This window comes from Streptomyces sp. CT34 (assembly GCF_000805335.1).
Lineage (GTDB): Bacteria > Actinomycetota > Actinomycetes > Streptomycetales > Streptomycetaceae > Streptomyces.
On sequence record NZ_KN708638.1, the window covers coordinates 3,662,274 to 3,703,351 of the forward strand.

Here is a 41,078-nt window from a genome sequence, read left to right on the forward strand (position 1 = left end):
CGCGGACTTGACGACATCGGCCAGCCGGCCGGCCACCGCCCGCGCCTGCTCGATGTCCGCCGCCTCGACCATCACCCGCACCAGCGGCTCGGTGCCCGAGGGGCGCAGCAGCACCCGGCCGGTCGCGCCCAGTTCGCGCTCCGCCTCGGCGACCGCCGCGGCCAGCTCGGGCGAGCTGGCCACCCGCGACTTGTCGACGTCGGGGACGTTGACGAGGATCTGCGGCAACCGCTCCATGACGCCCGCCAGTTCGGCCAGCGACCGCCCGGTCGCCGCGACCCGGGCCGCCAGCATCAGCCCGGTCAGCGTGCCGTCACCGGTCGTGGCGTGGTCCAGCACGATGACGTGCCCGGACTGCTCACCGCCCAGCGCGTAGCCGTGGGCCTTCATCTCCTCCAGCACGTACCGGTCGCCGACCGCGGTCTGTACGAAGTCGATGCCCTCACGCTCCATCGCCAGCTTGAAGCCCAGGTTGGACATCACGGTGGCGACGACGGTGTTCTTGCGCAGCACCCCGGCCTCGCGCATGCCGAGCGACAGGACGGCCAGGATCTGGTCGCCGTCGACCTCGTTGCCGTCGCGGTCCACGGCCAGGCAGCGGTCCGCGTCGCCGTCGTGCGCGACACCCAGGTCCGCGCCGTGCTCGACGACGGCGGCCCGGAGCTTGTCCAAGTGCGTCGAGCCGCAGCCGGCGTTGATGTTCAGGCCGTCCGGCTCGGTGCCGATGGTGACGACCTCGGCGCCGGCCCGCGCGAACGCCTCGGGCGAGACCCGCGCCGCCGCGCCGTGCGCCCCGTCGATGACGATCCGCAGCCCGTCCAGGCGGTTGGGCAGCACACCGACCAGGTGCGCGACGTACTTGTCGAACCCCTCGTCGTAGTCGGTGACCCGGCCGACGCCGGCGCCGGTCGGCCGCTCCCACGGCTCACCGGAGCTGTGCGCGCGGTAGGTCTGCTCGATCCGGTCCTCCAGCTCGTCGGCGAGCTTGTGGCCGCCGCGGGCGAAGAACTTGATGCCGTTGTCGGGCATCGGGTTGTGGCTGGCGGAGAGCATCACGCCCAGGTCCGCGCCGAGCGAACCGGTCAGATACGCCACCGCCGGGGTCGGCAGCACGCCCACCCGCAGCACATCGACACCGGCGCTGGCCAGACCGGCCACCACCGCCGCCTCCAGGAACTCCCCCGACGCCCGCGGATCTCGACCGACCACCGCCACCGGCCGGTGCCCTTCAAAGGTGCCTGCCTCGGCCAGCACATGCGCCGCCGCGACCGACAGGCCGAGCGCCAGCTCCGCCGTGAGATCCGCATTGGCGACGCCGCGCACACCGTCCGTGCCGAAGAGTCGTCCCACTGGTGTCCTCCGAGTTTCTGAGCTTGGACCAGAGCATCAATTCCAGGTATACGCCCCGGGTCCCGGATGCCGAACGCCCCGGCAGCACGGAAGTGCCACCGGGGCGTTCGCCAAGAGCTGCCCTGTCGCAGCGAGCGGGATTAGCGCTTGCTGTACTGCGGCGCCTTGCGGGCCTTCTTGAGACCGGCCTTCTTGCGCTCGACCGCACGGTCGTCGCGCTTGAGGAACCCGGCCTTCTTCAGGGCGGGGCGGTTGGCGTCCACGTCCGCCTCGTTCAGCGCACGGGCCACGCCCAGGCGCAGCGCACCGGCCTGGCCGGAGATGCCGCCGCCGGAGATGCGGGCGATGACGTCGTAGCGGTTGTCGAGTTCGAGCACCTTGAAGGGCTCGTTGACTTCCTGCTGGTGCACCTTGTTGGGGAAGTAGCCTTCAAGGGTGCGGCCGTTGATCTTCCACTGGCCGGTGCCCGGAACGATCCGGACGCGGGCAATGGCGTTCTTGCGGCGGCCCAGGCCGGCGGCCGGCTGCGGGTCGCCGAAGCGGGAAGCGAGGGACTCGGAGGTGTACTCCGACTCCACGACCTCGGTCTCGGTGGTGTACTCCTCGACCTCGTCCAGCGGGGTCTCGGGGGTGGTCTCAGCCACGATGCTCCTCAGATTCTCTCTGTCGTCTTAGGGGGTGGCCGGACTTACTGCGCGACCTGGGTGATCTCGAACGGGACCGGCTGCTGCGCAGCGTGCGGGTGCTCGGCGCCCGCGTAGACCTTCAGCTTCGAGAGCATCTGACGGCCGAGGGTGTTCTTGGGGAGCATGCCCTTGATGGCCTTCTCGACGGCCTTCTCGGGGTTCTTGTCCAGCAGCTCGTCGTAGCGGACGGAGCGCAGACCACCCGGGAAGCCGGAGTGGCGGTAGGCCATCTTCTGGGTCTTCTTGTTGCCGGACAGGTGCACCTTGTCGGCGTTGATGATGATGACGAAGTCACCGGTGTCAACGTGAGGGGCGTAAACCGGCTTGTGCTTACCCCGGAGAAGGGACGCGGCCTGGCTGGCCAGACGGCCCAGGACAACGTCCTGCGCGTCAATGATGTGCCACTGGCGCTGAACATCGCCGGGCTTGGGGCTGAACGTACGCACGTCTTAGCCTTCGCTTCGTAAGTGATGGGTCCTGTACTGGTCCACCGCGGCTGATCACGCAGCAGGGCGGCGCTACGGGTGACGCAACCCGATCGTCCGCCGCTGGTCAACGGCCCGGTGAGCCGGCGTAAGGGCCCCTCACGTGAGATAGAGCAAGCCAATACGCATAACGAACTGGCAGAATACCGGCCCGCCCCCAGCGGGGTCAAAACGCGCCCCGGACCGGCTCCCGGCCCCCCGCCGACTCCTCCGCCGGCCCGGCCGCGGCCACCGGCGCCCGCCACCGCGCCGCACAGATCCACGCGGTCACCCCCGCCAGCAGCCACAGCGCCGCCGCGTCCCGGAAGGCCCGCCGCTGGATCGCCTCCAGGTGCGGCCAGGCGAAGCCGGAGACCTGCGGCAGCAACGCGCACCAGAACCAGGCCGTCCGCGGCACCGACCCGGCCGCCACCACCGACGCCAGCAGCGGCCCCAGCACCACCAGCAGATAGTGGTCGAAGGACGGCCGGGAGACGAGGAAGGCCGCCAGCATCAGCATCGCCGCGGTCTCCACCAGCCGCCGCGGCCCGCCGCCCGCACGCCGCCACCGCACCCGGGCGCAGCCCAGCCCGACCGCCGCCGCGAGCACCGCGACCCCGTACGCGAGCGGCGCCGGCACCCCCAGCCGCGTCAGGATCATCCCCACCGAGGCGTCGTACGGCCGGGCGAAGGCGTCCTGCCCGCGGAGCAGGAACGGCAGCGTGTGCGTGAAGAACATCGCCGGCCGCGGCATCACCAGCGCCGCCGCCACCGACGCCGCAACCGGGATCCCGGCCGCCACCGCGAGCGCCCGGCCGCGCCGGGCGAGAACGAAGAGCAGCAGCAGCGGCACCAGCATCGGCTTGATCGCCAGCGCGCACCCGACCACCGCACCGGCCGCCGTCCACCGCCCGCGCACCGCGCAGAGCACCGCCACCGGCAGCGCCACCACCGACGCCAGCGTCCAGTTCCCGATGTTCACCACGTTGCGCAGCGGCTCGAAGAACACCAGCCCCACCACCCCCAGCGCCGCCAGCCGGCTGCCCGCGCCCACCCGGAAGATCCGCAGCGACGCCCACCACCCGACCAGCACCGCCGCGGCCCCCGCCACCGGCACCAGCAGCCGCAGCTCCCGCGGGCCCAGCAGCGCCTCGGGCACCGCCGCGAGCACCGCGCTCGGCAGGTAGAGGAACCGCTTGTCGGCATACGGGGCCCCGCCGTCCAGCAGCGCCCGCGCGGCCCGAACCACGAAGTCGTTGTCCATCCCGAGCGTCGGGCTGGTCCGGTGCAGCTCCCAGACCAGCACCGCCAGCAGCCCGCCGGCCACCGACCGCAGCCCCCACGAGGCCCGCCCGCACAGCCACCCGGCAAGGACCGACTCCGCCGCCGGCTCCACCCCCGACTCCCCCGCCGACCGCCCGGCCAACTCCCCCGAAATGACAGACTTGCCCGGTTCCTCCGCACTCATGCGGCCAGGCTAAGAGCCGCCCCGGCCACCGCTCCCGCCCGACACTCGCCGGCGGGCGCGGCGGGCCCTCACCTGCCCTCACCCGGCGGGGCGGCCCCGCGTCCCGTCCCACACCGGCTCGACCGTCTCCCGTGCCGTCCCGTCCGCGCCGGCCACCAGGAACCGGTCGCAGGACCGCGCGAACCGTCGCAGGACTGCGGAAACCACCGGTCGTGGAACAACGCCGGCACCGTCCCCACGTACGCCTCCAGCCCCTCCCGGAGCGCCTCCGCGGACTCCAGGTCGAGGTGTCGGTGGGCTCGTCCAGCAGCGGCGCGGTCGCCCCGGAGAGCTCCGGCAGCAGGTGCACGGCCTCCAGATGTCCCACGGGCCGGATCGTCTCCGCCCACCACACGTTCCACCAACCGGATTAGGATGCGCGGCATGAGCTTTGGGCAAGGGGGGCCGTTCGACGGCCCAGGGGGAGGCACCCCGGACTGGGACGCGCTCGCCGACGAGAGCGAGGCGCGCGCCCGCCGCAAGCGGTGGATGATGATCGGCGGCGGCGCGGTCGCCACCCTCGCGATCGCCGGCATCGTCGCCGCCGCCGTCATGAACAGCAGCTCACCGGGCGGCAAACCCACGGACCGGTCCACCGCCTCCGGCCAGAGCGCCGCCCCGGACGACAAGCCGTCGTTCCCCGACGTCTCGGTCCCGCCGCCGCCCAACCCGCGGGACTACATCTCCGACCCCAGGAAGGACACCGCGCCGCTCACCCCGGCCACCCTCTTCCCGCAGAAGAGCATGGTCGTCGGCGAGCACAGCTACCCGCAGACCGCCACCGACAGCAGCACGGACTGCACCGCCGCCGCCCAGGGCGCGCTGGTCTCCTCGCTCACCCACAACGGCTGCAAGCAGCTGCTGCGCGCCACGTACGCCAAGGACGGGGTCGCGGTCACCGTCGGCGTCGCGGTCTTCGACTCCCCCGCGAAGGCCACCGCGGTGATGAACGACAGCAAGCCCAACCTCATGCCGCTCTCCGGCGGCGGCGTACCGGCGAACTTCTGCCAGGGCACCAAGTGCCGTATGACCACCAACGCCACCGGCCGCTACGCGTACTTCACCATCGCCGGCTACACCAACGGCCAGGACGTCAACGCGAGCGACACCAAGGCCCAGCAGATCAACCGGGACGGCGGCTCCTACGCCTTCGCCCAGATCGCCCAGCGCGGCAGGGACCAGGCCGCCAAGGCCGCCGAGAAGCAGCTCCAGGACGCCCGCCGGAAGGCCGGCAAGTCCTGACACCGGTGGCACCTCCCCCGCGCCCCGGCGGCGCGGGGGACCCCTGCGCCGCCGACCGGCGGCAACCGCCGCTCCGCAGCAGCCGCCGCCCGGCAGGGACCGCCTGTTGCGCGCCTCCTTGTTGCGCGCCATCAGCAGCCCGTCGGCCGGGTACCCGACCTCCTCCAGCGTCAGCCCGTGCGGCCGTACGACATGGACGGCGGAGTCCCGCACCCCCGCGGCCAGCACCTTCGCCGGCCACTCCACCGGCCGGTGCCCGTCCCCCACGAACAGCATCGCGCCGACCAGCGACCGCACCATGTTGTGGCAGAACGCATCGGCCCGCACCGTCGCCGTGATGATCCCGTCCGCGCCCCGCTCCCAGCTCAGCTCCTGGAGCGTGCGGATCGTGGTCGCGCCCTCCCGCCGCTTGCAGTAGGCCGCGAAGTCGTGCTCCCCCAGCAGCGGCCGGGAGGCGGCGTTCATCGCCTCGACGTCCAGGTCCCAGTCGTGCCACAGCACATGCCCGCGCAGCAGCGGGTCCACGCCCCCGTGGTGATCGGTGACCCGGTACGCGTACCGCCGCCAGATCGCCGAGAACCGCGCGTTGAACCCGTACGGCGCCGGTGCGACCCGCCACACCCGGACGTCCTTCGGCAGCCGCCCGGCCAGCCGCCGCAGCAGCTTGTCCCGGTGCTCGGCCCACAGCTCCGCCGGCAGATCCACATGCGCCACCTGCCCGCGCGCGTGCACCCCCGCGTCCGTCCGCCCGGCGACGGTGAGCTCATACGCCTCCGGCGACCGCGTCACGGTCCGGATCGCGTCCTCCAACTCGCCCTGGACCGTGCGCCGTTCACGCTGCTTGGCCCACCCGGAGAACTCCGCGCCGTCGTACGACAGGTCCAGCCGCACCCGGACGAAACCGGGCTCCACTTCATCACTCACGCCAGCAATCCTCCCTCACCCCACACGAAAGCGGGCCCGCCCCGAAGGGCGGACCCGCTCACAGCCAACCGGTGCCTCAGGCCTCGGTGGTCTCCTCGGCCGCCTTGGCCTCGTCGGCCTCCTTGACCGCGCGCTGGGTCGCGGCCTCGGCCTCGGCGACGGTCGCCTTCTTGGCGATCTCGCCCTCGACCAGCTCGATGACCGCCATCGGGGCGTTGTCGCCACGACGGTTGCCGATCTTGGTGATGCGGGTGTAGCCACCCGGACGCTCGGCGAAGCGCGGGGCGATCTCGGTGAAGAGCGTGTGCACGACGCTCTTGTCCGTGATCAGCTCCATGACCTGACGGCGGTTGTGCAGGTCACCCTTCTTCGCCTTGGTCACCAGACGCTCCGCGAACGGACGCAGACGACGGGCCTTGGCCTCGGTCGTCGTGATGCGGCCGTGCTCGAAGAGGTTGGTGGCCAGGTTGCGCAGGAGCGCCTTCTCGTGCGCAGCGCTGCCGCCCAGACGGGCGCCCTTGGCGGGCTTCGGCATGGTGTATCTCCTTCATTGCTGCACCGGCCGTATCAGGTACCGGTGTCAGTTCCCCCGAGGCGGCCGCCCCGGGGAAGATTTCACACGGCTGGGGCCCGGGACACCGCCCGGACCCCAGTCGGTCACGCTCAGTACTGCTCGGTCTCCACGAAACCGGCGTCCGCGTCGTCGTCGGCACCGAAGGCGTCGGCGGCGGCGGTCGGGTCGAATCCGGGCGGGCTGTCCTTGAGCGCCAGGCCCATACCGGCCAGCTTCGCCTTGACCTCGTCGATCGACTTCGCGCCGAAGTTGCGGATGTCGAGCAGGTCCGCCTCGGAGCGGGCCACCAGCTCGCCCACCGAGTGGATGCCCTCACGCTTGAGGCAGTTGTAGGAGCGGACGGTGAGCTCCAGCTCCTCGATCGGCAGCGCCAGGTCGGCGGCCAGGGCGGCGTCCGTCGGGGACGGGCCCATGTCGATGCCCTCGGCGTCGATGTTCAGCTCACGGGCCAGGCCGAAGAGCTCGACGAGGGTCTTACCGGCCGACGCCATCGCGTCGCGCGGGCGCATCGCCTGCTTGGTCTCGACGTCGACGATCAGCTTGTCGAAGTCGGTGCGCTGCTCGACACGGGTCGCCTCGACCTTGTACGTGACCTTGAGCACCGGCGAGTAGATCGAGTCGACCGGGATCCGGCCGATCTCCTGGCCGACCTGCTTGTTCTGCACGGCGGAGACGTAGCCGCGACCGCGCTCGACGGTCAGCTCCATCTCCAGCTTGCCCTTGCCGTTGAGCGTGGCCAGGACCAGGTCGGGGTTGTGCACCTCGACACCGGCCGGCGGCGCGATGTCGGCGGCGGTGACCAGACCCGGGCCCTGCTTGCGCAGGTACATCACGACCGGCTCGTCGTGCTCCGAGGAGACGACCAGCTGCTTGATGTTGAGGATCAGGTCGGTGACGTCTTCCTTGACGCCCGGCACGGTGGTGAACTCGTGCAGGACACCGTCGATGCGGATGGACGTGACCGCCGCACCCGGGATCGAGGACAGAAGCGTCCGGCGCAGGGAGTTGCCGAGGGTGTAGCCGAAGCCCGGCTCCAGCGGCTCGATCACGAACCGGGAGCGGTACTCGTCGACGACCTCTTCGGTCAACGAGGGGCGCTGAGCAATCAGCATGGTGTTCGTTCCTTCAGTCGTGGACGCCCGCTATTTGACGTCCGCTGTACTTCAAAGGGTACGGGCGGTACGGCGCCGATGGCTCCGTACCGCCCCTACCACTGCGCTCAGCCCTTACTTGGAGTAGAGCTCAACGATCAGCTGCTCCTGCACCTGGGTGTCGATCACCTGGCGCTCGGGCAGGCTGTGCACGAGGATCCGCAGCTGCGAGGGGATCGCCTCCAGCCACGCCGGGACGGTCTTCTCGCCGGCCTCCGCCTTGGCCACCTCGAAGGGGGTCAGGGTCTTGGAGCCCGTGCGGACCTCGATGATGTCGTTCACGGCGACGCGGGCCGACGGGATGTCGGTCTTGCGGCCGTTGACCTGGATGTGTCCGTGACGCACCAGCTGACGGGCGTGGTCGCGGGACTTGGCGAAGCCGGCCCGGTAGACCACGTTGTCGAGGCGGGTCTCAAGGATGCGCAGAAGGTTCTCACCGGTCTTGCCGGTCTTCTGGTTCGCTTCCTTGTAGTAGTTCACGAACTGCTTCTCAAGGACACCGTAGATACGGCTGCACTTCTGCTTCTCACGAAGCTGGAGCAGGTACTCGCTGTCCTTGGTGCGCCCGCGACCGTGCTCACCCGGGGGGTAAGGACGGATCTCGATCGGGCACTTCGCGCTCTCGCACTTGCTCCCCTTGAGGAAGAGCTTCTGCTTCTCCCGACGGCAACGCTTGCAGTCGGCCCCGGTGTAACGCGCCATTGTCTAGTTGTCTCCTACTTCAGTGGGTCAGACGCGGCGACGCTTGGGCGGGCGGCATCCGTTGTGCGGGGTGGGGGTGACGTCCTGGATCGAGCCGACCTCGAGACCGGTCGCCTGCAGCGAACGGATGGCCGTCTCGCGGCCCGAGCCCGGGCCCTTCACGAAGACGTCGACCTTGCGCATGCCGTGCTCCTGCGCGCGGCGGGCGGCCGACTCGGCGGCCATCTGCGCGGCGAAGGGGGTGGACTTGCGCGAGCCCTTGAAGCCGACGTGGCCGGCCGAGGCCCAAGAGATCACGTTCCCGGTCGGGTCGGTGATCGAGACGATCGTGTTGTTGAACGTGCTCTTGATGTGAGCGTGCCCGTGGGCGACGTTCTTCTTCTCCTTGCGGCGCACCTTCTTGGCGCCGGCCGTACGGCCCTTCGGAGGCATGAATTTCTCCCGTGGAGGTGGTCGGTCCTACAGCGAAGACCGCTGGTGAGCGTCCTGCTGAGGACTACTTCTTGCCCGGCTTCTTCTTGCCGGCGATCGCGCGACGCGGACCCTTGCGGGTACGGGCGTTCGTGCTGGTGCGCTGACCGTGCACCGGCAGACCGCGGCGGTGACGCAGACCCTGGTAGCAGCCGATCTCGACCTTGCGGCGGATGTCGGCCTGGATCTCGCGACGGAGGTCACCCTCGGTCTTGAGGTTGTTGTCGACGTACTCGCGGATCTTGACGAGGTCTTCCTCGGCCAGGTCGCGGACCCGGGTGTTCGGGTTCACGCCGGTGGCGGCGAGGGTCTGCTTCGAGAGCGTCCGCCCGATACCGAAGACGTAGGTGAGGGCGACCTCCACACGCTTTTCGCGCGGGAGATCAACGCCTGCGAGGCGTGCCATTGATGTGGCTCCTGATGGCTATTCGGAGGTCTTCCGCAGCACCGTTCCCGTAAGACTCTGGAGAATTACGAGCCGGGTCCCCGGCCTCCGAGCCGGGGGTGTCGTCCCCTCGCGACAGATGCGGGGGTCGGGTGACTGCATATGTACGTGTCGTGCTTGCGTCGCGCGAGAACTGCGAAATGCAGGTCGGTCGGCGTGCGTCAGCCCTGGCGCTGCTTGTGGCGCAGGTTGTCGCAGATGACCATGACCCGGCCGTGGCGGCGGATCACCTTGCACTTGTCGCAGATCTTCTTGACGCTCGGCTTGACCTTCATGGGATGTGAGGTTCTCCGGGTCAGTGCCGTCGCCCCACGGGAGGGGGCTTCGACAAGATCTACTTGTAGCGGTAGACGATCCGGCCACGCGTGAGGTCGTACGGAGAGAGCTCCACCACGACCCGGTCATCCGGGAGGATACGGATGTAGTGCATCCGCATCTTGCCGCTGATGTGCGCGAGGACCTTGTGACCGTTCTGGAGCTCCACCTTGAACATCGCGTTCGGCAGAGACTCGATCACGGTGCCCTCGATCTCGATGGCACCTTGCTTCTTGGCCACGCTTCGCCTTTCGAATCGGCTACCTTGATCGACTCACTTGCACCGTATCCACCAACCTGCGGGCACACGGATGCACGAGAGCCGACGCGTCAGTCTACGTCAGTGCCTAAGAAAAGACGAATCCAGGGTTATTGCCCACCAGCGGAGATCGTTACGCCAGCGGGTCCGGCGCCGCGGTGATCCCCAGCTCCGCCAGCTTGGCCTTGCCGCCGTCCGGCGCGGTCAGCACCAGCGGGCCGTCCTCGGTCAGCGCGACCGAGTGCTCCCAGTGCGAGGACCAGCTGCCGTCGTTCGTCTTGACCGTCCACTCGTCGTCGAGCACATGCGTCTTGGCGGTGCCGAGGTTGACCATCGGCTCGATCGCGATGCAGAAACCGGGCACCAGCTTCGGACCGCGGCCCCGCTTGCGGTCGACGTAGTTCAGCAGGTGCGGATCCATGTGCATCTGCGACCCGATGCCGTGGCCGCCGTAGTCCTCGACGATGCCGTACTTGCCGCTCGACGGCCGCGGCTGCCGCCGGATGTAGCCCTCGATCGCCTTGGAGATGTCCACCAGCCGGTTGCCCTTGGAGACCGCGGCGATCCCGGCCCACATCGACGCCTCGGTGACCCGGCTCAGCTCGACCAGCTCGGCGGCGTGACCGGAGCCGACGAAGGCGGTGTACGCGGCGTCGCCGTGCCAGCCGTCGATGATCGCGCCGCAGTCGATGGAGATGATGTCGCCGTCCGCCAGGACCGTGTCGTCGGACGGGATGCCGTGGACGACCACGTCGTTCACCGACGTGCAGATGGTGGCCGGGAAACCGCCGTAGCCGAGGAAGTTGGACTTCGCCCCGTGCTCCGCGAGCACCTTGCGCGCCGCGTCGTCCAGGTCCTTGGTCGTGGCGCCCGGCACCGCGACCTCGCGGGTCGCCGCGTGAATGGCGGCGACCACCAGCCCCGCCTCACGCATCTTGGCGATCTGCGCGGGGTTCTTGATCTCCAGCATGCCGGTGCCTTCCGCCTTCACTCTCGTCCATGGGTGATTCCCGTTGGACCAACAGTACGGCCGCGGTGCCCATGGTGGACACCGCGGCCGTACGGAGCTGTCCGCTACTCGCCGCTTCCCAGAGCGTTCATCGCCCGCTGGGTCACCTCGGCGACCTTGCCGAGGGCCGGGATCGTGATGACCAGGTCCTGGGCCTTGTAGTAGTCGATGATCGGCTCGGTCTCCGTGTGGTAGACCTCCAGCCGCTTGCGGACGGTCTCCTCGCGGTCGTCGTCACGCTGGTACAGCTCGCCGCCGCAGACGTCGCAGACGCCCTCGGTCTTCGGCTTGTTGTACTCGGCGTGGAAGACGTGGCTGCTGTCCTTGCGGCAGATCCGCCGGCCGGCGATCCGCTTCACGACCTCGTCCTCGGGGACTTCGAGGTCCAGCACCGCATCCAGCTCGAGGTCCTTGCCCTTCAGGTACGCGTCCAGCGCCTCGGCCTGGCCGAGGTTGCGCGGAAAGCCGTCGAGCAGGAAACCGTCGGCCGCGTCGGGCTGTTCCATACGGTCCTCGGCCATCCCGATGGTGACCGAGTCCGGCACGAGGTTGCCGGCGTCCATGTAGGACTTCGCCTCGACACCCAGGGGCGTGCCCTGGCTGATGTTGGCGCGGAACAGGTCCCCCGTGGAGATGTGCGGGATCGCGAGGTTCTTGGCAAGGTACGCGGCCTGCGTACCCTTGCCGGCCCCCGGGGGTCCGACGAGGACGATTCGCATCAGCGGAGGAACCCTTCGTAGTTGCGCTGCTGAAGCTGGCTCTCGATCTGCTTCACGGTTTCCAGACCCACACCCACGATGATGAGGATGCTCGTCCCGCCGAACGGGAAGTTCTGGTTCGCGTTGAACAGCACCAACGCCACTGTTGGTACGAGCGCGATCAGCCCCAGATACAGCGAGCCCGGCCACGTGATCCGGTTGAGCACGTAGCTGAGGTACTCGGCCGTCGGGCGACCAGCCCGGATACCCGGGATGAAGCCACCATACTTCTTCATGTTGTCGGCAACTTCTTCGGGGTTGAAGCTGATGGCCACGTAGAAGAAGGCGAAGAACACGATGAGCAAGAAGTACGTGACGATGTAAACCGGGTGATTTCCCTTGGTGAAGTTGGTGGCGATCCAGGTCGCCCAGGCCGCCTTCGACCCGCTGAACTGCGCGATGAGCGCCGGGATGTAGAGCAGCGACGACGCGAAGATGACAGGAATCACACCTGCCTGATTCACCTTGAGCGGGATGTAGGTGGACGTACCGCCGTAGGACCGGCGCCCGATCATCCGCTTCGCGTACTGGACCGGAATGCGCCGCTGCGCCTGCTCGACGAAGACCACCAGGGCGACCATCGCCAGGCCCACCGCGATCACGGCGAAGAACTCGATCCAGCCGTCGGCCAGCTTGCCGGTCAGCTTGATCTGCCACAGCGCGCCCGGGAAGCCGGCGGCGATCGAGATGAACATCAGGATCGACATGCCGTTGCCGATACCGCGGTCGGTGACCAGCTCACCGAGCCACATGATCAGGCAGGTGCCGGCGGTCATCGTGATCACCATCGTGATGGTGGTGAAGATCGAGTCGTTGGGCACGATCTGGGTCGCCACCGGGCAGCTCTGGAAGAGCGCGCCGCTGCGGGCGGTGGCCACCAGGCCGGTGCCCTGCAGGATGGCGAGTGCCACGGTCAGATAGCGGGTGTACTGGGTGATCTTCCCCTGCCCGGACTGGCCCTCCTTCTTGAGGGCCTCCAACCGCGGGATCACCACGGTCAGCAGCTGGAGGATGATGCTCGCCGTGATGTACGGCATGATCCCCAGCGCGAAGATCGTGATCTGCAGCAGCGCTCCACCGCTGAACATGTTCACCAGGCCGAACAACCCGCTGTTGCCGCCGGCCTGCTTCATACAGGTCGCGACGTTCGCGTAGTTCACCCCGGGGACGGGGATGTGCGCTCCGATCCGGTAGAGCACGATGATGCCCAATGTGAACAGCAGCTTCTTGCGCAGGTCGGGCGTCTTGAACGCTCGGGCGAACGCGGTGAGCACGGTGCCTCCTGCGCCTCCCGCTTCGTGGGCGAGAGGTGACGGTCTTGAGGATCGACGAATACGTAGCGGCTGTACCGCACGGACAGCGCCCGCGCGGCGGGTTCCGGGGCGGACCCCGGACAAAACAACAGTGCAGGCCACCTTACCGGCGACCCTACCCCCGTGGAACGACCAACCGGGGATGCCCCAATAGATGGGCATCCCCGGTCAGTTGAACCAACGAACTCAGAGGAGTTCGGTGACGGTGCCGCCGGCGGCGGCGATCTTCTCCTTGGCGGAGCCGGAGACGGCGTCAACCGTCACCTGCACAGCCACGGAGATCTCGCCGGTGCCGAGCACCTTGACGAGCTCGTTCTTGCGCACCGCGCCCTTGGCGACCAGGTCGGCCACCGTGACCTCGCCACCCTGCGGGTAGAGCGCGGCCAGCTTGTCCAGGTTCACGACCTGGAACTGCTTGTGGGCGGGGTTCTTGAAGCCCTTCAGCTTCGGGAGACGCATGTGGAGGGGCATCTGCCCACCCTCGAAGCGCTCCGGAACCTGGTAACGGGCCTTGGTGCCCTTGGTACCACGACCTGCGGTCTTACCCTTGGACGCCTCACCACGACCGACACGGGTCTTGGCGGTCTTGGCACCAGGGGCGGGCCGGAGGTTGTGGACCTTCAGCGGGTTGCTCTCCGCCATGTCAGTCGACCTCCTTGACCGACACGAGGTGGCGGACGGTGTGCACCATGCCGCGGTACTCGGGACGGTCGTCCTTGACAACCACGTCGTTGATCCTCTTCAGACCGAGCGAACGCAGGGTGTCGCGGTGGTTCTGCTTGCTGCCGATGAGGGACTTGGTCTGCGTGATTTCGAGGCGAGCCATTACGCACTCACCCCGGCACGCGCCCGCAGCAGAGCGGCGGGGGCAACGTCCTCCAGCGGCAGGCCACGACGGGCGGCGATCTCCTCGGGCCGCTGCAGGCCCTGGAGCGCCTCCACCGTGGCGTGCACGATGTTGATCGGGTTCGACGAACCGAGCGACTTGCTCAGCACGTCGTGGATGCCCGCGCACTCCAGGACGGCGCGCACCGGGCCACCGGCGATCACACCGGTACCGGGGGAAGCCGGCTTGAGCAGGACGACGCCCGCAGCCTTCTCGCCCTGGATCGGGTGCGGGATGGTGCCCTGGATACGGGGGACCTTGAAGAAGTTCTTCTTGGCCTCTTCCACGCCCTTGGCGATGGCAGCCGGAACTTCCTTGGCCTTGCCGTAACCGACACCTACGGTGCCGTCACCGTCGCCCACCACGACCAGCGCGGTGAAGCTGAAGCGACGACCACCCTTGACAACCTTGGCGACACGGTTGATCGCGACAACGCGCTCAACGTACGCGGTCTTCTCGGCGGCAGCGCCACCGTCGCGACCCTTCCGGTCCCGCCGCTCGCCGCCGCCGGCACCGCTTCCGCGGCGCTGGGGTCCAGCCATTGGATTTACCTCTCTCTATTGCGTCCGCTAGCTCCGGAACCGGGGCTCAGAACTTCAGCCCGGCTTCGCGGGCGGCGTCGGCCAGAGCGGCAATCCGCCCGGCGTACTGCTTGCCACCGCGGTCGAACACGACGGCCTCGATGCCGGCGGCCTTGGCGCGCTCGGCGACCAGGGCGCCAACCTTCTGGGCCTGGGCGCTCTTGTCGCCCTCGCCGCCACGGATCGACGCGTCCAGGGTCGACGCCGAGGCCAGCGTGTGGCCCTGGATGTCGTCGATGACCTGGGCGAAGATGCCGCGGTTGGACCGCGTCACGACCAGACGCGGACGCTCCGGGGTACCCGAAATCCGCTTGCGGATGCGGATGTGGCGACGCTTGGCGGCAGCGCGCTTGTAGGCGTTGCCCTTAGCGATCTTCACACCGTATGCCATGGCTTACTTACCAGCCTTTCCGACCTTGCGGCGGATGACCTCGCCGGCGTACTTGACGCCCTTGGCCTTGTACGGGTCAGGCTTGCGCAGCTTGCGGATGTTCGCCGCCACCTCGCCGACCTTCTGCTTGTCGATGCCCTCGACGCTGAGCTTGGTCGGGGACTCGACCTTGAAGGAGATGCCCTCGGGCGCCTCGACGACGATGGGGTGGCTGTAGCCCAGCGAGAACTCCAGGTTGGAGCCCTTCGCCTGGACGCGGTAGCCGACACCGCTGATCTCAAGCGCCTTGCTGTAGCCCTGGGTCACGCCGGTGATCATGTTCGCCACCAGCGTGCGGGACAGGCCGTGCAGGGCCTTGTTCTGCCGCTCGTCGTTCGGGCGGGTGACGGAGATGAAGCCGTCCTCACCCTTGGCGACCTCGATGGGCGCCGCGACGGTGTGCGAAAGAGAGCCCTTGGGACCCTTCACCGACACCGTGCGGCCCTCGATGGTGACGTCCACACCAGCGGGAACCTGGATGGGCAGCTTGCCAATACGCGACATTAGCTTTTCCTCCGTTCCCTGTTACCAGACGTAGGCGAGGACTTCCCCACCCACGCCCTTCTTCTGCGCCTGCTGGCCGGTCAGGAGACCGTGGGACGTGGAGATGATGGCCACGCCCAGGCCGCCGAGGACCTTCGGCAGGTTGGTGGACTTGGCGTAGACCCGCAGACCCGGCTTCGAGATCCGCTTGATGCCGGCGATCGAGCGCTCGCGGTTCGGGCCGAACTTCAGCTCGAGGACGAGGTTCTTGCCGACCTCGGCGTCCTCGGTCTTCCAGCCGGTGATGTAGCCCTCCTGCTGGAGGATCTCCGCGATGTGCGACTTGATCTTGCTGTGCGGCATCACGACGGTGTCGTGGTAAGCCGAGTTCGCGTTCCGCAGACGGGTCAGCATGTCTGCGATGGGATCAGTCATGGTCATGAATTGGCCTTCGGCCTCTCTCGCCGGGGTTTCCTATATGCGCCATCCCTCTCCCCGATCTCGGTCGGGACGGGTGCGGCACGGGGACCTACGGCGTAGTAAGCGACGTTATGCGGGCGGGGCCCGCGGTCGGTCTCGGGCGGCGGGGCGCCCAAACCCTTCCAGCGTACGGGAAGTGGTCTGGGACGCCCGCCGTCCGAATGCTTACCGAGAGCGTCCGGTAATTCCCAACTGGGGGATTACCAGGAGCTCTTGGTCACGCCCGGCAGCTCGCCACGGTGAGCCATCTCACGAAGGCACACGCGGCACAGGCCGAACTTGCGGTAGACGGAGTGCGGACGGCCGCAGCGCTGGCAGCGGGTGTACGCGCGCACACCGAACTTCGGCTTGCGAGCAGCCTTGGCAATCAGAGCCTTCTTCGCCATCTCGCTCACGCCTCCTTGAACGGGAAGCCGAGGTGACGAAGCAGGGCGCGGCCCTCGTCGTCGTTGGTCGCCGTGGTGACCACGGTGATGTCCATACCCCGGGTGCGGTCGATCTTGTCCTGGTCGATCTCGTGGAACATGACCTGCTCCGTGAGACCGAAGGTGTAGTTGCCCCGACCGTCGAACTGCTTCGGGGACAGACCACGGAAGTCGCGGATACGCGGCAGCGCGAGCGACAGCAGGCGGTCCAGGAACTCCCACATGCGGTCACCGCGGAGGGTGACGTGGGCACCGATCGGCTGGCCCTCACGCAGCTTGAACTGCGCGATGGACTTACGGGCCTTGGTGACGGCCGGCTTCTGGCCGGTGATCGTGGTGAGGTCGCGGATGGCGCCCTCGATCAGCTTGGAGTCGCGGGCGGCGTCGCCCACACCCATGTTGACCACGATCTTGGTCAGACCGGGGATCTGCATGACGTTCTCGTAGGAGAACTCGTCCTTCAGCTTCCCGGCGATCTCTTCGCGGTAGCGCGTCTTGAGACGCGGCGCGTTGGTGGTGGCAGTCATCAGATGTCCTCACCGGTCCGCTTGGCAACGCGGATCTTGTTGCCCTCGTCGTCGAAGCGGTACCCGACGCGGGTGACGACCTTCTTGCCGTCCTGCTCCACGACCAGCTGCACGTTGCTGACGTGGACCGGGGCCTCGGTCGTCACGATGCCGCCGGTCTGCGAACCACGAGCGGTCTGTCCGGCCTTGGTGTGCTTCTTGACCCGGTTGACACCCTCGACCAGGACACGGTCCTCGCGGGGGTAGGCCGCGATGACCTTGCCCTGCTTGCCCTTGTCCTTACCGGTGATGACCTGGACCAGGTCGCCCTTCTTGATCTTCATCGGTTACAGCACCTCCGGCGCGAGCGAGATGATCTTCATGAACTTCTTCTCGCGCAGCTCACGGCCCACGGGGCCGAAGATACGGGTGCCGCGGGGGTCGCCATCGTTCTTGAGGATGACGGCCGCGTTCTCGTCGAAGCGGATGTACGAGCCGTCCGGACGGCGGCGCTCCTTGACGGTGCGAACGATGACGGCCTTGACGACGTCACCCTTCTTCACGTTGCCACCGGGGATCGCGTCCTTGACGGTGGCGACGATGACGTCACCGATGCCCGCGTAGCGGCGACCGGAACCACCGAGAACACGGATGCAAAGGATCTCCTTCGCACCAGTGTTGTCGGCGACTCGCAGTCGCGACTCCTGCTGGATCACGTCTATCTCCTGAATGTCTGCCGGTTCCCGGCAGGGGCCCGCCCCTTACGGGACGTCAGCCCCTGCCGAGCCTGGCGGAACTGTTCCTAGGGGGTCCCCCTAGGAGGGATTGCTTGCCTGTCGAAATCCCCGTGGGAATCCCCCTTTCGAGGAATTCCCGGGCGGGAATTACTTGGCCTTCTCGAGGATCTCGACGATGCGCCAGCGCTTGGTGGCGGACAGCGGCCGGGTCTCCATCAGGAGGACGCGGTCGCCGACACCGGCAGCGTTCTGCTCGTCGTGCGCCTTGAGCTTGTTGGTACGGCGGATGACCTTGCCGTACAGCGCGTGCTTGACGCGGTCCTCGACGGCGACGACAACGGTCTTGTCCATCTTGTCGCTGACGACCAGACCCTCACGGGTCTTGCGGAAACCGCGCTCGTTCGTCTCAGTCACATTCTTCTCGCTCATCAGGCGCTCTCCACCGTCTCGATGCCGAGCTCGCGCTCCCGCATCAGGGTGTAGATCCGGGCGATGTCCTTCCGGACGGCCTTCAGCCGGCCGTGGTTTTCGAGCTGTCCGGTCGCCGCCTGGAAGCGGAGGTTGAACAGCTCCTCCTTGGCCTCACGAAGCTTGGCAACGAGTTCCTCGTTGTTCAGCTCGCGCAGCTCGGTCGCCTTGGTACCGGCCGCCATCACGACTCACCTGCCTCGCGCCGCACGATGCGGCACTTCATCGGAAGCTTGTGGGCGGCGCGGGTCAGCGCCTCCTTGGCAACCTTTTCGTTCGGGAAGGACAGCTCGAACATCACCCGACCGGGCTTGACGTTCGCGACCCACCACTCCGGAGAACCCTTACCGGAACCCATGCGGGTCTCGGCAGGCTTCTTCGTCAGCGGACGGTCGGGGTAGATGTTGATCCACACCTTGCCGCCACGCTTGATGTGACGGGTCATGGCGATACGAGCGGACTCGATCTGCCGGTTCGTCACGTAGGCCGGGGTCACGGCCTGAATGCCGTACTCACCGAAGGCCAGCTCGGTACCGCCCTTGGCCATACCGTTCCGCTTCGGGTGGTGCTGCTTGCGGTGCTTGACCCTGCGAGGGATCAGCATGTCGGTCAGCCCTCCGTTCCAGGGTTCTCCGCCGGAGCAGCGGCAGCGGCCTCGGCCTTGGGGGCCTCGGCAGCGGCGCTCTGCTGCTGCGGCTTGCGGCCGCGACCGCCACGCTCGCCACCGCGACGCGGACGCTCGTTGCCACCGCGCGCCGGGCGGTTGCCCGCACGGGCGGCGGCGTTCTCGGCGCGCACCTCGGCGATGTTCTTGACGTCGCCCTTGTAGATCCAGACCTTCACGCCGATCCGGCCGAAGGTGGTCTTGGCCTCGAAGAAGCCGTAGTCGACGTTCGCGCGGAGGGTGTGCAGGGGCACCCGGCCCTCGCGGTAGAACTCCGAGCGGGACATCTCGGCGCCGCCGAGACGGCCACCGCACTGGATCTTGATGCCCTTGGCGCCGGCCTTCATCGTCGACTGCATGCTCTTGCGCATGGCGCGACGGAAGGAGACGCGGGACGACAGCTGCTCGGCGACGGCCTGGGCCACGAGCTGAGCATCGGTCTCGGGGTTCTTGACCTCGAGGATGTTCAGCTGGACCTGCTTGCCGGTCAGCTTCTCCAGCTCACCGCGGATGCGGTCGGCCTCGGCGCCGCGGCGGCCGATGACGATGCCCGGGCGAGCGGTGTGGATGTCGACGCGGACGCGCTCACGGGTGCGCTCGATCTCCACCTTGGAGATACCGGCGCGCTCCATGCCCTTCGTCATCATGCGACGAATGGCGACGTCTTCCTTGACGTAGTCCTTGTACAGCTTGTCGGCGTACCAGCGGGACTTGAAGTCCGTCGTCACGCCGAGCCGGAACCCGTGCGGGTTTACCTTCTGGCCCATTACCGGGTTCCTTCCTTGCTGCTGACGACCACGGTGATGTGGCTGGTCCGCTTGCGGATCCGGTAGGCACGGCCCTGGGCACGCGGACGGAACCGCTTCAGGGTCGGGCCCTCGTCGACGTACGCCTCGCTGATGAACAGCGTGGAGGCGTCCGTGTGGTCGTAGTTGTGCGCGGCATTGGCAATGGCGCTGTCCAGCACCTTGCCCACGGGCACGCTCGCGGCCTGCGGGGCGAAACGCAGGACCGCCTGAGCCTCCGTGGCATCCATGCCACGGATAAGGTCCACCACGCGGCGGGCCTTCATGGGCGTGACGCGGATGTACCGCGCCTGGGCCCTGGCTTCCATGGTTGTCCCTTCGGTGTCAGTCATAGTCTTCGCACTCCGGTCGATCAGCGACGACGCGACTTGCGGTCGTCCTTCTCGTGGCCGCGGAAGGTGCGGGTCGGCGCAAACTCGCCGAGCTTGTGGCCGACCATCGACTCGGTGACGAACACCGGGACGTGCTTGCGGCCGTCGTGCACCGCGATCGTGTGGCCGAGCATGGCCGGGACGATCATGGAGCGGCGGGACCAGGTCTTGATGACGTTCTTGGTGCCTGCTTCGTTCTGCGTGTCCACCTTCTTGGCGAGGTGGTCGTCGACGAAGGGCCCCTTCTTGAGACTGCGCGGCATCTAAACCCGCTCCTAGCGCTTCTTGTTCGTCTTGCGGCGGCGGACGATGTACTTGTTGCTGGCCTTCTTCGGCGAGCGAGTACGACCCTCCTTCTGGCCCCAGGGCGAGACCGGGTGGCGACCACCGGAGGTCTTGCCCTCACCACCACCGTGCGGGTGGTCGACCGGGTTCATCACGACACCACGCACGGTCGGGCGGACGCCCTTCCAGCGCATGCGGCCGGCCTTGCCCCAGTTGATGTTCGACTGCTCGGCGTTGCCGACCTCGCCGACGGTGGCGCGGCAGCGCACGTCGACCAGGCGGATCTCACCGGACGGCATACGCAGGTGGGCCATGGAGCCCTCCCGCGCCAGCAGCTGCACGGAGGCACCCGCGGAACGGGCGAACTTCGCGCCGCCGCCGGGCCGCAGCTCGATGGCGTGGATGGTCGTACCGACCGGGATGTTGCGCAGCGGCAGGTTGTTGCCCGGCTTGATGTCGGCGCCAGCGCCGTTCTCGATCCGGTCACCCTGGGCCAGGCCACGCGGGGCGATGATGTAGCGCTTCTCGCCGTCTGCGTAGTGCAGCAGCGCGATGCGCGCGGTGCGGTTCGGGTCGTACTCGATGTGCGCGACCTTGGCCGGCACGCCGTCCTTGTCGTGACGACGGAAGTCGATCACGCGGTAGGCGCGCTTGTGGCCACCGCCCTGGTGGCGAACGGTCACACGACCGGCGTTGTTACGGCCGCCCTTGCTGTGCAGCGGGCGGACCAGCGACTTCTCCGGCGTGGACCGCGTGATCTCGACAAAGTCGGCGACGCTGGAGCCACGACGGCCCGGGGTCGTCGGCTTGTACTTGCGGATACCCATTTCTCAGTCCTCGTCCGATTCCGGACGACTCGAACTCCGTTAGGAGACCGGGCCGCCGAAGATGTCGATACGGTCGCCCTCGGCGAGGGTCACGATGGCGCGCTTGGTGTTGGCGCGCTTGCCGAAACCGGTACGGGTGCGCTTGCGCTTGCCCTGCCGGTTGATCGTGTTGACCCCGGTGACCTTGACCGAGAAGACCGCCTCGACGGCCTGCTTGATCTGGGTCTTGTTCGCGCCGGGCGCGACGATGAACGTGTACTTGTTCTCGTCCAGCAGCGCGTAGCTCTTCTCGGAAACCACCGGCTTGACGAGCACGTCACGCGGGTCCGTGAAGGTCTTGCTGGTGACGACGGCCTCAGTCATCAGGCGTCGCTCCCTTCGGTCTCAGCGTTGGCCTTGGGGCCGGACACGAAGGACTCGAAGGCGGCCTTGGTGAAGACCACGTCGTCGGAGACGAGCACGTCGTACGTGTTCAGCTGGCCCGGCTCCAGGATGTGGACCTGGGGCAGGTTGCGGGCGGACAGCCACGCGGCCTCGTCGGAGCGCTCGGCGACCAGGAGCAGGTTCTTGCGCTCGCTGATCTTGCCGAACAGGCCCTTGGCGGCCTTGGTGGAAACCGCGCCGTCGACCACGTCGGAGACGACGTGGATACGGCTGTGGCGGGCCCGGTCGGAGAGGGCACCGCGCAGCGCGGCGGCCTTCATCTTCTTCGGGGTCCGCTGGCTGTAGTCACGCGGCACGGGGCCGTGGACCACGCCACCGCCGGCGAACTGCGGCGCACGGGTCGAACCCTGGCGCGCGCGGCCGGTGCCCTTCTGGCGGTACGGCTTCTTGCCACCGCCGCGGACCTCGCCGCGGGTCTTGGTCTTGTGCGTGCCCTGACGGGCCGCGGCCAGCTGCGCGACAACGACCTGGTGGATCAGCGGAACGCTGACCTTGGCGTCGAAGATCTCCGCGGGGAGCTCGACGGTCCCGGCCTTGTCGCCTGCCGGCGAAAGGATGTCAATGGTGCTCATCGGTTACCTCAGGCCCCCTTGGCCGCGGTACGGACCAGGACGAGGCCGCCGTTCGGACCAGGAACTGCGCCCTTGATGAGCAGCAGGCCCTTCTCCGCGTCAACGGCGTGGACGGTCAGGTTCTGGGTGGTGACCCGCTCATTGCCCATACGGCCGGCCATCCGCATGCCCTTGAACACGCGGCCCGGGGTGGCGCAGCCACCGATGGAACCGGGCTTGCGGTGCACGCGGTGGGCACCGTGGGACGCCTTGCCGCCGCCGAAGCCGTGACGCTTCATGACACCGGCCGTGCCCTTGCCCTTGCTCTTGCCGGTCACGTCCACCTTGACGCCGGACTCGAAGGTCTCGGCGGTCAGCTCCTGGCCGAGGGTGTACTCGGACGCATCCGACGTACGGACCTCGACGAGGTGGCGACGGGGGGTGACGTCGGCCTTCGCGAAGTGGCCCTTGAGGGGCTTGTTCACCTTGCGCGGGTCGATCTCGCCGAAGGCGATCTGGACGGAGTCGTAGCCGTCCTGGTCATTGGTGCGCACCTGGGTAACGACGCAGGGGCCGGCCTTCACCACGGTCACCGGGACGACACGGTTGTTCTCGTCCCAGACCTGGGTCATGCCGAGCTTCTCGCCCAGGATGCCCTTGATCTGCTTAGCCATCTCTTCCGCGCCTCTCAGAGCTTGATCTCGATGTCGACGCCGGCCGGAAGGTCCAGGCGCATCAGCGAGTCAACGGTCTTGGGCGTCGGGTCGAGGATGTCGATCAGGCGCTTGTGCGTGCGCATCTCGAAGTGCTCGCGCGAGTCCTTGTACTTGTGCGGCGACTTGATGACGCAGTACACGTTCTTTTCAGTGGGCAGCGGCACCGGGCCCGCGACCGACGCACCAGTGCGGGTCACCGTCTCGACGATCTTCTTCGCCGAGGAGTCGATGACCTCGTGGTCGTAGGCCTTGAGCCGGATGCGGATCTTCTGTCCCGCCATGGCTACTTCGTAGTCCTGTCTCTCGTAACGCTCTGGGACCCGGTGAGTTCGCGTTCCTCTCCGACCCACGCGGTCGGGCGTGTCGCGCCCCTTCTCGTAGATCTCCACACGGGAGATCCTTCAAGAAGGAGAAAGTGGGGGAAGAACACCCACCGGGTGCCTGGCCGAGGCACCCCGCTGACGCTTCCCGGAAGATTCCCGTACTTCCGCCCCTCAGAAGGGACGACGAATACCTGGGACTCGCTTCCGGTCCCCCCGGCGGGAGGCGCGCAGCATCGGCACTCAACCGAGCAACCTGGACAGTGTGCCATACGCGGGATGCGTAAGGCCAATCGAGGGCCAACTGTCAAGAAGCCCCGCCCACCTGATGGTGAGCGGGGCTTCCTGACTGTGCTATCCCGGGGGCAACCCCCGGACCCCCGGCCGAAGGCCGGGAGCTACCGGGTCGACCGGATCAGCAATTACTTGTTGATCTTGGTGACCTGGCCGGCGCCGACGGTCCGGCCACCCTCACGGATGGCGAACTTCAGGCCCTCCTCCATGGCGACCGGCTGGATCAGCTGGACCGACATCTCGGTGTTGTCGCCCGGCATGACCATCTCGGTGCCCTCGGGGAGGGTCACGACGCCGGTCACGTCCGTGGTACGGAAGTAGAACTGCGGGCGGTAGTTGTTGAAGAACGGGGTGTGGCGGCCACCCTCGTCCTTCGACAGGATGTACGCCTGCGCCTCGAACTCCGTGTGCGGGGTGACCGAGCCCGGCTTGATGATGACCTGGCCGCGCTCGACGTCCTCGCGCTTGATGCCGCGGAGCAGCAGACCGACGTTCTCACCGGCCTGGCCCTCGTCGAGCAGCTTGCGGAACATCTCGATGCCGGTGACCGTGGTGGAGGTCTTCTCCTGCTTGATACCGATGATGTCCACGGTCTCGTTGACCTTGAGGACACCGCGCTCGATACGGCCGGTGACGACGGTGCCACGACCGGTGATCGTGAAGACGTCCTCGATCGGCATCAGGAACGGCTTTTTGGCGTCGCGCTCCGGCTGCGGGATCGACTCGTCGACCGCGTGCATCAGCTTGAGGACGGACTCGCCCCACTCCTTGTCGCCCTCGAGGGCCTTCAGAGCGGAGACCTTGACGACCGGAACCTCGTCGCCCGGGAACTCGTACTCGGAGAGGAGCTCACGGACCTCGAGCTCGACGAGCTCCAGGATCTCCTCGTCGTCCACCATGTCGGCCTTGTTCAGGGCGACAACGATGTAGGGAACGCCGACCTGGCGGGCCAGGAGCACGTGCTCCTTGGTCTGCGGCATCGGGCCGTCGGTCGCGGCGACCACGAGGATGGCGCCGTCCATCTGCGCCGCACCCGTGATCATGTTCTTGATGTAGTCCGCGTGACCGGGGCAGTCGACGTGCGCGTAGTGACGCGACTCGGTCTGGTACTCGACGTGCGCGATGGAGATGGTGATACCGCGCTGGCGCTCCTCAGGAGCCTTGTCGATCTGGTCGAAGGCCGAGGCCTCGTTCAGGTCCGGGTACGCGTCGTGCAGCACCTTGGTAATGGCGGCCGTGAGGGTCGTCTTACCGTGGTCAATGTGACCGATGGTGCCGATGTTGACGTGCGGCTTAGTCCGCTCGAACTTCGCCTTCGCCACTGGGGTCCTCCTGTGGAGTGGTTCTGTACGCCTTACTCATCGGCGCCAGGTGATCTTTGCTGGGGTGCCGGCTGCCGGGGCATCCTCACGGATCGCGGGGAATGCCCCAGCAGACGGTGTCAAGCCTAAAGCGTGTTCCGACTCTCGGGAGACGGAGCTACTCGCCCTTGGCCTTCGCGATGATCTCCTCGGCGACGTTCCGCGGAACCTCGGCGTAGGAGTCGAACTGCATCGAGTAGCTTGCGCGACCCGACGTCTTGCTGCGGAGGTCTCCGACGTAGCCGAACATCTCCGAGAGCGGAACCAGGCCCGTGACGAGCTTGGCGCCGGCGCGGTCCTCCATGGACTGGATCTGCCCACGGCGGGAGTTGATGTCGCCGATCACATCGCCCATGTAGTCCTCGGGCGTGGTGACCTCGACCTTCATCATTGGCTCGAGCAGGGCCGGGCTGGCCTTGCGGGCGGCCTCCTTGAAGGCCATCGAACCGGCGATCTTGAAGGCCATTTCCGACGAGTCGACCTCGTGGAAGGCACCGTCGAGAAGGATGACCTTGACGCCCGTGAGCGGGTAGCCGGCGAGGACACCGAACTCCATGGCCTCCTGGCAACCGGCGTCCACGGACGGGATGTACTCCCGCGGGATGCGGCCACCGGTGACCTTGTTCTCGAACTCGTAGCCATCGCCTTCGAGCGGCTCGAGGGCGATCTGGACCTTCGCGAACTGACCGGAACCACCGGTCTGCTTCTTGTGCGTGTAGTCCAGGCGCTCGACCGGCTTGCGCAGCGTCTCGCGGTACGCGACCTGCGGCTTGCCGACGTTGGCCTCGACCCGGAACTCACGCTTCATACGGTCGACCAGCACGTCGAGGTGCAGCTCGCCCATACCCGCGATGATGGTCTGGCCGGTCTCCTCGTCGGTGTGCACCTGGAACGAGGGGTCCTCTTCGGCGAGGCGCTGGATGGCGACACCCAGCTTCTCCTGGTCGCCCTTGGACTTGGGCTCGATGGCGACCTGGATGACCGGGGCCGGGAACTCCATCGACTCCAGGATCACCGGAGCGCTCGCGTCGCAGAGGGTCTCACCGGTGGTGGTCTGCTTCAGACCCATGACGGCGACGATGTCACCGGCACCCACCGACTCGATCTCCTCACGCTTGTTCGCGTGCATCCGGTAGATCTTGCCGATGCGCTCCTTCTTGCCCTTCACCGAGTTCTGCACCTGCGTGCCGGCCACGAGGCGGCCCGAGTACACCCGGATGAAGGTGAGCTTGCCCAGGTGGGGGTCGCTCGCGATCTTGAACGCCAGGGCGGACAGCGGCTCGTCCTCGGACGGCCGGCGCTTGACGATCTCCTCCGGGTCGTTGACCGCGTGGCCCTCGATGGCCTCGACGTCCAGCGGGGAGGGGAGGTAGCGCACGACCGCGTCGAGCAGGGGCTGCACGCCCTTGTTCTTGAACGCGGTACCGCAGAACACCGGGGTGACGGTGGTGTTCTCGGCCTTGCCGGAAGCGATCGTGATACGGCGGATCGCCGCGTACAGCTGCTCCTCGGTGGGCTCCTGGCCCTCCAGGTACAGCTCCATGATCTCTTCGTCGTTCTCGGCGACGACCTCGAGCAGCTTGCCGCGCCACTCGTCGGCGGCCTCGGCGTGGGTGGCCGGGATGTCGACGGTGTCGTACATCTCGCCCTTGGCGGCCTCGGCCGACCAGACCAGGGCCTTCATCTTCACGAGGTCGACGACGCCCTTGAAGTCCGCCTCGGTACCGATCGGCAGCTGCATGACGATCGGCACCGCGCCGAGGCGGTCGGTGATCATGTCGACGCAGCGGTGGAACTCGGCACCGGTGCGGTCGAGCTTGTTGACGAAGCAGATACGCGGCACGCCGTAGCGGTCCGCCTGACGCCAGACGGTCTCCGACTGCGGCTCGACACCGGCGACGCCGTCGAACACCGTCACCGCACCGTCCAGGACGCGCAGCGAGCGCTCCACCTCGACCGTGAAGTCGACGTGACCCGGGGTGTCGATGATGTTGATGGTGTTGTCGACGTTCTCCAGCGGCCAGTGGCAGGTCGTCGCGGCAGACGTGATCGTGATGCCGCGCTCCTGCTCCTGCTCCATCCAGTCCATCGTGGCAGCGCCGTCGTGGACCTCACCGATCTTGTACGAAACACCGGTGTAGAACAGGATCCGCTCGGTGGTGGTCGTCTTGCCCGCGTCGATGTGGGCCATGATCCCGATGTTGCGGACCTTGGCCAGGTCAAGCGAAGTGGTAGCCATAGTGGCTCAATCTTCTCTCGGTCTCGATGTGGGTTGCGACTACCAGCGGTAGTGCGCGAAGGCCTTGTTGGACTCGGCCATCTTGTGCGTGTCCTCACGCTTCTTGACCGAAGCGCCGAGGCCGTTGGAGGCGTCGAGCAGTTCGTTCATGAGGCGCTCGGTCATGGTCTTCTCGCGGCGGGCGCGGGAGTAGCCCACGAGCCAGCGGAGCGAGAGGGTGGCGGCGCGGCCGGGCTTGACCTCGACCGGGACCTGGTAGGTCGCGCCACCGACACGGCGGGACTTGACCTCAAGGGTCGGCTTGATGTTCTCCAGCGCGCGCTTCAGCGTGATGACCGGGTCGTTGCCGGTCTTCTCGCGCAGACCCTCCATGGCGCCGTAGACGATGCGCTCGGCGGTGGAGCGCTTGCCGTTCAGCAGAACCTTGTTGATGAGGGAGGTCACCAGAGGAGAGCCGTAGACCGGGTCGATGATGACCGGGCGCTTCGGGGCGGGGCCCTTACGAGGCATTCTTACTTCTCCTTCTTGGCGCCGTAGCGGCTGCGAGCCTGCTTGCGGTTCTTGACGCCCTGCGTGTCGAGGGAGCCGCGGATGATCTTGTACCGAACACCCGGCAGGTCCTTCACACGGCCGCCGCGCACGAGCACGATCGAGTGCTCCTGCAGGTTGTGGCCCTCACCCGGAATGTAAGCGGTGACCTCGATCCCGCTGGTCAGACGCACACGCGCGACCTTACGCAGGGCCGAGTTCGGCTTCTTCGGGGTGGTCGTGAACACACGCGTGCAGACGCCACGGCGCTGGGGGGAACCCTCGAGCGCGGGCGTCTTGTTCTTCTCGACCTTGTCCTGCCGGCCCTTGCGGACCAGCTGCTGGATCGTAGGCACCGTTTCTCCGGTTTCTGTGTGCCAGTCTCGGTAAAGCTAACCTGGAACATTCCCCGACCCACGAGGTCGGGTGTGTCGAATACTGCGGACCTGCCTCGCTGGAACGAGGGCGGCGGCAGATTGCGGTGTCAAAACCCGGCTTCCGCGCTGTCGGCACTCCCCGGCCGGAGATGGCGGGGGAAGGCACGCACGGCAGCCCAGGGACACCCCAGGCACAAGGTCAGAGCGTACCTACCGCATTGGCTGCGGTCAAAACAAATGCACACGCGAAGGACACGCCGGACTCCCCCGACGCTGCGGCCACCGTAGTGCGATCCACCGCCCTACGGAAGAAGGCACACAGCCCTCACGGCCGCACCGCGGCGACCAGCACCATCACCAGGATGAACAGCGCCCAGGCCCCGATCCCGAGCCAGCCCAGCACCAACCCGGCGACCGCCTGGCCGTCCCCGCGCTCACCGGTCCGCCGGATCTCGGCCCGCGCCTTGTGCCCCAGGATCACCGCCGGAATCGAGGTCGCTCCCCAGGTCACCGGCGCCAGCAGACCGCACACCAGCGAGCCGGTCGCGGAGCCGTTGGTGGGCTGCACCATCGGCATCTGCATCGGGAGGAACGTGGCCGGCACGGCCACCTGCCGCGGCGCGAACTGCGCCTGCGGCACCGGCCCTTGGGGCAGATCCGCGACCAGCATCTGCAACTCGGCGTGGGTCTGCGCCTGATACGCGCGCGCGATCCGCTGCTCGTACTCCGGCTGCCCGAGCCGGCCCTCCGCGAAGCCCGCCTTCAGGACATCGACCGCCCGCTCGCGATCGGCGTGCGAGGCACGCATGGCCGGCACCTGGTACGGATTCTGAGCAGGCTGTCCACCCTGCCACGGCTGGAACGCCATGTCGCGAACCTCCCCCCGCTCGACAGTTCTCCCCATCTTCTCATCACAGACGCAGCAATGGGAGGACGAGTTCCCTCGGCAGCACCGGAGGCCGAACGCCGCAGGGCGGCCACCCCGGAGGGTGGCCGCCCTGTTGCTGTTCCGCGGTGCGGGATTACTGGTTGTACGGACCGTAGTCGTAGTCCTCCAGCGGGACCGCCTGGCCGGAGCCGGTGCCGAAGGGCGAGTAGTCGATGTCGTCGTAACCGACGGCCGAGTACATCGCGGCCTTGGCCTCCTCGGTGGGCTCGACCCGGATGTTGCGGTAGCGGGACAGGCCCGTACCGGCCGGGATGAGCTTACCGATGATGACGTTCTCCTTGAGGCCGATCAGGGAGTCGGACTTGGCGTTGATCGCCGCGTCCGTCAGGACCCTGGTCGTCTCCTGGAAGGACGCCGCCGACAGCCAGGACTCGGTGGCCAGCGAAGCCTTGGTGATACCCATCAGCTGCGGACGGCCGGAGGCCGGGTGGCCGCCTTCCGCCACCACACGACGGTTCTCGCCCTCGAACTTCGTGCGCTCCACGAGCTCGCCCGGCAGCAGCTCCGCGTCGCCGGACTCGATGATCGTCACGCGGCGCAGCATCTGCCGGATGATGATCTCGATGTGCTTGTCGTGGATCGCCACGCCCTGGCTGTTGTAGACCTTCTGGACCTCGCCGACCAGGTGGACCTGGACGGCGCGCTGGCCGAGGATCCGCAGCACGTCGTGCGGGTTGATCGCGCCGACGGTCAGCGGCTGACCGACCTGGACGTGGTCGCCCTCGCCCACCAGCATCCGGGCGCGCTTGGAGACGCCGTACGACGTCTCGTCGCTGCCGTCGTCCGGCGTGACGATGACCTTCTTGGTCTTCTCGGTCTCCTCGATCCGGACGCGGCCGGCCGCCTCCGAGATCGGGGCGACGCCCTTGGGCGTACGGGCCTCGAAGAGCTCGACGACACGCGGCAGACCCAGGGTGATGTCGTCACCGGCCACACCACCGGTGTGGAAGGTACGCATCGTCAGCTGGGTGCCGGGCTCACCGATGGACTGGGCGGCGATGATGCCGACCGCCTCACCGATGTCGACCAGCTTGCCGGTGGCCAGCGAACGGCCGTAGCAGAAGGCGCAGGTACCGACCGCGGACTCGCAGGTCAGGACCGAACGGGTCTTGACCTCCTCGACGCCGTGCGCGACCAGCTGGTCGATGAGCACGTCACCGAGGTCGACGTTGGCCGGGGCGACGACCTTGCCGTCGACGACGACGTCCTCGGCCAGCATCCGCGCGTACACGGAGGACTCGACGTCGTCCGCCTTGCGCAGTACGCCGTCGGCGCCCTTCGCGGCGATCCGCAGCTTGAGACCGCGCTCGGTGCCGCAGTCCTCCTCGCGGATGATGACGTCCTGGGAGACGTCGACCAGACGACGGGTGAGGTAACCCGAGTCGGCGGTACGCAGGGCGGTGTCCGCCAGACCCTTACGGGCACCGTGCGTGGAGATGAAGTACTCCAGCACGGAGAGACCCTCACGGAACGACGCCTTGATGGGCCGCGGAATGGTCTCGTTCTTGGCGTTGGACACCAGACCACGCATACCCGCGATCTGACGCATCTGCATCATGTTTCCGCGAGCACCGGAGTCCACCATCATGAAGATGGGGTTGGTCTTCGGGAAGTTCTCGTTCATCGCCTCGGCAACCTCGTTGGTCGCCTTGGTCCAGATGTTGATGAGCTCCTGCGTGCGCTCGTCCTTGGTGATCAGACCGCGCTCGTACTGCTTCTGGACCTTCTCGTCCTGGGCCTCGTAGCCCGCGACGATCCCCTTCTTGGCCTCCGGCACGACGATGTCGGAGACGGCGACGGTGACGCCGGAACGGGTGGCCCAGTGGAAGCCGGCCGCCTTCAGGTTGTCGAGCGTCGCCGCCACGATGACCTTCGGGTAGCGCTCCGCCAGGTCGTTGACGATCGCGGAGAGCTGCTTCTTGCCCACCGAGTAGTCGACGAACGGGTAGTCCTCGGGCAGCAGCTCGTTGAAGAGCGCGCGGCCCAGGGTGGTGCGCAGCCGGAAGCTGTCGCCCTGCTGCCACTCGCCCGCGACGGAGGTGTCGGCCGCACCCTCCTCCGTGACCGGCGGGGTCCAGCCGCGGGGCGGAACCGTACCGATCGGGAAGCGGATGTCGACCTTGGCCTGGAGCGAGAGCTCGCGGGCGTCGAAGGCCATGATCGCCTCGGCGACCGAGCCGAAGGCCCGGCCCTCGCCCTTGACCTCGCGCTCCTCCTCGTCCGTGGTGAGGAAGAAGAGGCCGAGCACCATGTCCTGGGTCGGCATGGTGACCGGACGGCCGTCGGCCGGCTTGAGGATGTTGTTCGAGGACAGCATCAGGATGCGGGCCTCGGCCTGGGCCTCCGCGGACAGCGGCAGGTGCACGGCCATCTGGTCACCGTCGAAGTCCGCGTTGAACGCGGTGCAGACGAGCGGGTGGATCTGGATGGCCTTGCCCTCGACCAGCTGCGGCTCGAACGCCTGGATACCGAGGCGGTGCAGGGTGGGCGCACGGTTCAGCAGCACCGGGTGCTCGGCGATGACCTCTTCGAGGACGTCGTACACGACGGTGCGGCCACGCTCGACCATGCGCTTCGCGCTCTTGATGTTCTGCGCGTGGTTGAGGTCCACCAGGCGCTTCATCACGAAGGGCTTGAAGAGCTCCAGCGCCATGGCCTTCGGCAGACCGCACTGGTGCAGCTTGAGCTGCGGGCCGACGACGATGACGGAACGGGCCGAGTAGTCGACGCGCTTACCGAGCAGGTTCTGACGGAAGCGGCCCTGCTTGCCCTTGAGCATGTCGGACAGCGACTTCAGCGGACGGTTGCCGGGGCCCGTCACCGGGCGGCCACGGCGGCCGTTGTCGAAGAGCGCGTCCACGGCCTCCTGGAGCATGCGCTTCTCGTTGTTCACGATGATCTCGGGTGCGCCGAGGTCGAGAAGCCGCTTGAGGCGGTTGTTGCGGTTGATGACGCGGCGGTACAGGTCGTTCAGGTCGGAGGTCGCGAAGCGGCCACCGTCCAGCTGCACCATCGGACGCAGGTCCGGCGGGATCACCGGGATGCAGTCCAGCACCATGCCCTTGGGGCTGTTGCGGGTCTGCAGGAAGGCGGAGACGACCTTCAGGCGCTTGAGCGCACGGGTCTTCTTCTGGCCCTTGCCGGTCCGGATGATCTCGCGGAGGCGCTCGGCCTCCTCCTCCAGGTCGAAGGTCTCCAGGCGCTTCTGCAGCGCAGCGGCGCCCATGGAGCCGTCGAAGTACGTGCCGAAGCGGTCACGCAGCTCGCGGTAGAGGAGCTCGTCGCCCTCCAGGTCCTGGACCTTGAGGTTCTTGAAGCGGTTCCAGACCTCGTCGAGGCGGTCGATCTCGCGCTGCGCACGGTCGCGCAGCTGCTTCATCTCACGCTCGGCGCCCTCGCGCACCTTGCGGCGCACGTCCGCCTTGGCGCCCTCGGCCTCCAGCTCGGCCAGGTCGGTCTCGAGCTTCTTGGCGCGGGCCTCCAGGTCGGAGTCGCGGCGCTGCTCGATCTGCTGGCGCTCGACGGAGACATGGGCCTCCAGCGAGGGCAGGTCGCGCGTACGGCGCTCCTCGTCCACCCACGTGATCATGTAGGCGGCGAAGTAGATGACCTTCTCGAGGTCCTTGGGGGCGAGGTCCAGCAGGTAGCCCAGCCGGCTCGGCACACCCTTGAAGTACCAGATGTGGGTAACGGGAGCGGCCAGCTCGATGTGGCCCATCCGCTCACGGCGCACCTTGGCGCGAGTGACCTCGACGCCGCAGCGCTCGCAGATGATGCCCTTGAAGCGGACGCGCTTGTACTTACCGCAGTAGCACTCCCAGTCCCGGGTCGGACCGAAGATCTTCTCGCAGAAGAGTCCGTCCTTCTCGGGCTTGAGGGTGCGGTAGTTGATGGTCTCCGGCTTCTTGACCTCACCGTGGGACCACTGACGGATGTCGTCAGCGGTGGCGAGGCCGATCCGCAGCTCGTCGAAGAAGTTGACGTCGAGCACTATGCGTCAATCCCTCTCAGGGTCGTGTCTCTATGGTCTGAACGGGGTCCGGGGAGGGGCCGGGAGCTCCTGGGGCAGAAGCTCCCGGCCAGACCCGTCAGACCTCTTCGACGCTGCTCGGCTCGCGCCGGGACAGGTCGATGCCGAGCTCCTCCGCAGCGCGGAAGACGTCCTCGTCGGTGTCGCGCATCTCGATGGACATGCCGTCCGAGGACAGCACCTCCACGTTGAGGCACAGGGACTGCATCTCCTTGATGAGCACCTTGAAGGACTCGGGGATGCCGGGCTCGGGGATGTTCTCGCCCTTGACGATGGCCTCGTAGACCTTCACGCGGCCGGTCACGTCGTCGGACTTGATCGTCAGCAGCTCCTGGAGGGCGTACGCGGCGCCGTAAGCCTCCAGCGCCCACACCTCCATCTCACCGAACCGCTGGCCACCGAACTGGGCCTTACCACCCAGCGGCTGCTGGGTGATCATCGAGTACGGACCGGTCGAGCGGGCGTGCAGCTTGTCGTCGACCAGGTGGTGCAGCTTGAGGATGTACATGTACCCGACCGAGATCGGGTCCGGGAACGGCTCGCCGGAGCGGCCGTCGAACAGCTGGGCCTTGCCGGAGCCCTTGACCATCCGCTCGCCGTCGCGGTTGGGGAGCGTCGAGTCGAAGAGACCCGCGAGCTCGTCCTCGCGCGCACCGTCGAAGACCGGGGTCGCGACGTTGGTGCGCGGTGCGACGTCGTCGGCACCGATCGCCTGGAGCCGCTGCTGCCACTCCTCGGAGCCCTCGACCTTCCAGCCCTGGCTGGCGAGCCAGCCGAGGTGGATCTCCAGGACCTGTCCCGGGTTCATTCGGGACGGGACACCCAGCGGGTTGAGGATGATGTCGACCGGGGTGCCGTCCTCCAGGAACGGCATGTCCTCGACCGGCAGGATCTTCGAGATGACGCCCTTGTTGCCGTGGCGGCCGGCGAGCTTGTCACCGTCGGTGATCTTGCGCTTCTGCGCGACGTAGACGCGGACCAGCTGGTTCACGCCCGGGGGCAGCTCGTCGCCCTCCTCGCGGTCGAAGACGCGGACGCCGATGACCTTGCCGATCTCACCGTGCGGCACCTTCAGCGAGGTGTCGCGCACCTCGCGCGCCTTCTCGCCGAAGATCGCGCGGAGCAGGCGCTCCTCGGGGGTCAGCTCGGTCTCACCCTTGGGCGTCACCTTGCCGACGAGGATGTCGCCGGCGACGACCTCGGCACCGATCCGGATGATGCCGCGCTCGTCGAGGTCGGAGAGGACCTCCTCGGAGACGTTCGGGATGTCCCGGGTGATCTCCTCGGGGCCCAGCTTGGTGTCACGGGCGTCGACCTCGTGCTCCTCGATGTGGATCGAGGAGAGGACGTCGTCCTGCACGAGGCGCTGCGACAGGATGATCGCGTCCTCGTAGTTGTGGCCCTCCCACGGCATGAACGCGACGAGCAGGTTCTTGCCGAGCGCCATCTCGCCCTGGTCCGTGGACGGACCGTCGGCGAGGACCTGGCCCTCGACGACCCGCGCGCCCTCGTCCACGACGACCTTCTGGTTGAAGGAGGTGCCCTGGTTGGAGCGGGTGAACTTGGCGACGCGGTACGTGGTGTACGTGCCGTCGTCGTTGGCGACGGTGATGTAGTCCGCGGAGACCTCCTGGACCACACCGTCCTTCTCGGCCTTGATGACGTCGCCGGCGTCGACCGCGCAGCGGTACTCCATGCCGGTGCCGACCAGCGGCGACTCCGCCTTGATCAGCGGAACGGCCTGGCGCATCATGTTCGATCCCATGAGCGCGCGGTTGGCGTCGTCGTGCTCGAGGAACGGGATCATGGCGGTCGCGGCCGACACCATCTGGCGCGGCGAGACGTCCATGAAGTCCACCTCGTCGGCGGGGACGAGGTCGACCTCGCCGCCACGGCGGCGGACCAGCACACGCTGCTCGGCGAAACGCATGTCGTCGGTCAGCTTCGCGTTCGCCTGGGCGATCAGGAAGCGGTCCTCCTCGTCAGCGGTGAGGTAGTCCACCTCCTCCGTGACCTGGCCGTCGACGACCTTGCGGTACGGCGTCTCGATGAAGCCGAAGACGTTGACCCGGCCGTACGAGGCGAGCGAACCGATCAGACCGATGTTCGGGCCTTCGGGCGTCTCGATCGGGCACATGCGGCCGTAGTGCGAGGGGTGCACGTCACGGACGTCCAGACCGGCCCGCTCACGGGAGAGACCACCCGGGCCCAGCGCCGACAGGCGGCGCTTGTGGGTCAGACCCGACAGCGGGTTGGTCTGGTCCATGAACTGGGACAGCTGGCTGGTGCCGAAGAACTCCTTGATGGAGGCGACGACCGGCCGGATGTTGATCAGGGTCTGCGGCGTGATCGCCTCGACGTCCTGGGTGGTCATGCGCTCACGCACGACGCGCTCCATACGGGCGAGGCCCGTACGGACCTGGTTCTGGATCAGCTCGCCGACGTTGCGCAGGCGGCGGTTGCCGAAGTGGTCGATGTCGTCGGTCTCGACAACGATGGTGTTGCCGTTCTCGCCGATCGTCTCGGTCTCGCCGGCGTGCAGCTTGACCAGGTACTTGATCGTGGCGATGACGTCATCGGTGGTCAGCACGCCGGCGTCCAGCGGCTCGTCGCCGCCGAGCTTCTTGTTGACCTTGTAGCGGCCGACCTTGGCGAGGTCGTAGCGCTTGGGGTTGAAGTAGAGGTTCTCCAGCAGCGTCTGCGCGGCCTCGCGGGTCGGCGGCTCGCCCGGACGCAGCTTGCGGTAGATGTCGAGCAGCGCGTCGTCCTGGCCCTGGGTGTGGTCCTTCTCCAGGGTGGCGCGCATCGACTCGTACTCGCCGAACTCCTCCAGGATCTGCTCGGTCGTCCAACCGAGCGCCTTGAGCAGGACGGTCACGGACTGCTTGCGCTTGCGGTCGATACGCACACCGACCATGTCGCGCTTGTCGATCTCCATCTCCAGCCAGGCACCCCGGGACGGGATGATCTTGGCGGAGAAGATGTCCTTGTCGGACGTCTTGTCGATCGAGCTGTCGAAGTAGACGCCCGGCGAGCGGACCAGCTGCGAGACGACGACACGCTCGGTGCCGTTGATGCAGAAGGTGCCCTTGGGGGTCATGAGCGGGAAGTCGCCCATGAAGACCGTCTGGGACTTGATCTCGCCGGTCTCGTTGTTGGTGAACTCGGCGGTGACGAACAGCGGAGCCGCGTACGTGAAGTCGCGCTCCTTGCACTCGTCGATGGAGTTCTTCGGGGGCTCGAAGCGGTGGTCGCGGAACGTCAGCGACATCGACCCGGAGAAGTCTTCGATCGGGGAGATCTCTTCAAAGATCTCTTCGAGACCGGACTTGGTGGGTACTTCCTGCCCACTCTCCAGCGCAGCCTCGACGCGACCCTTCCATGCGGCATTGCCGAGCAGCCAGTCGAAGCTTTCGGTCTGCAGCGCAAGGAGGTTCGGAACCCCGAGGGGCTCCTTGATCTTCGCAAAAGAGATGCGCAGCGGGGCGGTGCTGTCGCCGTTGTTCGTATTGGCAGTCGAGGCGTTGCGCGAGGCGGCCAAGAGGGGGTCCTTCCGAGGGCTCGGACTCACTACGCGCGTACCGGTCCCGAATCGAGCAGACTGAGGGAAAGCCCAGGTCAGGGCGGTTCATTCAGCTTTGCTCGGGCTCGGGTATGCCCCTGGTGACGGGCAGGGAGCAGCTAACAGGCAGCGCAAAGGGTCAGTGTAGCCACTTGGCACACTGATGTCCAGAGCGAGTTTCCGGAGACCGGCACAGCACCGTGATACCGATCTTCTCCCTCCGGGAGGTCGTGCCCTCCGAACCGGAGGGACCCCTCGTTGTTCTTCTCTACGCCCAATGCCCTGCGCCTGCCGAAAGCCCTGCGCCAGTGGCGCACACCGATGCTTCCCTCTTCGTCGGCGATCCATGCCTCGAACCCTGGATCGCTTCTGCGTCGCGTCCCGAGAATTGCGCGCCGCGTCCGGTTCGTCAAGGCCCCCCACCTCAGGGAGATCGTCACATGGAGGCACGTCCGGACGACGAAGATCACCATACTCGCACTCCGGCGCGAGGCAATGCAGCCGTGGCTTGCACGACGAAGGGCGACCACCCGCATGGGTGATCGCCCTTCGCTGTGTCCGTGTACGCCCTCAGGCGCTCAGGACGTGAGTCGGAGACTCACCGGGGTCACTTGACCTCGACGGAGGCGCCGGCGCCCTTGAGGGACTCGGCGGCCTTGTCCGCGGCCTCCTTGGAGACCTTCTCGAGGACCGGCTTCGGGGTGCCGTCGACGAGGTCCTTGGCCTCCTTCAGGCCCAGGGAGGTCAGCTCACGCACGACCTTGATGACCTGGATCTTCTTGTCGCCGGCGCCGGTGAGGATGACGTCGAACTCGTCCTTCTCCTCCTCGGCGGCGGCCGGGGCACCCGGGGCACCGGCGGCGGCGACGGCGACGGCCGGAGCGGCGGCGGTGACGTCGAACTTCTCCTCGAACGCCTTCACGAACTCGGAGAGCTCGATGAGGGTCATCTCCTCGAACTGCGCGAGCAGGTCTTCCTGGCTGAGCTTCGCCATGATGGGCGATCCTTCCACTAAATCGGCTGGTGCCGGATGTACATGTCGGCGGGCGTACGTTGGGCCCGCTTCGACCGTCGCGTCAGGCGGCGGTCAATGTGCGAGCCGAATTACTCGGCACCGCCCTGCTCGGCCTGCTTGGCACGAAGCGCCTCCGCGGTGCGGACGAACTTCGAGGGAAGCGCCTGGAAGAGCGCGGCAGTCTGGGACTGCTTGCCCTTCATGGCGCCCGCCAGCTTGGCGAGCAGAACCTCGCGGGACTCGAGGTCCGCAAGCTTCTTGAACTCGTCGGCGGACAGCGCCTTGCCGTCAAGGACACCGCCCTTGATGACGAGAGCGGGGTTCTCCTTGGCGAAGTCACGAAGACCCTTCGCCGCCGTGACCGGGTCACCGGTCACGAAGGCGACAGCGGTCGAGCCCTTGAGATGCTCGTCCAGCTCGATCCCGGCCTCCTTGGCCGCGATCTTGGTCAGCGTGTTCTTCACCACACGGTACTGAGCGTTCTCGCCGAGAGAACGGCGGAGCTCCTTGAGCTGCGCCACAGTCAGTCCGGTGTAAGAAGTCACAACAGCTGCGTTGGCGTCACGGAGCTTCTCCGTGATCTCCGCAACGGCTGCGTTCTTGTCAGACGTCGCCATGAGCCTCGGCCTCCTTCCGGGTGATGAGGACCGCGCAGAAGGGGCTGGGCAAAACAAACGCCCCGGCGCAGGCGCACGGGGCGATACTCGACCGGGCTCACACCCGGGAGATCTTCCTCATTCACCTGCGCAGGCCGTCCGCAGCTAGCGGATCCTTCGGCCACCACACGCCCGATACCGGACGCGCAGAGACAACCAGCGGTCTTTGGCTTCCGGGACACCGTACGGGAGCGGCCCGCGCTCAGGCAAATCGGCCGCGGTGGGACGTCGCGGACGCCCCACCGCGGGCTTCCTCGTCAGGCGCCGGGCAGCGTCGTGGTGTCGCTCGCCGGCGGCGGGGTCACCGAGACCTTGGTGCCGTAGGCCGAGTAGAAGACCGTCGAGTCCGACGCGGTCTTGCCGTCCAGCTGCTCACGCTTCTTCACGAGCAGGTTGTCCGGGCCGATCCACAGGTCGATGGTCTCCTTCGTCGCACCGGCCTGCTGCAGCTGCGCCTGCAACGCCTTCAGGTCGGACTCGCTGAGGCTCTTGGCCTGCATCTTGGCCATCTCGGCCACGTCGACCGTGCCGGTGTAGTGGGTCGCCTGCACGCCGCGGACGTCCTCCTTGCCGGCCTGCTGGACCTTGCCGGAGGCGATGAGCAGGTCCACCGACTTGACCGGGTCGTTGTTCTGCATCGCGTCCTTGAGCACGGCGCCGGCCGGGCTCTTCTTGGCCAGGGTGTCGTAGTCGGCCTTGATCCAGTTTTTGCCGCCCATGGGCATGCCCATGTTCATGTACATCGTCTGCGGCGTGTAGATCGCCTTCGTGGTCTTGCCGCCCAGGGGGCCGCCGGACTGGGTGATGTCGACGGTCATGTTGATGCCGTTCGACCAGTCCATCGCGCCCTTCATCGTGCGCGTGGACGGACCCGCCTTCTGCGTGCCGTCGATCTTCGCGGACTTCTTGCCGCTGGTCTGCTGCGAGGCCGTCTTCAGCGAGGCCAGCGCGGCCTCCAGCGGAGACTTCGCCCCTGCTGCGTCACTGCCGCCACTGCTGCCGCTGCCACCGCCGGCGCCGTTGTTGGTGCCGCCGCCCTTACAGGCGGTCAGACCGGCCAGCATGACAACTCCCGCCGCCACGGCGGCGGCTATACGCGTGCTGCGCACTTGAGGCTCCCCCTTTGATTCCTTGATGGACCTCGCAGGGGACTGTAGTGCAGGCCACCGACAGGGCTTCCGGCAGGCCCTGATATGAACGCGTCAGGCCCGCGACCGGGAACGCGTCAGGCCCCGCTCTCCGTACGGAAAGCGGGGCCTGACGGCATGAATCACACGCGGTGCGGCGCGTCGATCAGGGAGATCAGACGGCCTCCTCCTCAACGAGGAGGTTGCGGGTGCGGTTGGGGTCGACCGGGACGCCGGGGCCCATCGTGGTGGTGATGGTCGTCTTCTTGATGTAACGGCCCTTGGCGGCCGACGGCTTGAGACGGGTGATCTCCTCAAGCGCGGCGGCGTAGTTCTCCACCAGCTTGGCCTCGTCGAAGGAGACCTTGCCGATGATGAAGTGGAGGTTCGCGTGCTTGTCCACGCGGAACTCGATCTTGCCGCCCTTGATGTCGGTGACGGCCTTGGCGACGTCCGGGGTGACGGTGCCGGTCTTCGGGTTCGGCATCAGACCACGGGGACCGAGCACGCGGCCGAGGCGACCGACCTTGCCCATGAGGTCCGGGGTGGCGACGACGGCGTCGAAGTCCAGACGGCCCTTGGAGACCTCGTCGATCAGTTCGTCCGAGCCGACGATGTCGGCGCCGGCGGCTTCCGCTGCCGCAGCACGGTCACCGGTCGCGAAGACCAGGACCCGGGCGGTCTTACCGGTGCCGTGCGGGAGGTTCACGGTGCCACGGACCATCTGGTCGGCCTTGCGCGGGTCGACGCCCAGACGCATGGCGACCTCGACGGTCGCGTCGAACTTGACGGACGCGGTGTCCTTGGCGAGACGGACGGCCTCGAGCGGGGCGTACAGACGCTCCCGGTCGATCTTCGCGTCCGCGTTGCGAAGAGTCTTGCTGCGCTTCACTTCTGCTCCTGATGCAGTGGGGTGGAGTCGTGGTACGGACCAGCGCCTGGTCCTGCCACGGGGTGCCTTGTAGGGCTGGGGCTCAGCCCTCGACCGTGATGCCCATGGAACGGGCGGTGCCGGCGATGATCTTCGACGCGGCGTCCAGGTCGTTGGCGTTCAGGTCGGGCATCTTGGTGGTGGCGATCTCGCGGACCTGCGCCTCGGTGATCTTGGCGACCTTGGTCTTGTGCGGCTCGCCGGAGCCCTTCTCCACGCCCGCGGCCTTCAGGATGAGCTTCGCGGCCGGCGGGGTCTTGGTGACGAAGGTGAAGGAACGGTCTTCGTAGACCGTGATCTCCACCGGCACGACCATGCCACGCTGCGACTCGGTCGCGGCGTTGTAGGCCTTGCAGAACTCCATGATGTTGACGCCGTGCTGACCCAGCGCGGGGCCGACCGGCGGGGCCGGGTTCGCGGCACCGGCCTGGATCTGGAGCTTGATAAGCCCCGTGACCTTCTTCTTCTTGGGAGGCATGCTCTCTCCGGGTCCTAGTGAGAGGTGGTTCGCCCCGCAATCCGGTCATCCGGATGGAGGCATACCGCACAACGATAACGGGTATGGTCGCGCGGCCAAAAACCGAGAGGTCAGACCGGTGGTGTGCCGGTCTGACCTGGTCGGTGGCTGGTGCTCCGGAAGAACCTAGTTCTTCTGGATCTGGTCGAAGCTGAGCTCGACCGGGGTCTCGCGGCCGAAGATCTCGACCAGGCCCTTGACCTTCTTCGAGTCGGCGTTGATCTCGTTGATCGTCGCCTGGAGCGTGGCGAACGGGCCGTCGGTGACGGTGACCGAGTCGCCCACCTCGAAGTCCAGGACCTGGACCTCGACCTTGCGGGACGGCGCCGGCTTTTTCTCTCC

At 67.3% G+C, this 41,078-nt stretch carries 49 protein-coding genes and 2 pseudogenes; 1 reads left to right on the plus strand and 50 read right to left on the minus strand.

Annotation, left to right across the window (positions count from 1 at the left end):
* The 5 genes and pseudogenes from glmM to RZ84_RS41180 form a co-directional block, all read right to left on the minus strand.
* Positions 1–1,350: phosphoglucosamine mutase (glmM, locus tag RZ84_RS15895; protein ID WP_043270012.1), on the minus strand; the 1,350-nt coding region annotated here is incomplete at its 3' end.
* Positions 1,351–1,490: 140 nt separating this feature from the next.
* Positions 1,491–1,994, minus strand: a complete 504-nt coding sequence (gene rpsI, locus RZ84_RS15900; RefSeq protein WP_043264878.1) for a 30S ribosomal protein S9 — start codon at positions 1,992–1,994, stop codon at positions 1,491–1,493.
* 44 nt (positions 1,995–2,038) lie between these two features.
* The gene (gene rplM / locus RZ84_RS15905) at positions 2,039–2,482 is read right to left on the minus strand and encodes a 50S ribosomal protein L13 (RefSeq protein ID WP_030413033.1); all 444 of its coding nucleotides are present in this window, start codon (positions 2,480–2,482) and stop codon (positions 2,039–2,041) included.
* A 205-nt stretch (positions 2,483–2,687) separates the two neighbouring features.
* Positions 2,688–3,968, minus strand: a complete 1,281-nt coding sequence (locus tag RZ84_RS42315) for a glycosyltransferase family 87 protein (protein WP_078893809.1) — start codon at positions 3,966–3,968, stop codon at positions 2,688–2,690.
* A 78-nt stretch (positions 3,969–4,046) separates the two neighbouring features.
* Positions 4,047–4,311, minus strand: a pseudogene (locus tag RZ84_RS41180) (hypothetical protein); the annotation flags it as partial.
* A gap of 80 nt (positions 4,312–4,391) precedes the next feature.
* On the opposite strand from RZ84_RS41180, the gene RZ84_RS39760 reads away from it, so the two are divergent.
* Positions 4,392–5,249, plus strand: a complete 858-nt coding sequence (locus tag RZ84_RS39760) for a membrane protein (RefSeq protein ID WP_043264880.1) — start codon at positions 4,392–4,394, stop codon at positions 5,247–5,249.
* A 75-nt stretch (positions 5,250–5,324) separates the two neighbouring features.
* Here RZ84_RS39760 and truA read toward each other — a convergent pair.
* From truA to RZ84_RS41185, 45 genes and pseudogenes are all read right to left on the minus strand, one after another.
* A pseudogene (gene truA, locus RZ84_RS36640) lies at positions 5,325–6,173 on the minus strand (tRNA pseudouridine(38-40) synthase TruA); the annotation flags it as partial.
* 76 nt (positions 6,174–6,249) lie between these two features.
* Complete coding sequence (gene rplQ / locus RZ84_RS15925) at positions 6,250–6,708, minus strand: 50S ribosomal protein L17 (protein WP_043264882.1); 459 nt, start codon at positions 6,706–6,708, stop codon at positions 6,250–6,252.
* Between the two features lie 128 nt (positions 6,709–6,836).
* Positions 6,837–7,859: a DNA-directed RNA polymerase subunit alpha gene (locus tag RZ84_RS15930; protein WP_003956430.1), complete on the minus strand. Its 1,023-nt coding sequence runs from the start codon at positions 7,857–7,859 to the stop codon at positions 6,837–6,839.
* Positions 7,860–7,973: 114 nt separating this feature from the next.
* Entirely contained in the window at positions 7,974–8,600 is a 627-nt protein-coding gene (gene rpsD / locus RZ84_RS15935; RefSeq protein ID WP_043264883.1) for a 30S ribosomal protein S4, read from the minus strand.
* A gap of 27 nt (positions 8,601–8,627) precedes the next feature.
* Entirely contained in the window at positions 8,628–9,032 is a 405-nt protein-coding gene (gene rpsK, locus RZ84_RS15940) for a 30S ribosomal protein S11 (RefSeq protein WP_004571845.1), read from the minus strand.
* Between the two features lie 64 nt (positions 9,033–9,096).
* Positions 9,097–9,477: a 30S ribosomal protein S13 gene (gene rpsM, locus RZ84_RS15945; protein ID WP_043264884.1), complete on the minus strand. Its 381-nt coding sequence runs from the start codon at positions 9,475–9,477 to the stop codon at positions 9,097–9,099.
* A gap of 200 nt (positions 9,478–9,677) precedes the next feature.
* Positions 9,678–9,791: a 50S ribosomal protein L36 gene (gene rpmJ, locus RZ84_RS15950; protein ID WP_003956441.1), complete on the minus strand. Its 114-nt coding sequence runs from the start codon at positions 9,789–9,791 to the stop codon at positions 9,678–9,680.
* 59 nt (positions 9,792–9,850) lie between these two features.
* Positions 9,851–10,072 (minus strand): translation initiation factor IF-1, encoded by a 222-nt coding sequence (gene infA / locus RZ84_RS15955; RefSeq protein ID WP_003956442.1) that lies wholly within the window; start codon positions 10,070–10,072, stop codon positions 9,851–9,853.
* Between the two features lie 151 nt (positions 10,073–10,223).
* The gene (gene map / locus RZ84_RS15960; RefSeq protein ID WP_043270014.1) at positions 10,224–11,060 is read right to left on the minus strand and encodes a type I methionyl aminopeptidase; all 837 of its coding nucleotides are present in this window, start codon (positions 11,058–11,060) and stop codon (positions 10,224–10,226) included.
* A gap of 104 nt (positions 11,061–11,164) precedes the next feature.
* Positions 11,165–11,818, minus strand: coding sequence for an adenylate kinase (locus RZ84_RS15965; RefSeq protein WP_043264885.1), 654 nt, complete (start codon positions 11,816–11,818; stop codon positions 11,165–11,167).
* Positions 11,818–13,131, minus strand: coding sequence for a preprotein translocase subunit SecY (gene secY / locus RZ84_RS15970; protein ID WP_043264886.1), 1,314 nt, complete (start codon positions 13,129–13,131; stop codon positions 11,818–11,820). The genes RZ84_RS15965 and secY overlap by 1 nt, the downstream gene beginning before the upstream one ends.
* A 225-nt stretch (positions 13,132–13,356) precedes the next feature.
* Positions 13,357–13,812: a 50S ribosomal protein L15 gene (gene rplO, locus RZ84_RS15975; protein ID WP_043264887.1), complete on the minus strand. Its 456-nt coding sequence runs from the start codon at positions 13,810–13,812 to the stop codon at positions 13,357–13,359.
* 1 nt (position 13,813) lies between these two features.
* On the minus strand, positions 13,814–13,996 hold the full coding sequence (gene rpmD / locus RZ84_RS15980) for a 50S ribosomal protein L30 (protein ID WP_043264888.1): 183 nt from the start codon (positions 13,994–13,996) through the stop codon (positions 13,814–13,816).
* Positions 13,996–14,598, minus strand: coding sequence for a 30S ribosomal protein S5 (gene rpsE / locus RZ84_RS15985; protein WP_043264889.1), 603 nt, complete (start codon positions 14,596–14,598; stop codon positions 13,996–13,998). Before rpsE ends, rpmD begins: the two co-directional genes overlap by 1 nt.
* Before the next feature lie 46 nt (positions 14,599–14,644).
* A complete protein-coding gene (gene rplR / locus RZ84_RS15990; protein ID WP_043264890.1) occupies positions 14,645–15,028 on the minus strand; it encodes a 50S ribosomal protein L18 in 384 nt (127 codons plus the stop codon).
* A 3-nt stretch (positions 15,029–15,031) separates the two neighbouring features.
* A complete protein-coding gene (gene rplF / locus RZ84_RS15995; protein ID WP_043264891.1) occupies positions 15,032–15,571 on the minus strand; it encodes a 50S ribosomal protein L6 in 540 nt (179 codons plus the stop codon).
* Positions 15,572–15,592: 21 nt separating this feature from the next.
* Positions 15,593–15,991: a 30S ribosomal protein S8 gene (gene rpsH, locus RZ84_RS16000; protein WP_043264892.1), complete on the minus strand. Its 399-nt coding sequence runs from the start codon at positions 15,989–15,991 to the stop codon at positions 15,593–15,595.
* Between the two features lie 239 nt (positions 15,992–16,230).
* Positions 16,231–16,416, minus strand: a complete 186-nt coding sequence (locus tag RZ84_RS16005) for a type Z 30S ribosomal protein S14 (protein WP_003956452.1) — start codon at positions 16,414–16,416, stop codon at positions 16,231–16,233.
* A gap of 5 nt (positions 16,417–16,421) precedes the next feature.
* Positions 16,422–16,982 carry a 50S ribosomal protein L5 gene (gene rplE / locus RZ84_RS16010; protein WP_016571061.1) on the minus strand — a complete coding sequence of 187 codons (561 nt, stop codon included), beginning with the start codon at positions 16,980–16,982 and terminating at the stop codon, positions 16,422–16,424.
* Positions 16,982–17,305, minus strand: a complete 324-nt coding sequence (gene rplX / locus RZ84_RS16015; RefSeq protein WP_016571060.1) for a 50S ribosomal protein L24 — start codon at positions 17,303–17,305, stop codon at positions 16,982–16,984. Before rplX ends, rplE begins: the two co-directional genes overlap by 1 nt.
* A gap of 3 nt (positions 17,306–17,308) precedes the next feature.
* Positions 17,309–17,677 (minus strand): 50S ribosomal protein L14, encoded by a 369-nt coding sequence (gene rplN, locus RZ84_RS16020; protein WP_003998823.1) that lies wholly within the window; start codon positions 17,675–17,677, stop codon positions 17,309–17,311.
* A gap of 168 nt (positions 17,678–17,845) precedes the next feature.
* Positions 17,846–18,127 (minus strand): 30S ribosomal protein S17, encoded by a 282-nt coding sequence (gene rpsQ, locus RZ84_RS16025; protein WP_006604882.1) that lies wholly within the window; start codon positions 18,125–18,127, stop codon positions 17,846–17,848.
* Positions 18,127–18,351 carry a 50S ribosomal protein L29 gene (rpmC, locus tag RZ84_RS16030; RefSeq protein ID WP_043264893.1) on the minus strand — a complete coding sequence of 75 codons (225 nt, stop codon included), beginning with the start codon at positions 18,349–18,351 and terminating at the stop codon, positions 18,127–18,129. The genes rpsQ and rpmC overlap by 1 nt, the downstream gene beginning before the upstream one ends.
* Positions 18,351–18,770, minus strand: a complete 420-nt coding sequence (gene rplP, locus RZ84_RS16035; RefSeq protein WP_004571829.1) for a 50S ribosomal protein L16 — start codon at positions 18,768–18,770, stop codon at positions 18,351–18,353. Before rplP ends, rpmC begins: the two co-directional genes overlap by 1 nt.
* Before the next feature lie 5 nt (positions 18,771–18,775).
* Positions 18,776–19,597, minus strand: a complete 822-nt coding sequence (gene rpsC, locus RZ84_RS16040; RefSeq protein ID WP_043264894.1) for a 30S ribosomal protein S3 — start codon at positions 19,595–19,597, stop codon at positions 18,776–18,778.
* Positions 19,597–19,944 carry a 50S ribosomal protein L22 gene (gene rplV / locus RZ84_RS16045; RefSeq protein ID WP_043264895.1) on the minus strand — a complete coding sequence of 116 codons (348 nt, stop codon included), beginning with the start codon at positions 19,942–19,944 and terminating at the stop codon, positions 19,597–19,599. Before rplV ends, rpsC begins: the two co-directional genes overlap by 1 nt.
* A 44-nt stretch (positions 19,945–19,988) precedes the next feature.
* Positions 19,989–20,270: a 30S ribosomal protein S19 gene (rpsS, locus tag RZ84_RS16050; protein ID WP_043264896.1), complete on the minus strand. Its 282-nt coding sequence runs from the start codon at positions 20,268–20,270 to the stop codon at positions 19,989–19,991.
* Between the two features lie 12 nt (positions 20,271–20,282).
* The gene (gene rplB / locus RZ84_RS16055; protein ID WP_043264897.1) at positions 20,283–21,119 is read right to left on the minus strand and encodes a 50S ribosomal protein L2; all 837 of its coding nucleotides are present in this window, start codon (positions 21,117–21,119) and stop codon (positions 20,283–20,285) included.
* A gap of 39 nt (positions 21,120–21,158) precedes the next feature.
* Positions 21,159–21,482, minus strand: a complete 324-nt coding sequence (rplW, locus tag RZ84_RS16060; RefSeq protein WP_043264898.1) for a 50S ribosomal protein L23 — start codon at positions 21,480–21,482, stop codon at positions 21,159–21,161.
* Positions 21,482–22,135, minus strand: a complete 654-nt coding sequence (rplD, locus tag RZ84_RS16065; RefSeq protein WP_043264899.1) for a 50S ribosomal protein L4 — start codon at positions 22,133–22,135, stop codon at positions 21,482–21,484. Before rplD ends, rplW begins: the two co-directional genes overlap by 1 nt.
* A gap of 8 nt (positions 22,136–22,143) precedes the next feature.
* Positions 22,144–22,788, minus strand: coding sequence for a 50S ribosomal protein L3 (gene rplC / locus RZ84_RS16070; RefSeq protein ID WP_043264900.1), 645 nt, complete (start codon positions 22,786–22,788; stop codon positions 22,144–22,146).
* Positions 22,789–22,802: 14 nt separating this feature from the next.
* Entirely contained in the window at positions 22,803–23,111 is a 309-nt protein-coding gene (gene rpsJ, locus RZ84_RS16075) for a 30S ribosomal protein S10 (protein ID WP_003948644.1), read from the minus strand.
* Positions 23,112–23,572: 461 nt separating this feature from the next.
* Positions 23,573–24,766: an elongation factor Tu gene (gene tuf, locus RZ84_RS16080; protein ID WP_043264901.1), complete on the minus strand. Its 1,194-nt coding sequence runs from the start codon at positions 24,764–24,766 to the stop codon at positions 23,573–23,575.
* A 157-nt stretch (positions 24,767–24,923) separates the two neighbouring features.
* The gene (gene fusA / locus RZ84_RS16085; protein ID WP_043264902.1) at positions 24,924–27,044 is read right to left on the minus strand and encodes an elongation factor G; all 2,121 of its coding nucleotides are present in this window, start codon (positions 27,042–27,044) and stop codon (positions 24,924–24,926) included.
* 39 nt (positions 27,045–27,083) lie between these two features.
* A complete protein-coding gene (gene rpsG, locus RZ84_RS16090; protein WP_004571813.1) occupies positions 27,084–27,554 on the minus strand; it encodes a 30S ribosomal protein S7 in 471 nt (156 codons plus the stop codon).
* Between the two features lie 2 nt (positions 27,555–27,556).
* Positions 27,557–27,928: a 30S ribosomal protein S12 gene (rpsL, locus tag RZ84_RS16095; RefSeq protein WP_003948652.1), complete on the minus strand. Its 372-nt coding sequence runs from the start codon at positions 27,926–27,928 to the stop codon at positions 27,557–27,559.
* 346 nt (positions 27,929–28,274) lie between these two features.
* A complete protein-coding gene (locus RZ84_RS16100; RefSeq protein WP_043264903.1) occupies positions 28,275–28,757 on the minus strand; it encodes a DUF1707 and DUF4190 domain-containing protein in 483 nt (160 codons plus the stop codon).
* 214 nt (positions 28,758–28,971) lie between these two features.
* On the minus strand, positions 28,972–32,889 hold the full coding sequence (locus RZ84_RS16105; protein ID WP_043264904.1) for a DNA-directed RNA polymerase subunit beta': 3,918 nt from the start codon (positions 32,887–32,889) through the stop codon (positions 28,972–28,974).
* 97 nt (positions 32,890–32,986) lie between these two features.
* Positions 32,987–36,469 (minus strand): DNA-directed RNA polymerase subunit beta, encoded by a 3,483-nt coding sequence (rpoB, locus tag RZ84_RS16110; RefSeq protein ID WP_043264905.1) that lies wholly within the window; start codon positions 36,467–36,469, stop codon positions 32,987–32,989.
* A 628-nt stretch (positions 36,470–37,097) separates the two neighbouring features.
* Complete coding sequence (gene rplL / locus RZ84_RS16115) at positions 37,098–37,484, minus strand: 50S ribosomal protein L7/L12 (RefSeq protein ID WP_043264906.1); 387 nt, start codon at positions 37,482–37,484, stop codon at positions 37,098–37,100.
* Positions 37,485–37,594: 110 nt separating this feature from the next.
* Entirely contained in the window at positions 37,595–38,122 is a 528-nt protein-coding gene (gene rplJ, locus RZ84_RS16120; RefSeq protein ID WP_043264907.1) for a 50S ribosomal protein L10, read from the minus strand.
* Between the two features lie 296 nt (positions 38,123–38,418).
* Positions 38,419–39,270 (minus strand): SCO4651 family lipoprotein, encoded by an 852-nt coding sequence (locus RZ84_RS16125; RefSeq protein ID WP_347232762.1) that lies wholly within the window; start codon positions 39,268–39,270, stop codon positions 38,419–38,421.
* Positions 39,271–39,463: 193 nt separating this feature from the next.
* Complete coding sequence (gene rplA, locus RZ84_RS16130) at positions 39,464–40,180, minus strand: 50S ribosomal protein L1 (protein WP_043264909.1); 717 nt, start codon at positions 40,178–40,180, stop codon at positions 39,464–39,466.
* Between the two features lie 82 nt (positions 40,181–40,262).
* Entirely contained in the window at positions 40,263–40,697 is a 435-nt protein-coding gene (gene rplK / locus RZ84_RS16135; protein WP_016571043.1) for a 50S ribosomal protein L11, read from the minus strand.
* A 165-nt stretch (positions 40,698–40,862) separates the two neighbouring features.
* Positions 40,863–41,078: transcription termination/antitermination protein NusG (locus RZ84_RS41185; protein WP_347232763.1), on the minus strand; the 216-nt coding region annotated here is incomplete at its 5' end.

What these genes read in the sequence shown, in the direction of transcription:
- RZ84_RS42315 (WP_078893809.1), bottom strand. Translation starts at nt 3,968, where the DNA reads ATGAGTGCGGAGGAACCGGGCAAGTCTGTCATTTCGGGGGAGTTGGCC.
- RZ84_RS39760 (WP_043264880.1), top strand. Translation starts at nt 4,392, where the DNA reads ATGAGCTTTGGGCAAGGGGGGCCGTTCGACGGCCCAGGGGGAGGCACC.
- rplQ (WP_043264882.1), bottom strand. Translation starts at nt 6,708, where the DNA reads ATGCCGAAGCCCGCCAAGGGCGCCCGTCTGGGCGGCAGCGCTGCGCAC.
- RZ84_RS15930 (WP_003956430.1), bottom strand. Translation starts at nt 7,859, where the DNA reads ATGCTGATTGCTCAGCGCCCCTCGTTGACCGAAGAGGTCGTCGACGAG.
- rpsD (WP_043264883.1), bottom strand. Translation starts at nt 8,600, where the DNA reads ATGGCGCGTTACACCGGGGCCGACTGCAAGCGTTGCCGTCGGGAGAAG.
- rpsK (WP_004571845.1), bottom strand. Translation starts at nt 9,032, where the DNA reads ATGCCTCCGAAGGGCCGTACGGCCGGCGCCAAGAAGGTGCGCCGCAAG.
- rpsM (WP_043264884.1), bottom strand. Translation starts at nt 9,477, where the DNA reads ATGGCACGCCTCGCAGGCGTTGATCTCCCGCGCGAAAAGCGTGTGGAG.
- rpmJ (WP_003956441.1), bottom strand. Translation starts at nt 9,791, where the DNA reads ATGAAGGTCAAGCCGAGCGTCAAGAAGATCTGCGACAAGTGCAAGGTG.
- map (WP_043270014.1), bottom strand. Translation starts at nt 11,060, where the DNA reads ATGCTGGAGATCAAGAACCCCGCGCAGATCGCCAAGATGCGTGAGGCG.
- RZ84_RS15965 (WP_043264885.1), bottom strand. Translation starts at nt 11,818, where the DNA reads ATGCGAATCGTCCTCGTCGGACCCCCGGGGGCCGGCAAGGGTACGCAG.
- rplO (WP_043264887.1), bottom strand. Translation starts at nt 13,812, where the DNA reads ATGGCGGAGAGCAACCCGCTGAAGGTCCACAACCTCCGGCCCGCCCCT.
- rpmD (WP_043264888.1), bottom strand. Translation starts at nt 13,996, where the DNA reads ATGGCTCGCCTCGAAATCACGCAGACCAAGTCCCTCATCGGCAGCAAG.
- rpsE (WP_043264889.1), bottom strand. Translation starts at nt 14,598, where the DNA reads ATGGCTGGACCCCAGCGCCGCGGAAGCGGTGCCGGCGGCGGCGAGCGG.
- rplR (WP_043264890.1), bottom strand. Translation starts at nt 15,028, where the DNA reads ATGGCATACGGTGTGAAGATCGCTAAGGGCAACGCCTACAAGCGCGCT.
- rplF (WP_043264891.1), bottom strand. Translation starts at nt 15,571, where the DNA reads ATGTCGCGTATTGGCAAGCTGCCCATCCAGGTTCCCGCTGGTGTGGAC.
- rpsH (WP_043264892.1), bottom strand. Translation starts at nt 15,991, where the DNA reads ATGACCATGACTGATCCCATCGCAGACATGCTGACCCGTCTGCGGAAC.
- RZ84_RS16005 (WP_003956452.1), bottom strand. Translation starts at nt 16,416, where the DNA reads ATGGCGAAGAAGGCTCTGATTGCCAAGGCTGCTCGCAAGCCGAAGTTC.
- rplE (WP_016571061.1), bottom strand. Translation starts at nt 16,982, where the DNA reads ATGACTGCCACCACCAACGCGCCGCGTCTCAAGACGCGCTACCGCGAA.
- rplX (WP_016571060.1), bottom strand. Translation starts at nt 17,305, where the DNA reads ATGAAGATCAAGAAGGGCGACCTGGTCCAGGTCATCACCGGTAAGGAC.
- rpsQ (WP_006604882.1), bottom strand. Translation starts at nt 18,127, where the DNA reads ATGAGCGAGAAGAATGTGACTGAGACGAACGAGCGCGGTTTCCGCAAG.
- rpmC (WP_043264893.1), bottom strand. Translation starts at nt 18,351, where the DNA reads ATGGCGGCCGGTACCAAGGCGACCGAGCTGCGCGAGCTGAACAACGAG.
- rplP (WP_004571829.1), bottom strand. Translation starts at nt 18,770, where the DNA reads ATGCTGATCCCTCGCAGGGTCAAGCACCGCAAGCAGCACCACCCGAAG.
- rpsC (WP_043264894.1), bottom strand. Translation starts at nt 19,597, where the DNA reads ATGGGCCAGAAGGTAAACCCGCACGGGTTCCGGCTCGGCGTGACGACG.
- rplV (WP_043264895.1), bottom strand. Translation starts at nt 19,944, where the DNA reads ATGGAAGCCAGGGCCCAGGCGCGGTACATCCGCGTCACGCCCATGAAG.
- rpsS (WP_043264896.1), bottom strand. Translation starts at nt 20,270, where the DNA reads ATGCCGCGCAGTCTCAAGAAGGGGCCCTTCGTCGACGACCACCTCGCC.
- rplB (WP_043264897.1), bottom strand. Translation starts at nt 21,119, where the DNA reads ATGGGTATCCGCAAGTACAAGCCGACGACCCCGGGCCGTCGTGGCTCC.
- rplW (WP_043264898.1), bottom strand. Translation starts at nt 21,482, where the DNA reads ATGACTGAGGCCGTCGTCACCAGCAAGACCTTCACGGACCCGCGTGAC.
- rplD (WP_043264899.1), bottom strand. Translation starts at nt 22,135, where the DNA reads ATGAGCACCATTGACATCCTTTCGCCGGCAGGCGACAAGGCCGGGACC.
- rplC (WP_043264900.1), bottom strand. Translation starts at nt 22,788, where the DNA reads ATGGCTAAGCAGATCAAGGGCATCCTGGGCGAGAAGCTCGGCATGACC.
- rpsJ (WP_003948644.1), bottom strand. Translation starts at nt 23,111, where the DNA reads ATGGCGGGACAGAAGATCCGCATCCGGCTCAAGGCCTACGACCACGAG.
- fusA (WP_043264902.1), bottom strand. Translation starts at nt 27,044, where the DNA reads ATGGCTACCACTTCGCTTGACCTGGCCAAGGTCCGCAACATCGGGATC.
- rpsG (WP_004571813.1), bottom strand. Translation starts at nt 27,554, where the DNA reads ATGCCTCGTAAGGGCCCCGCCCCGAAGCGCCCGGTCATCATCGACCCG.
- RZ84_RS16100 (WP_043264903.1), bottom strand. Translation starts at nt 28,757, where the DNA reads ATGCGTGCCTCGCACGCCGATCGCGAGCGGGCGGTCGATGTCCTGAAG.
- rplL (WP_043264906.1), bottom strand. Translation starts at nt 37,484, where the DNA reads ATGGCGAAGCTCAGCCAGGAAGACCTGCTCGCGCAGTTCGAGGAGATG.
- rplJ (WP_043264907.1), bottom strand. Translation starts at nt 38,122, where the DNA reads ATGGCGACGTCTGACAAGAACGCAGCCGTTGCGGAGATCACGGAGAAG.
- rplK (WP_016571043.1), bottom strand. Translation starts at nt 40,697, where the DNA reads ATGCCTCCCAAGAAGAAGAAGGTCACGGGGCTTATCAAGCTCCAGATC.